Genomic DNA, 54,203 nt, shown 5'->3' on the forward strand with positions numbered 1-54,203 from the left:
CCGGCCTCGAAACTCGTCCTTGAGTCCGCGAGAAGACGCCCAATATCTGGGTGGGCGGCATTCAGGGTGTGACCACGGGATCAATTCCTCGGCCCTACAGGAGGCGCTGGTGGCAAGCACCCAAACGGATCTCTTCGACCTTGCGGAGGTCGGACTGGACATCTGCCTGGTCGGCGCAACCATCAATCTCTTGGTTGCCGTCGTCGGGCTCGTGATGGAGCTCTAGGCTCCCGACCTTTCTGCATTCCAAGGCCAGGAGCCCGGCGTTTCGCCGGGCTTCTTGTCATGTGTGGGCGCAAGGGTGATCCCACGCCGGCGAGGTGCCGGTCCCCGGAGCGGGGCGCGAAGGCCGGCACCCTTCACGCCTTGGTCACGAAGGCGTCAGGCGTGACGGCGGTCACATTGGATCGCCGCGGCGGCACCCATCTCCGCTTCACCGCAGAGGGAAAGCCCGCCGCGCCGGACGCGCGGCATGCGACAGAAAGGACGGACCATGACCACGCCTCGCCATCGCACCGCCCGCACCGCCGTCTTGAGCGGCGCCGCCCTGGCCCTCGGGCTCTTCGCTTCGGCCGGCATCGCCGGCGCCGGCACGGAGACCCAGGCCTCGAGCCCTGCCGCCACCGAGGGCCAGTCCGCAGCCGTCCGGCAGTCTGCCGAGAAGCCGGTCTCCCGGATCCGGCGAAACCGGCAGATGGGCTTCGGGCGCCGCGGCGGCGACAGGTAGACGACGCCGGGCACGCCACCCGCTGCCCCGCCACAGACAAGCGATCCGCCACGCCGAACCAGGGTCCATCGCATAGCCGCGATGGACCCTGTCGTCCGAGAGTTCTTCGAAAGGCCGCGGCGACGGCCGCCGGTCACTCGAGCCCGGCCAGGGCCTCCAGCGCCAGGGTCCGCCGGGCGCTTGAGTCGGACAGGGCGGCGAAGTCGTCGATGAAGGCCAAGGCCTCGGCGTCGCCCCAGGGCGCCGGCCCACCGCCGTCGACGGCGTGGTAGCGCTGCAGGGCCTGCCAGACCGCGCGGCCGGACTCGCGGGTGAAGCCGACGCCCTCGGCCTCGCCTTCGGGACCGAACTCCTCGTCCTGATGCCAGACGAAGCCGCAGACCTCTGGCTCGCGGCGGTGGGTGCGAATGCCCTGCGACATGCAGGCCTCGTGAGAGTAGGAGTCCGCGAGGGCGTGCAGGTAGATGCCCAGCGCCTCGAGGTTGCCGGCCGCGACGGTCTCCGCCGGGGCGTCGTCGACCGCCGCGGTCGGGGGCGCGAGGCCCCGGGCGCGCAGGCGGCCGCCGTCGACGGCCCAGCGCTCCAAGGCCTGGACCTCGGGGAAGTTGCCGCAGGGGTCGTCGCCGGCCCCGAAGAAGCTGCAGGTGTCGCGGCCGCCGGGATGCTCCTCGCCGGCGCCGTCGGCCGGGCCGCGCCGGGGATAGTGGAAGAAGCCCACCTCCACGTCGTCGCGGCGCGCGGTGCCGGTCAGCTCGACGAAGGGGCTGTCGGCGCTGTCGCCCTGGTAGGCCCCGCTGTCCACGGCCTGGTCGAAGACCGCGATCAGCTCGGCCTCGCCGGCCGAGAAGCCGGCGCCCCGGGCCAGGGTCCGGGTCAGCTCGTAGTGGACGGTGCTGTGCGAGGCCGCGCCCTCGCTGGAATCCTCGGCGTAGCCGAAGGCGAGGCCGGCGCCGCCGAGCAGCAACAGCAGCGCGGCCAGGGGCAGGATGGCGAGGACGCAGTCGCAGGTCTGCTTCTCCTCGAGGGCGCGCAGCATCCTGTCTGGACGTTTCATGAGATCGTCTCCCGGTCGTGAGGGTCGTGCCGCCTCACCCTTCCACACGGGAAAGCGGCAAACCCTTCGCCGGAATTTTGCCCGCGGAGGTCTCGCGCGGGCGGGACGGAGGCGCTATGGTCCGCGCCGAACGCAACGAGAGTCCCGGATCCGGCCGCGGCAGGCCGGCGCGGGAGCGAGCCGGACGAGCCATGCATAAATCGTTGATCGTCGTCGACGACTTCTACGTGGACCCGCAGGCGGTGCGGCGCCGGGCCCTGGCCTGCGACTACCCGGAGGTGACGGGCCCGCGCACCTTCCCCGGGCGCAACGGATCCGAGCCCTTCCTGCCGCCGGACCTGGACCGCATGATCTCGATCCTGCTCGGAGAGCAGGTGGTGAGCTGCGCGCGGCCGCGCTCCTTCCACGGCAGCTTCCGCATCACGCTGGCCGGCGAGGAGAGCCGCTACCACGTCCACGTCGACCCCTCCTACCTCTGTTGGGTCGGGGTCCTCTACTTGAACCCGCCCGAGCAGTGCCGTGGCGGCACCGCCTTCTACCGCCACAAGGCGCTCGGGCTGGACCGGACCCCTCCGCAGGAGGAGCTCGAGGCCCGCGGCTATCCCGACCTCGCCACCCTGCTGAAACAGGACGGCCCGGACCCGGAGAAGTGGGAGCACCTGATGACGCTGCCCATGCGCTTCAACCGTCTGATCCTCTACCGGCCCTGGATGTGGCACAGCGCCGCCCCCGGCTTCGGCGACAGCGACGAGACCGGCCGCCTGATCCAGGTCTTCTCCTTCGAGAGCGGCGCGGCGGCTTAAGAGCCCGGCAGCTTCAGCTTGAAGCCGCGGTGGCTGGCGGTGAAGCCGAGGGATTCGTAGAAGCGGTGGGTGTCGGCGCGGGTGGCGTCGGCGGTCAGCTGGAGCAGGCCGCAACCCTCGGCGCGGGCGAGGGCGACGGCGTGTTCCAGAAGTCGCCGGCCGAGGCCGCCACCGCGCAGATCGCCGGCGACCCGCACGCCCTCGACCTGGGCTCGGCGGGTGCCCTTGAGCGAGATCCCCGGCAGCACGACGAATTGCAGGCAGCCAACGATGCGTCCCTCAGCCTCGGCGACGATCAGGCGGTTGCCGACCTGCGCCTGCATCTCGCGAAAGGCCGCGAGGTAGGCCGGGTCAAGGGGCAGCGCGGCGCTCTCCCGTTCGCGGCCGAGCACGTCGTCGGCGAGGAGCGCCACGACCGCCGGCAGATCGGCTTCGCGCGCCTCGCGGAAAGTCAGCTCCATGAGTCTCCCGCCGCCGCTCAGCCCCGGGCCTCGCCGTGCTCGTTCGGCCAGTGGCCGAAGGCGAACCACCAGAGCACCAGCAGCCCGACCAGGGGGACCGGCAGGGTGAGGAACCACCAGCCGCTCCAGCCGGCGCGCCTGAAGCTCCAGTAGGCCGGGACGGAAAACAGCACGGCGGCCAAGACATAGGACAGCGCCAGGAAGACAAAGGCGCCGAATGCGAAGGCGGCGTCGCCGCTCACGGCCGAGCCTCCCGCCAGGTCCAGCGGCGCGCCAGCAGGATGACCCAGGCCAGGAAGAAGCCGAGCCAGGGCAGCAGGCAGAGCAGGCCCCAGGCCCAGGAGAAGCCGGCGCGGTGGAAGATCCGCGCCATCGGGATCGCGGTCAGGATAGAGAGGCCCCAGATCAGCGCCATCTCAAGGCCCGAAGGCTCGCCGGAAGACGTCATGAACTCCATGGCGATCCCTTTCCTTTCCGACTGCGCCGCGAGCGGCGCGGAGCGCTCGGCCGACCGGGCCGGATCGGCCCCGCCCTACTTGTCGACCGGCTTGATCATGCGGCCGAGGTCCTTGCCGCCGAAGAGGTGCAGGTGGAAGTGCGGCACCTCCTGGTGAGCGTCGGCCCCGTGGTTGGCCAGGATCCGGTAGCCGGGCCCGTCGAGGCCGGCCTCGCCAGCGATCTTCCCGGTCGCGCGCACGAAGGCGGCGATCTCTTCGGGACCGGCGTTTTGCGAGAAGTCCGCGAAGGAGACGTAGGCGCCCTTGGGCACGACCAGGATATGGGTCGGTGTCTGCGGGTTGATGTCGCGGAAGGCCAGGACGTGGTCGTCCTCGTAGACCTTGTCGCAGGGGATCTCGCCTCGGATGATCTTGGCGAAGATGTTGCTCTCGTCGTAGCTCATCGCTGCCCCCTCCTGTCCAACGGCGCGGCTCAGCCCCGGGCCTCGGCCCGGGCCCGGGCCTTGGCCGCCTTGAGCTCCAGCCCGGACTTGCCTTCCCGGTCGGCCAAGGCATCCCAGACCTCGTCCGGCGTCACGCCGGCCAGGGCCCAGAGCACGGTCAGGTGATAAAGCAGATCGGCGCTTTCCTGCGCAAGCTTGCCATTGCGGCCGAGAACCGCCTCAATCAGCGCCTCGACCGCCTCCTCGCCGACCTTCTGGGCCACCTTCGGCAGGCCACGCTGCATCAGCTTAGCGGTGTAGGAGCTTTTTGGATCGGCGTTCTTGCGGCTTTCGACCACGGCGAAGAGCCGGTCGAGGATCCGTCCGTCCAGCTCGGGCGCGTCCTTCTTGTTGTTGTTGCCCATGGTCTGATCCTTCTTCTGCTGTCTGGGGCCCTAGGCGTCGGGCTCGACCGGCCGCACGGCGACGCCGGCGGCGGCGAGATGCGCCTTGGCCTCGGCGATGGAATGGCTGCCGAAGTGGAAGATCGAGGCGGCCAGGACCGCGGTCGCGTGGCCGTCGCGCACCCCCTCGACCAGGTGGTCGAGTGTGCCGACCCCGCCCGAGGCGATGACCGGCACCGGCACCGCGTCGGCGACGGCCCGGGTCAGCTCGATGTCGTAGCCGGCCTTGGTGCCGTCCCGGTCCATCGAGGTCAGCAGGATCTCGCCGGCGCCGGCCGCGACCATGCGCCTGGCCCAGGCCACGGCGTCGAGTCCGGTCTCATTGCGCCCGCCGTGGGTGAAGACCTCGAAGCCGGACGCGATGGCGGGGGTGTCGACCCGCTTGGCATCGATGGCGACGACGATGCACTGATTGCCGAACTTGCGGGCCGCGGCCGCGACGAAGTCCGGGTCGGCGACCGCGGCGGTGTTGATCGAGACCTTGTCGGCGCCGGCCAGGAGCAGCGCGCGGATGTCCTCCAGCGTGCGCACCCCGCCGCCGACGGTCAGCGGCATGAAGCAGACCTCGGCGGTGTGGCGGACCACGTCGAGGATGATGTCGCGCTTCTCGTGGCTGGCGGTGATGTCGAGGAAGCAGAGCTCGTCGGCGCCGGCGGCGTCGTAGACCCGGGCCTGCTCGACCGGGTCGCCGGCGTCGCGCAGGTCGACGAAGTTGACGCCCTTGACCACGCGGCCGTCCTTGACGTCCAGGCAGGGGATGATCCGGGCCTTCAGCATGCTGCGACCGCCTCCCCGACCAGGGCCAGGGCCTCGGCGGCGTCGAGCCGACCGTCGTAGAGCGCGCGCCCGCAGACCGCGCCCTCGATGCCGGGCTCGCCCGCGGCCAGGAGCCGGCGCAGGTCCTCGATCCCGGCCAGGCCGCCCGAGGCGATCACCGGGATCGAGACCGCCCGGGCCAGGGCGACCGTCGCCTCGACGTTGAGGCCGGCCAGCATGCCGTCGCGGTCGATGTCGGTGTAAACAATCGCGGACACGCCCGCGTCCTCGAACTTCTTCGCCAGGTCAAGGGCTTCGAGCTCACTGGCCTGGGCCCAGCCCTCGACGGCGACCTTGCCGGCCCGGGCGTCCAGGCCGACCGCGACCTGCCCTGAGAAGGCCCTGCAGGCCTGCCGCACCAGGTCGGGATCCTTGACCGCCGCGGTGCCCAGGATCACCCGCCGGAGGCCGGCGGCCAGCCAGCCCTCGATGGCCGCGAGGTCGCGGATGCCGCCGCCGAGCTGCACCGGCACCTCGACCGCGGCCAGGATCGCTTCGACCACGGCCCGGTTCTCCGCGCGGCCGGCGAAGGCGCCGTCCAGGTCGACCACGTGCAGCCAGGAGAAGCCGGCGACGACGAAGGCCTCGGCCTGGGCCACCGGATCCTCGTTGAAGACCGTGGCGCTCGCCATATCGCCGCGGCGCAGGCGCACCGCCTGGCCTTGCTTCAGGTCGATGGCCGGGAAGAGGATCATCGCTCCTCGAGCAGGTTCTTGTGGAAGTAGTGGCCGGTCACCCAGCGGCCCTCGACCTTGGCGTAGTAGGGGTGGCTGCCCCAGCGCTGGTAGCCGAGCTGCTCGTAGACCTGGATCGCCCGGGTCTGGGTCTCGCGCACGTCGAGGTTCATGATCTCGAAGCCGAGCTCGCGGGCCCGGTCCTCGACCGCCTCGACCAGGCGCCGGGCCAGCCCGTATCCACGCGCCCAGGGCGCCAGGAAGAAGGTGGTCAGGCTGCCCATGTGGGCGCCCGCCTCGTTGTTGCGGCCGGGGCGCAGGAGCTGGCTCGAGCCAGCGATGACGCCGTCGAGCCGGGCCACGAAGAGCTCGCGCTCGGGGATCAGCAGGACGCCCCTCCAGTAGGTCTCCATGATCTCGCGCGGCGGCGGCTTGAGCCAGCCGAAGCCGCCGCCGTCGACGATGGCGGCGTCGGCCGCGTCGCAGAGATCGTGCAGGTCCGGGCCGGCCAGGGATTCGAGCCGCTCGACCGCGGTGGTCGGCTCGTGCCGGCTACCGACTTCAGTCATGGAGACCACCTCAGGAAGTTGGCGAGGAGGCGCAGGCCCACGGCCTGGCTCTTCTCGGGATGAAACTGGGTACCGATCATGTTGTCCCGCGCCACGGCGGCGACAATGGGGCCGCCGTAATCGACCGACGCCACCTCGCAGGCCGGGTCGGCGCCGTGGAAGGCGTAGCTGTGCACGAAGTAGACGTGCGGCGCCGGCCCGAAGCCGTCAAGCACCGGATGCGCCGGGTCCTCCGCTTGGAGCTCGTTCCAGCCCATGTGCGGGATCTTGAGCGCCGAGTCGTCGGGCGCGATGGCGGTCACCTCGCCCGGGATCCAGCCCAGGCCGGGGTGCGTGCCGTGCTCCAGCCCGCGGGTGGCGAGCAGCTGCATGCCGACGCAGATGCCCAGGAAGGGCCGGCCCCGCTCGCGCACCGCCCATTCCAGCGCCTCGACCATGCCCGGCAGGGCGTAGAGGCCGCGGCGGCAGTCGCCGAAGGCGCCGACCCCGGGCAGGACGACCCGGTCGGCATCGCGGACCCGCGCCGGATCGGCGGTCACGGCGACCTCGTGGGCCGCCCCGCTCTCCCGGGCCGCGCGCTCCAGGGCCTTGGCCGCCGAGCGCAGGTTTCCGGAGCCGTAGTCGATGATCGTCAGCTGCTTCAAGGTCGTATCGCCGCCGCGCGTTCCCGGGTGAGATCCTCAGAGGGAGCCCTTGGTCGAGGGCACGGCCTCGGCCTGCCGCGGATCGCTCTCGATCGCCTGGCGCAGGGCCCGGGCCAGGCCCTTGAAGCAGGACTCGACGATGTGGTGGCTGTTCTCGCCGTAGAGGTTCTCGACGTGGAGGGTCAGGCCGCCGTGCTGGGCGAAGGCCTGGAACCACTCCTTGAAGAGCTCGGTGTCCATGGTCCCCAGCTTGTCCCTCGGGATCGCCACCTTCCAGATCAGATAGGGCCGGTTCGAGGCGTCCAGCGCGACCCGGGTCAGGGTCTCGTCCATGGGGATCAGGGCCTCGCCGTAGCGCCGGATGCCCTTGCGCTCGCCCAGGGCCCGGGACAGCGCCTGGCCGAGCACGATGCCGCTGTCCTCGGTGGTGTGGTGATAGTCGATGTGCAGGTCGCCCTCGGCCTTGAGCTCGATGTCGATTAGGCTGTGCCGCGAGAGCTGCTCCAGCATGTGGTCCAGGAAGCCGATCCCGGTCGCCACGTCGTAGCGGCCGCTGCCGTCGAGGTTCAGGCTGGCGGCGATCCGAGTCTCTTTGGTCTTGCGCTCGACGCTCGCCTTGCGCATGGGCCCTTGCCTCCGGAGATCGGGAAAGAACGGCGCCCTTGTAGCAGCATCGGCCCTCCGGGGCCAGCCTTGCGGCGTACATCGGGGTTTACCCTGGCCCCAAAGCTTGACCCGGCGGGCGTCTTCGCCCATGTGACAGTCCATGTCGAAGGACGCACAGCAGTGGCACGGGACCACCATCCTCTCGGTGCGCAAGGGCGACCGTGTAGTCATCGCCGGCGACGGCCAGGTCTCGCTGGGGCAGACCGTAATCAAGGGCTCGGCGCGCAAGGTGCGGCGCCTGGGCAAGGGCGAGGTCATCGCCGGCTTCGCCGGGGCCACGGCCGACGCGCTGACCCTCTTCGAGCGCCTGGAGGCCAAGCTGGAACAGCATCCGGGCCAGCTGACCCGGGCCTGCGTCGAGCTGGCCAAGGACTGGCGGATGGACCGCTACCTGCGCCGGCTGGAGGCCATGATGGCGGTGGTCGACGCCAAGGCCTCGCTGGTCCTGACCGGCACCGGCGACGTGCTGGAGCCCGACGACAACCTGATCGGCATCGGCTCGGGCGGTAACTACGCGCTGGCGGCAGCGCGCGCCCTGATCGACCGCGACGACCTCGACGCCGAGGCCATCGCGCGCAAGGCCATGGACATCGCTGCTGGGATCTGCGTGTACACCAATGACAACGTCATCCTCGAAAGCCTATCTGCCTCGTGACGCCGGCGGGCGCCGCGAGCAGCCCGAGGCCGGCGCCTTCTCGCCGCGCGAGATCGTCTCGGAACTGGACCGCTTCATCGTCGGCCAGGACGCCGCCAAACGTGCGGTCGCCATCGCCCTGCGCAACCGCTGGCGGCGCCAGCAGCTGCCCGAGGGCCTGCGCGAGGAGGTCCTGCCCAAGAACATCCTGATGATCGGGCCGACCGGCGTCGGCAAGACCGAGATCGCCCGCCGCCTGGCGCGCCTGGCCCAGGCGCCCTTCCTCAAGGTCGAGGCGACCAAGTTCACCGAGGTCGGCTACGTCGGACGGGACGTCGAGCAGATCATCCGCGATCTGGTCGAGATCGCCATCACCATGACCCGCGAGCGCCTGCGCAAAGAGGTCCTGGCCAAGGCCGAACTGGCCGCCGAGGAGCGCCTGCTGGACACCCTGGTCGGCGAGAACGCCGCGCCCGAGACCCGAACCAAGTTCCGCCAGATGCTGCGCGGCGGCGAGCTGGACGAGCGCGAGATCGAGATCCAGGTCAACGACAGCGGTGGCATGCAGCTGCCGACCATGGACATCCCCGGCATGCCGGGCGCCCAGATGGGCATGATCAACCTCAACGAGATCTTCGGGAAGGCCTTCGGCGGCCGCACCAAGCCCCGGCGCCTGACCGTCGAGCAGGCCATGCAGGTCGTGATCGAGGAGGAGAGCGACAAGCTGTTGGACCAGGAGGCCGTGGTCGCCGAGGCCATCGCCGCAGTCGAGCAGAACGGCATCGTCTTCCTCGACGAGGTCGACAAGATCACCGCCCGCTCGGACCGCGTGGGCGCCGACGTCAGCCGCGAGGGCGTGCAGCGCGACCTGCTGCCGCTGATCGAGGGCACCATCGTCGCGACCAAGCACGGCACGGTGAAGACCGACCACGTGCTCTTCATCGCCTCGGGCGCCTTCCACCTGGCCAAGCCCTCGGACCTGCTGCCCGAGTTGCAGGGCCGCCTGCCGATCCGGGTCGAGCTCAACGCTCTGACCCGCGACGACTTCAAGCGCATCCTGACCGAGCCGGAAGCCAGCCTGATCAAGCAGTACCGAGCCCTGATGGAGACCGAGGAGGTGACCCTCGACTTCACCGAAGAGGCGATCGACGCCCTCGCCGACCTGGCCGCCGAGATCAACGCCACGGTCGAGAACATCGGCGCCCGGCGTCTGCAGACGGTGATGGAGAAGCTGCTGGAGGAGATCTCCTTCACCGCCACCGACCGCGGCGGCGAAACCATCGTCATCGACGCCAAGATGGTTCAGGAGCGGGTCGCCGAGCTCGCCAAGGACGCCGACCTCTCCAAGTTCATCCTTTAGAGCACGATGACATGAGGTCGATTGGACCTCTTGTCTGAAGCGTGCCGTGAACCGGCGAAAGAGGGCGTGACGATTTGAGGTCCAATCGACTTCAAATCATCCCGCGCCGGAATGCAGGGACATCACGGCGCTCGGTCGTTCCGGTTCAACTGGGCCAGCCAGGCCGCCACCCAGTCCTCGGGCAGAGTCGCGATCTCCGCCGCCAGGCGATTGGCGAACTCGGTTTTCTGCGGGCTGAGGCCGGCGGTGTCGACCACGGCGCGGGGATGCGAGAGATCGGCCAGCCGCTGCAGCGCTTCCGCGTCGTCCCAGATGATCCCGAGGAACTGGCAGACCTGGTGCACGAAGCGGCGGTTCGGCTTGCCCCGGTGGCCGTGCTCAAGGGCCGAGAGGTAGGCCGAGGAGACGCCGAGGCCGGCCGCCATGTCCTGGAGGCTGATGCCGCGTTCGGCCCGCAGGGCCCTGATCCTTTCCCCGAAGGGAGTCACGGAACCGGCCTCAGCGGCCGCCAAGGCCGTGGCGCCGATGCCAGTCGGCCAGGGATTCGTTTGGATACTCCGCGAAGTAGCAGTCCTCCTCCTTCTGCGGCAGATGAACCCAGGCCGGCTTGGAGGCCAGCATGATGTGCACCCGCTCGGGCGGTGACGGCAGGGGCGTGTCGATGGCCGAGGCGAAGGGATGCACCAGGTCCGGCCAGCGCGGATCGAAGACCCAGAGCGCCGAACCGCAGCGCGTGCAGAAATGCCGCCGCGCCTGGCTTGGCTCGCTGTGGGACTGGGTCCTGGCTCGGTAGACGCCGAGGTCCTCTTCGCCCGTGACCTCCAGACTCGCCGCATCGCCGCCCAGGTTGATGGCATAGCCGCCGCCGCCCGCGGTCTTGCGGCAAATCGAGCAGTAGCAGCGCAAGTAGGGGATCGGCGAGCCGGCGTTCAGCGCGAAGCGCACGGCACCGCAGTGACAGGAGCCTTCCAGGCGCATGGTTCGTCCTCCTGCGAAGTGTTTAACTTGATTCGAGTTTAGCAGCTGCGGGGCCCGCTGTCGCGCCCGAGATTGCGCTCAGCGCTCCCGCCGCCGCTTCAGCAGAACGTAGAAGGCTCCGGCACCACCGTGAGCCGGCTGGGCCTGGGCGAAGGCGAGGACCCGCGCGCGGTTCGGCGCCTCGTTGAGCCAGCGCGGCAGGTTGGCGCGGATCACGCCGGGTTCCGCACCGTCCGGACCGCGCCCCAGGCGGCCCTTGCCGGTGATCACCAGGATGCAGCGCCGGCCGGCGGCCTGGGACCGGCTCAGGAAGGCGCCCAGCCGGCGATGGGCGGCGGCCTGGGTGTCGCCGTGGAGGTCGATGGTCGCCTCGATGGGCAGCTTGCCGCGGCGCAGCCGCTCCAGGTTGCGCCGGTCGAGGCCGGAGGCCCGGCCGGCTTCAAGGTCGGGCGCCGCCGACCTGCGCTCGGCCCCGACGGACGCCGGCCGGGTCGGCGCGGCAGCCTTCCGCGGCGCCGGCGCCTCGGAGGCCCGGGGCTCCGGGGATGGTGGCTCGGACCGCGCCGCACCCCGCCCGGCCCGCTTCTCCAGGGGCTTGGCGTCCTCGGTGACCTTGCGCCAGAGCGCACGATCGGCCTCCGAGATCTCCGATCCGTCTCCGCGACCCGGGCCGCGGGCGCCGTTCTTCTTGCCAGCCATGGAAGGAATCTAGGTTTGGGCCTCGTCCTCGACCAGGATCACGTGCAGGCGCCGCGGGCCGTGGGCGCCCATCTGGATGGTCTGCTCGATGTCGCCGGTGCGCGACGGCCCGGTGATGAAGTTGACCGTACGCGGCAGCCGGCCCTCGCCGTTGGCCGCACGCAGGCGGTCCCAGGCGTCCTCGTAGGGCCCGACCACCTGCGAGGCCTTGAGCACCACGATGTGGTTCTCGGGCAGGAAGTTGAGGGTGGTCGGCGCGGTCGGGCCGGAGGCGAGCATGAGGGTCCCGGTTTCGGCCACGCCGGCCAGGGCCGCGGTCACGGAGGTCGCATCCTCGAGCCGCGCCCGGCCGCTCTCGACCTTCAGCAGGGGCTGCTCGCTCCAGGCCAGCCCTTCCAGCGCCGGGTCCGGCGAGATCCGGACCTCGGACGGCAGGTTCTGGCCCTTCAGGTAGTCGGCCACGGCCCTGGGCACCTCGCCCTCGCCGGCGACCCGCGCGACGCTGGTCGCCACCACCTCTGCCTGCTCGACGAAGAGCGCGACGACTTCCCGGCGCGGCAGGTCGCTGCGCGCCGGCACCGGGCCGCGGGCCTTGGCGTCGATGCGGGCGCTCACCGCCTCCCGTCGGCCGGCGTTCTCGGCGGCGGCCTTGAGGGAGCGGCGCAGCCGCCCGAGGATCTCGGCCCGGGTATCGGTCACGCGGTCCCGGCCGGGCCGCCCTGCCCGTCCCTCTGCCTCTGGGCCCAGAGCTGCTGGAAGGTGGGACCCTGAGGCGCCGGCAGATCTCGGTGCGCGGTCCAGCCGCCGGCCAGGGGCAGCGACCGGAAGCGGCCGCGGCGCCGGCCCAGCGCGCCCAGCGCCCGCGTCTTGAGCCCGGCGAAGAAGTGATAGAGCCCCGGCCGCCGGGCGAAGAAGGCCCAGACGCCGAGGCCGGCGCGGACCGGCAGCGGCGAGAGGTGCCGCTCGAACTCCCGCTCGCGCCAGTGGCGCATCATCTTCGGCAGCGGGATCCGCATCGGGCAGACCTGCTCGCAGCGGCCGCAGAAGGAGGAGGCGTTGGGCAGGTGCCCGGCCTCCTCGACCCCGATCAGGCTGGGGGTCAGAACCGCGCCGATCGGCCCGGGATAGACCCAGCCGTAGGCGTGGCCGCCGATCGCGTGATAGACCGGGCAGTGATTCATGCAGGCGCCGCAGCGGATGCAGCGCAGAGCGTCCTGGTACTCGGTCCCGAGCATGGCCGAGCGGCCGTTGTCCAGCAGGACGACGTGGTATTCCTCAGGACCGTCGAGGTCGTCGGCCCGGCGCGGCCCGGTCGAGAAGGTGGTGTAGGAGGAGAACTCCTGCCCGGTCGCCGAGCGCGCCAGGACCCGCAGGATGACCGAGACGTCCTCCAGGGTCGGCACGACCTTTTCAAGGCTGGCGATGACGATGTGTACCTTGGGCAGGATCTGGGTCAGATCGCCGTTGCCCTCGTTGGTCACGATGACGGAGGCGCCGTTCTCGGCGATCAGGAAATTGGCGCCGGTGATGCCGGCGTCGGCCTGGACATAGCGCTCGCGCAGGATGCCGCGCGCCTCGGCAACCAGGGCGGCCGGTTCCTCGAGGTTGCGCTCCGCCGGCAGGTGGTCGTGGTGATCGCGGAAGTCGGCCTCGATCTGGTCCTTGGTCAGGTGCACCGCCGGCGCGATGATGTGGCTGGGAGGCTCTCGGCGCAGCTGGATGATGTATTCGCCGAGGTCGGTCTCGATCGGCTCGATGCCGTTCTTCTCGAGGTGATCGTTGAGGGCAATCTCCTCGGCGATCATCGACTTGCCCTTGGTCACCGTCTTGGCGTCGACCTTGCGGCAGATCTCCAGGATCTTGTCTCGGGCCTCGGCCGCGGTGCCGCACCAGTGCACCTGGCCGCCCTGCTCGGTCACCCGCGCCTCGTAGGCTTCCAGGTAAAGGTCCAGGTGCTCAAGGGTGTGGTTCTTGATGTCGCGCGCCGCGTCCCGCAGTTCTTCGAACTCCGGCAACTTGGCCGCCGCCTTGGCGCGCTTTTCGATGAAGCCGGCCTTGATGTGGCCCAGCGCCTTCTTGAGCTGGACGTTCTGGACCGCGGTGCGGGCGTTCTCGGGAAAGGCGTGCGACGTCGATTGCATTCGGCTCTAGCCCTCCTGTCCTTCGCCGATCGCCGGCGTTCCGGTGTCGCCGGCCAGGACCTCGGCGACGTGGCGCGCCTGCACCCTGCTGCCGCGCCGCTTCAGCTTGCCGGCCATGTTCATCAGGCAGCCCAGATCACCGGCCAGCAGCAGCTCGGCCCCGGTGCTCTCGATGCGGTCCGCCTTCGCGCTGACCATCTCGTTGGAGATCTCGGGATACTTGACGCAGAAGGTGCCGCCGAAGCCGCAGCAGGCCTCCGGCTCCGGGAGCTCGGCCAGCTCCAGCCCCTCGACCGAGGCGAGCAGACGCCGTGGCTGCGCCCGGATCTTGAGCTCGCGCAGGCCAGAGCAGGAATCGTGATAGGTCGCCCGTGCCGGGTAGCTGGCGGCGACCGCGTCGACCTTCAGGACGTCGGTCAGAAAGGACACGAGCTCGTGGGTTCGCGCCGACAACGCCTCCGCGCGCCCGCGCCACGTCGGGTCGTCCTGGAGCAAAGCCGGGTAGTGTTCCTTGATCATGGCTGCGCAGGAGCCTGAGGGCGCGACCACATGATCGAAGCCCTCGAACGAGCCAATGGTCTGGCGGGCGATCGAGGCGGCGTCGCGGCGGTCTCCGGAGTTGTAGGCCGGCTGGCCGCAGCAGGTCTGGGCCCGCGGCACCTCGACCCGGCAGCCGGCGTCCTCAAGGAGCTTGACCGCCGCGAAGCCGACCGAGGGCCGGAAGAGATCGACCAGGCAAGTCACGAAGAGACCGACCCTGGGCCCGCGCGCGGTGCTGTCCTGGCTCATCTCTCCCCGCCTTCTTCTTGTCGTCGGGCCTCATGAGGCCGCCGCAAGGATGCGCGGCGACGGCCGCAAAAGCAAGCGAGGGCCGCGGAACCGCAGGGATTTCAGCGGCCAACGGCCGCTGTTGCGACGTCATCTGCGCATCACGTGATCGGCGAGCGCCCGCGCCTCGCGGTCGGAAAGCGATACGGCGTCGCGCAGAAAAGAGATCAGCCCGTCGAGGGCATCGGCCTCTGCCGCGCCCGGCTGGTCGAGGGCGCGCAATGCCTGCGCGCAGCCATGGCGCGTTTCGAGCAAGTGGTTGTAATGCTGATCGCAGGCCGGGATCGGCGCCGGATAGCTGCGGATCTCCCGGACGGTCTCGGCATAGCGCGCCTCGAGCCGCTGCCGAAGCCCGGCGATCTCCGGCGCGGAGGCTTGCTGCTTCGCCGGGCGGTCTCCGCGCGATGCGGGCTGGAGATCGGTCATCGGCGCCTCCCGCTGCTGCCTCGACGACTCAGCCTACAACAGATCGCGGCGCGATTCAGCTGGCCGCAGCGCGGCGGTCGGCCACCGACTTCGGCAGGAGGAGGAAGTAGCGGCCCTTCTGCTTCATGCGGCCGGCCTCGGCCAGGGCCGGCTCGCCCGAGCCCCAGAAGAAGTCGCCGCGCACGACGCCTTTGATCGCGCTGCCGGTGTCCTGGGCCACCAAGAGGCGCTGCAGGGGCCGGTCGCTGGCCGGCCAGGTGGTGTCGAGAAAGACCGGCGCGCCGAGGGGCAGGTGTGAAGGGTCGACCGCCAGGCTGCGGCCGGCTGTCAGGGGAACGCCCTGGGCCCCGATCGGCCCCTCGCCTTCGATCTCGCGGAAGAAGATGAAGCGCCCGTTGCGGTGCATCAGCGTCTCGGCCTTATCCGGGTTGTCGCGCAGCCAGGTGCGGATCGACTGCATCGAGACGTCGCCGTCGAGCAGCTTCTCCCGGATCATGGCGCGCCCGATGGCATAGAAAGGCAGGCCGTTGGAAGCCGCGAAGCCGACCCGCTTGACCCGGCCGTCGGGCAGCCGGACGCGGCCGGAGCCCTGCACGTGGAGGAAGAAGACGTCGACCAGGTCGTCGGCCCAGAGCAGCTCCAGCTTCTGCCCGGAGAGTGCGCCGTTCTCGATCTCGGCGCGGCTGAAGTAGGGAACCAGACGGCTCTTGTCGACGCGTCCGACGATGCGTTCGCCCTCCAGGTCCGCGCGGAAATCCCCCAGGTTCACCGAGATCAGGTCGGCGGGCCGGGTGTAGACAGGGAAGCGGTAGCGGCCGTTCGGCCTGGTGTCGCCGCGGAGCTCGGCTTCGTAGTAGCCGGTGAAGAGCCCCTCGGTCTCGCCCTGGTCGCTGACCAGGAAGGGTGTGAACCAGGATTCGAAGAAGAGCCGTGCCGAGATGTCGTCGGTCACCGCCAGGCGTTCCAGGTCCTCGCAGATCGGCCGCCAGTCGGCGACCCGGCCGCCCAGGGCCGCGGGGCCGATGGCCTTTTCGTCGGGGCTGGAAAGCACCCGCCGGCAGGAGCGGCGCAGCGCCGGCAGGGCCTCGGCGACGGCGTCCACCTCCCAACCGGGCAGCGCCTCGAAGCCGACCGGCTCCAGAAGGGCCGCGGGCTTCGACGGCTCCGAAGGCGCGGGGGCCTCGGGCGGGGGCGCCTTTTCGCAAGCGGCGATCAGAAGCAGAGGCAGCGCGCCGGCCAGGATGAGGTGTCTCGAAGGGGAAAGCCGCTGCGGCCGTTGCCGTCTGGCCAAGAGCTCTGCTCCCGCGCCGGGGTCGATCAGTCCGGACTGCGCGTCGCGACCAGGGTCCAATTGGGGTCGCGGCTGCGGGTGTTGCGCGCGAAAGTCCAGAGGTCGGTGATCTGGGTGACGTCGCTGGGATCACCCTCGACGATGCGGCCCTCGGAGTCCTTCACGACGTTGATCTGCTCTGAGACGAAGCGCAGGGTGACGAACGCCGTCCGGTCCTGCAGCTCCGCATCCTCGATCTTGGCCTCCTTGATGCCGACCAGGGTCGTCTCCAGCGTCTGTTGAGCGGACTCGCGCTCGCGGATCGCCCCGGTGAAGTCGTCGAAGACGCTGTTGGACAGCAGCGGTCGCAGAGTCTTGCTGTCGCCATCGGCGAAGGCGGCAACGATCATCTCGAAGGCCGCCCGGGCACCTTCCACGAAGCTCGACTCGTCGAAGCCATGATCGGCCAGCTTGATTTGCGTCAAGCCGCCCGCCAGGGGATCCTCGGCGGCGCCATTCGCGGCCGCCGGCGCCTCGCCTTCGCGCCTGCCGCTTCGGCGGTCCGGCAGGTTGACGACCTTGTCGTTCCCCGAATCCTCGGGCGAGCGCTGCTGGAACGGATCGAAATCCCGCGGCTGCTCATGCCCGGTCCGGCGCCCGAGGACTCGTCGCAGCTGGAGGACCAGGAAGGCTGCCAAGGCGGCAAACAGGATGATTTCGAAAAACTGCAAATCGTTATCCATCAAGTATGAGTTTCGGGCCGGGCCGAAACAGCGCCCCTAGTCTCGGGACAGGGGTCCCTCCGATAGTGGCATCTGCGGGGATCTCCACATACATATAATACCGTCGCCGTAAAAAGCGACTCGATCCGGCCCGTATCCGGGCTGATCCTCATGGCGAGTGGTGCTTCCACTACACCATCGAGAAGGTAAATAAGCCGTTGCCGGTGAAAGGGCAAGGATGGGTCTGATCCTCTTTCTTTTGTTTCTTCTGGTCCCGCTGATCGAAATCGGTGTCTTTATCGAGGTCGGCGGCCTGATCGGGCTATTGCCGACGCTCGGCCTGATCCTGCTAACCGCCGTCCTGGGGACCTGGCAGCTCCGGGCGCAGGGCCTGTCCACCCTGGCCCGGGCCCGGCAGCAGATGGAGCAGGGCCAGCTGCCGGCCCAGGAGCTCTACGACGGCTTCTGCCTGATCATCGCCGGCGCGCTCCTGCTGACGCCCGGCTTCGTGACCGACGCCGTCGGCTTCGCGCTCTTCGTCCCGGCCTTCCGCCGGCTGCTGCGCCGGGTCATCGCCGAACGGATCAGGCTACGGACCGAAGTGCGGATGCGTCGGCAGGACGAGCGGGGATCCACCACCATCATCGAGGGCGAATTCCGCGAGGTCCCCGACGATCACGATCCCCTGCCGGGCCGCGGCGGAAAGCTCTAGATGAAAGCGGTATTCGGATTTGAAGCCGCTTCAGCTTCAAATCCTCCGGCCTAAGGGCCCGCCGGCCCGGTTGTTTCGCCCGGGCATCCATGTTAGCCAGACCGGCCCTCAAGGTCCGGGCCTTTCAATCTGGAGAGTTACATGACCGGGGACGATCAGGGCGGAGCGGCGCCAGACGCCCAGACCGCCACGCAACCTGGCGACAGCATCGAAGAGGCCAGCTTCAGCATCCGGGTTCAGTACCTGAAGGACTTTTCCTTCGAGAATCCCAGCGCGCCGGCGATCTACGCCAAACTGAGCCATCAGCCCGACATTTCGGTCAGCGTGGACGTCAATGCGCGGCCTCTCGAAGGCCGCATCTACGAGACCGTGCTCTCGGCCAACGTGGACGCGAAGTTTGACGACACGCAGGGATTCCTGATCGAACTGCAGTACTGCGCCCTGGTTCAGGTCTCGGATCAGGTCGGCCCCGAACATCTGGAGCCTTTGCTTCTGGTCGAGGTGCCGCGATTCCTCTTCCCCTTCGCCCGGAACCTGATCTCTTCGGCGACCCGGGACGGCGGCTTTCCGCCCCTGCTGGTCGCGCCGATCGATTTCAGCAAGCTCTATCTGCGCCACAAGGCCCAGCAAGGCCAGGCGGCCGCCCAGCCGGAAGGCCCGCAGCCGGAAAGCCAGCAATCGGAAGGTCAGCAGCCGCAAGCCCAGACCGCCGAGTGAGAGGCCGGCGCCTCAGCCCAGCCAGACCGGATCCTTCAGTCGCGCCAGCATGGCTTTGTGGGCGCGCAGCTCGTCTTCGCTCGGCGCATGGGGCCGCGGCGGGCGGACGATATCGGCCGCGGGCGCCGGACTCCCGCTCTGCCCGCCGCGGCGCTCGTTGAGCTCCAGACCCGGCTGCCGGCCACCGATCAGCTCGAGATAGACCTCGGCCAGCAACTGTGTGTCCAAGAGGGCGCCATGCAGGGTGCGCTGCGAGTTGTCGATCTCGAAGCGCCGGCAGAGCGCATCCAGGCTGACCTGGCTCCCGGGGAACTTGCGCCGGGCGATCGACACCGTATCGACGGTCCGGCTGCGCTCGATGGCCGGGCGGCCGAGCAGCGCCAGCTCCGCGTTCAGGAACTTCATGTCGAACTCGGCGTTGTGGATCACCAGCGTTGCGTCACCGATGAAGGCCAGGAACTCGTCCGCCATCTCGGCGAAAGGTGGAAACCCGGAGAGAAAATCGCGGCTGAGGCCGTGGATTTGGAAGGCCTCCTCCGGCATGTCGCGCTGCGGGTCGATGTAGCGCTGGAACTGCGCGCCGGTCTCGACGTGGTTGACCAGCTCCAGGCAGGCGATCTCAACGATGCGATGCCCGGCGCCAGGGTCCAGGCCCGTGGTCTCGGTATCCAAAACGATCTCACGCATGCCCCGGCCTCCGGTTTGGATGGCGTATCGGCGGCCAGCAGCGGCCCCTGCGCCCCGCCATCTTCCTAACCGCCCGGCGCAGGGCGCGCAAGGACAGGCCCTTGCCCAGCCCGGTCGGGATCACGAAGTCGGCGCGGCGGCGCTTCTCGGCGTCCGGCAGCTGCCGCGCCCGGATCTCGTCCAGGCGCTGCCGGGACATGCCGGGACGGCGCAGGACCCTTTGGGCCTGGATGAAAGCCGGCGCCGAGACCACCAGGACCGCATCGCAGCGGGCTTCTGCGCCGGTCTCGAAGAGCAGCGGGATGTCCAGCACCACTATGGTTGCGCGGCGGCGCGCCTGGCGGCGCAGGAAGGCCGCCTCCGCCTGCCGGACCTTGGGGTGCAGGATCGCCTCCAGGCGGCGCAGCGCCGACGGATCGCCGAAGACCCGCGCACCCAGGGCCTTGCGGTCGACCCGGCCCGCGGTGACCGTCTTGGGAAAGGCTCGGCGCACCGCTTTGATGGTCTCGGGATCCTTGGAGAGCAGGCGGTGCACTTCGGCGTCGGCATCGTGGACCGGCAAGCCAAGGCGGCGCAGCGCCTTGGCCGCGGTCGACTTGCCCATGGCGATCGATCCGGTCAGGCCCAGGATCACCACGGTCCTCAGGCTCCGAGCAGGAAGGCGCGCAACTCCGCGGTAACCTTCGGCGCCCGGCCGAACCAGGCCTCGAAGCCGGGCCGGGCCTGATGCAGCAACATGCCGAGGCCGTCGGCCACCGGGTTACCGCGGGCCCGAGCGGCCGCCAGCAACGGAGTCTCCAGCGGCGTGTAGACGATGTCGGTGACCAGGGACGCTCCGGGCAGCGACTCCAGCGCCAGGTCCAGGGGCGGCTGCCCTGCCATGCCGAGCGCCGTGGTGTTGACCAGCAGGCCCGCTCCTTCCAGGGCCTTCTTCCGCTCGGCCCAGGGCCAGACCCTGACCGGCGCCAGGCCCGGCGCCGCGAGCGCTTCGGCGAGCTCGTCGGCGCGGGCTTCGGTCCGGTTGCCAAGCCGAATTTCGGGCACCCCGAGGTCCTGCAGGGCGGCGATCACAGCGCGCGCCGCGCCGCCGGCGCCGAGGACCACCGCCGGGCCCGCCCCGGGCCGCCACTGCGGCGCCGTCTCGCGCAGGTTCTCGGCGAAACCGAAGGCATCGCTGTTGTCGCCCCGCAGGCGGCCGGCGTCGATCAGCACCGTGTTGACCGCGCCGATCCGCCGCGCCTGCGGCGTCACCTCCTCGCAGAGCGCAAGCAGGGACTCCTTGTGCGGCAAGGTCGCGTTGAAGCCCCGGAAGCCGAGATCGGCTAGGGCCCGCACCACCCGCTCCAGGGCCGCCGGCGGCGCGCCCAAGGGCAGGTAGGCGCCGTCGATGCCGTGGTGCTGCAGCCAGTAGCCGTGGAGCCTCGGTGAAAGGGAATGGCTGACCGGCCAGCCGAGCACGCCGGCAAGACGCGCCTTGCCGCTGAGGATCATTCCGGGATCACCCCGTGGTTGCGCAGCATGTCGAGCAATGGCAGCAGCGGCAGGCCGAGGATGCCGAAGAAGTCGCCGGAGATGGACTGAAAGAGCTGGATGCCCCGGCCTTCGAGCTGGTAGGCGCCGACCGAGCGCAGGGCCGCTTCGCCGACTTCGGAAAGGTAGCCTTGGATCGCCGCCTCACCGAGCGGCCGCATGGTCAGCTCAGCGCGGTCCCGGTGGTGCCAGATCCGGGCACCGTCGCGCAGCAGGCAGAGCACGGTCAGCAGATGGTGCGTCCGGCCGGACAGGCGGCGCAGGTGCTCGGCCGCACCCGCCAGGTCGGCAGGCTTGTCGAACCAGGCGCCGTCGCAGACCAGCATCTGATCGGCGCCGAGCACCAGCGCGCCCGGAAAGCGGGGTGCGACCCGCTGCGCCTTGAGCGCCGCGAGGGCCTCGGCGACCTCGAAGGCATCGGCGCCCTCGGCCTTCATCGCCAGCTTGACCTCGTCCTCGTCGACCGCCGCCGGCGCCGCCTCGAAGGGCACGCCCGCCGCCTCCAGCAGGCGCTGGCGCGAAGCGCTGCCCGAGGCCAGGACCAGCTTGGTCGACGTCATCGCCAGGGCTTCCGAGCGGTATTCATGTCTGCTCCTGATGTTCGCCGAGGTGGGTCAGAATCGAGGCGGCGGTCTCCTCGATCGAGCGCTTGGTGACGTCGATCACCGGCCAGCCGTGCTTGGCGCAGAGTCGCCGGGCGAAGGCGACCTCCGCGCGCACGATATCCGGGTCGACGTAGTCGGTGGCCTGGTGCCCATGACCCGAGATGAGCCGCAGGCGGTTGCGGCGGACCTGGACCAACCGCGCCGGGTCCTTGGTCAGGCCGATGATCAGCGGCTGCTCCGCGGCCAGGAGCTCCTCGGGCATGGGGCAGTTCGGGACCACGGGAATGTTGGCCGCCTTGATTCCCCGATTGGCGAGATAGAGACAGGTCGGGGTCTTCGAGGTCCGCGAGACGCCGACCAGAACCACGTCGGCCTCGTTGAGCCCCATGACCCCTTGGCCGTCATCATGGCTGAGGGCGAAGTTCATGGCGTCGATGCGGCTGAAGTACTCTGCGTCGAGCATGTGCTGCAGGCCGGGACGGCCCGTCATCTCGACCCCGAAAGTCGCAGCCAGGACATGGATCACCGGATCGAGCACCGGAATGCAGGGCACGCCGATCCGCCGACAGGCCTCGAGCAGGCTGGAGCGCAGCGTGTCGTTGACCAGCGTGAAGAGGACCGGGCCGGGATTGGCCTCGATCGCAGCCGCGACCTTCTGCATCTGGCCCGGTGTGCGGATCAGGCTCCAGACGTGCTCCAGCGGCTCTACGCCCTCGAACTGCACCAGGCAGGCCCGGGCGACGGAATGGATGGTCTCGCCGGTCGCATCTGAGACCAGATGAAGGTGATGGGTGGTCATCCCTCTGCCTCGGTTATTCATCTCGAAGGATCAAAGGTGGGGATATCAGCGCCATCCCGGGGTGGCCACTCGATTCCATGCAGGCTCGCCGACCTTTCGTCCAGCGCCTGCGTCTCGACCCACCAATCCGTCCTGCCTTGGGGAAAACCGCAGATTGGGTAAGGCATGCCGACACGGCCGTCCCGAAGTTCCCCGCAATTCCCCTGGGCCGGAACCTATGGGACTCCGGGCAAGGAGAGGCTGTTTTCCACAAGCTGATCCGATATGCCAACGCGAAGAAGCGTGACCCGGCGGCTGGCTTGGGGTACCTGCGTGGATAACACACAATCCCCGCTGTCCACAGACCCAACAACCACTTCCCTGATTCCTTAAGATTCTTATTTTGAAGTGTAACCACCAGCCGGAGAGCGCGAACCGTGGACGAAGTCCCTGCCCGAGCCGACGACAAGCCTTTGCTCGAAACCCTTGCGGGCCGGACCTCGGAGCGCCTGCCGATCTGGCTGATGCGCCAGGCCGGGCGCTACCTGCCGGAGTATCGGGAAGTGCGGGCCAAGGCCAAGAACTTCATCGACTTCTGCTTCCGCCCCGACCTGGCGGCGGAGGCCACCCTGCAACCCCTGCGGCGCTTCGACCTGGACGCGGCCATCGTGTTCTCCGACATCCTGGTCGTGCCTTTGGCGCTGGGACAGAAGGTCTGGTTCGAAGAGGGAAAGGGTCCGCGCCTCGAGGCGATCCGGGAGCCGGTGGACCTCTCGGTGCTCTCTGCGGACGATCTCGAAGCCCGGCTTGCCGCCGTCTACGAGACCCTTGAGGTCGTCGCGGCCGAGCTGCCAGCCGGCAGGGCGCTGATCGGCTTCGCCGGCGCGCCCTGGACTCTCGCCAGCTACATGATCGAGGGCCAGACCAGCCGCGATTTCGCCCAACTGAAGCGCTTCGCCTACGGCCGGCCGGAGGCCTTCGGGCATCTGCTGGACCTGCTGGTCGAGGCGGTCGCGCGGCATCTTGTCGCTCAGGTCCGTGCCGGGGCGGAGGTGGTGCAGATCTTCGATTCCTGGGCCGGCGTGCTGCCGGAGCCGGAGCTCAAGGCCTGGAGCCTGGCGCCCATGGCTGAAATAGCCCGCCGGTTCAGGGCGGACTGCCCTGACGTGCCGGTCATCGCCTTTCCCCGCGGCGCCGGTCTCTCCTATGCCGCCTTCGCCGAGAGCGGCGGCTTCGATGCGCTCGGCCTGGACACAACCGTGCCGCTGGGCTGGGCGGCGGAGCGGCTGCAACCCAAGGCCGTGGTCCAGGGCAACCTGGATCCCGTAAAGCTCTTGGTTGGCGGGGGCGCGCTGGCCCGGGGAGTCGATTCGGTCCTGGAGACCCTGGGGCCGCAGCGGCTGGTCTTCAATCTGGGGCACGGTGTGCTTCCGGAGACGCCGCCCGAGCACGTTGCGGAGCTGGTCGCCCGGGTTCGCGGCGGGCCAGCCTGAGGCCGCGGCGCGCGCCTTCGGAGAGATCGGAAGATGGCCAAGACCGCGGTGGTGCTGTTCAACCTGGGCGGACCCGATGGGCCCGAGGCGGTTCGACCCTTTCTGTTCAACCTCTTCAACGATCCGGCGATCATCGGCCTGCCCCAGCCCCTGCGTTGGCTGCTGGCGCAGCTGATCTCGCGCCGCCGGGCACCGATCGCCCGGGAGATCTACCAGCATCTCGGCGGCGGCTCGCCGCTGCTGCCGAACACCGAGGCCCAGGCGACCGCTCTCGAAGAGGCGCTTGGCGCGGACGCCGGCGGAGACGAGGCGAAGGTCTTCATCGCGATGCGTTACTGGCATCCGATGAGCGATGCGACGGCACAGGCGGTGCGCGACTTCGGCCCGGATCGGATCGTCCTGCTGCCGCTTTATCCGCAGTTCTCGACCACCACGACCGGATCCTCGACCAAGGACTGGTTTCGCGCTGCCCGTGCCGCCGGGTTGCGGGCGCCGACCCGCGTCCTCTGCTGCTATCCGCAGGATCCCGGCTTCGTCGCCGAGGCGGCAGCGCTTTTGACCAAGGCGCTGGATCAGGCTGCCGAATCGGGCGGCCGTTTCCGGGTCCTGTTCTCGGCCCATGGCCTGCCGAAGAAGATCGTCGCCGGGGGCGATCCCTACCAATGGCAGGTCGAACAGTCGAGCGCCGCTGTGGTGGCAGCGCTCGGCGCGCGCGCCCAGGGCATGGACTGGCTGGTCTGCTATCAGAGCCGGGTCGGTCCGCTGGAGTGGATCGGGCCGGCGACCGAGGACGAGATCCGCCGTGCCGGTGCCGAGGGCCTCGGCGTTGTCCTGGTGCCGATTGCCTTCGTCTCGGAGCATTCCGAGACCCTGGTCGAGCTCGATATCGAGTACCGGGAACTGGCCGAGGAGGCGGCGGTGCCGCTTTATCTCAGGGTCCCCACGGTCGGCGCCGGCGCGCCCTTCGTTGCCGGTCTGGCCGGCCTTGTCCGGCGGTCGCTGGACGGCAAGGATGGGGCCACGGCGCCGGCCGAGGGGCGGCCGCTCTGCCCGGCCGAGTTCGGGCGCTGCGCCTGCCGCGAGGCGGCGGAGGCTTGATCCGGGATGCTTCTGGTGAGGGGCGAGGAGCGAGGCAGGGATGGAAGGATTTCTCGGCGGGGCCTATTCCTGGGTCAAGGCGCTGCACGTCATCAGCGTGATCGCCTGGATGGCGGGCATGCTCTACCTGCCGCGGCTCTACGTCTATCATTGCGCGGCCGAGCCGGGCTCGGTCCAGTCGGAGACCTTCAAGGTGATGGAGCGCCGCCTGCTGCGCGCGATCCTAAACCCGGCCATGGTCGCGTCCTGGCTCTTCGGACTGATGCTGGTGGCGCACCTCGGGGCCTGGGACCAGGGCTGGATGCTCGCCAAGTTCGCCTGCCTGTTCGCCATGCAGGTGGTCCATGCGGGCTACGCCCGCTGGCGCCGGCAGTTCGAGACGGACGACAACCGTCATTCGGACAAATTCTATCGAATGATGAACGAAATACCGACTGTTCTTCTGGTCGTTATCGTTATTCTCGTCATTGTTCAGCCGTTCTGACGGATCACGCTATGGTCACTTGACTTCCGAGGGACCCATCGTTATCTGAAAGACATAACGGTCCATCTGGCCGAAAAAACGGCCAATCCCAGAGACAAAGCTCCGCGTTTCCTGTTCGGCTGCCACGGCTGTGGGTTCCCGTCCCGGAATGGCGGATCGGCCCCGAAGCGGATCTTGCCGTGACGGGTGACGGACTATCAGGCGCCCCCTTGCGACAGCGGTCATCATTATGAACCTGCAAGAGCTGAAATCGAAGAGCCCCGCCGACCTCCTGGACTACGCCGAGGAGCTCAACATCGAGAACGCGAGCAACCTGCGCAAGCAGGACATGATGTTCGCGATCCTCAAGCAGCTGGCCGAGAACGAGGTCGCGATCTACGGATCCGGGGTGCTGGAGGTCTTGCAGGACGGCTTCGGATTCCTGCGTTCGCCGGAGGCCAACTACCTGCCCGGGCCGGACGACATCTACGTCAGCCCCAGCCAGGTCCGGCGCTTCGGCCTGCGCACCGGCGACACCGTCGAGGGACAGATCCGCTCGCCCAAGGACGGCGAGCGCTATTTCGCTCTGCTGAAGATCAACTCGATCAATTTCGACCCGGTCGAAAAGGCGCGCCACCGGATCAACTTCGACAACCTGACCCCGCTCTATCCGGACGACAAGCTCAGCCTCGAGGTCGAGAATACCGACAGCAAGGACCTGACCTCGCGGGTCATCGATCTGACGGCGCCCCTGGGCAAGGGGCAGCGCGCCCTGATCGTAGCCCCGCCGCGCACCGGCAAGACGATGATCCTGCAGAACATCGCCCATTCCATCGCCGCCAACCATCCGGAGGTCTACCTGCTGGTCCTGCTGATCGACGAGCGGCCGGAGGAAGTGACCGACATGGCCCGCTCGGTCAAGGGCGAGGTCGTCAGCTCGACCTTCGACGAGCCGGCATCGCGCCACGTCGCGGTGGCCGAGATGGTGATCGAGAAGGCCAAGCGCCTGGTCGAGCACAAGCGCGACGTGGTGATCCTGCTGGACTCCATCACCCGCCTGGCGCGGGCCTACAACACCGTTGTCCCGAGCTCGGGCAAGGTCCTGACCGGCGGCGTGGACGCCAACGCCCTGCAGCGGCCGAAGCGCTTTTTCGGCGCGGCCCGCAACATCGAAGAAGGCGGATCTCTGACCATCATCGCCACCGCGCTGATCGACACCGGCAGCCGTATGGACGAGGTCATCTTCGAGGAGTTCAAGGGCACCGGCAACTCGGAGATCGTGCTCGACCGGAAGCTGGCCGATAAGCGCACCTTCCCGGCCATCGACATCGGCAAGTCCGGCACCCGCAAGGAGGAGCTGCTGGTCGACCGCGGCACGCTGTCGAAGATGTGGGTCCTGCGCCGCATCCTGATGCCGATGGGCGTCACCGATTCCATCGAGTTCCTGGTCGATAAGCTCAAGAGCACGAAGAACAACGGCGAATTCTTCGACTCGATGAACCAGTAGCGCGCGGGGCGGGAGTCCCTAAAGCCGGTCGGCGAGCGCGTAGAGCTCGCGGTTCTCCCGGTTGATCCGGTCGCTCAGGGCGTCCAGGATTTCCTCGCTGGCCCTGATGAAGCTTTCGGGTTCATCCTCTATGGCTTCGATCGAACGCCAGGTCTCCATGTAGCTCTCGAAGGCGGCGGAGAGCCCGCCCATCTCGTTCTGGAAAGCGGCGGCCATCTCGGCCAGCTTTGGATCGCCCGAGCCGAGCAGCTCCGGATAGAGCTCATTGTCTTCCTTGGCGAGGTGAGCCTTGAGCTTGCCGGAGAGCGCGATCATCACGCCCATGATGTCGGGGATGTTGTCGAGCACCTTGTCGGGATCGAGAAGGCCGCGAAACTCCGTCACGACTCCAACGATGGTCGCATGCTGCTGCCGAAAGCTGTCGGTCTTGCGCATTGCTCTGCGAGAGCCTCGGGGGGTTACTTGCCGCCGTGTTCCGATATCGGCGAGCATATGCGCCGACCGGTTGAATACCCCTTAATTGCCGCTCGCCGGCGCCCGCCCGAGAGCGGACTTTTATCCTATAACGGTCAGGGCAGGAGGATCGTCGATCCCGTGGTCTTGCGGCTTTCCAGGTCGCGGTGCGCCTGGGCCGCTTCGGCCAAGGGATAGGTCTGGTGGACCTCTATCTTGACCGCGCCCGAGAGCACGACCTCGAAGAGCGCCTTGGCACTGGCCTCCAGGTCCTCGCGCTTCGCCGTATAGGTCATCAGGGTCGGCCGGGTCACGAAGAGCGAGCCCTTCTGGCCGAGGATGCCAAGGTTGACCGGCGGCACCGGGCCCGAGGCGTTGCCGAAGGTCACCATCAGGCCCAACGGCCGCAGGCAGTCCAGGGAGTCGTCCCAGGTGTCCTTGCCGATCGAATCGTAGACCACGGGCACGCCTTCGCCGCCGGTGATCTCCTTGACCCGCTCGACGAAGCGCTCCTCGCGGTAGTTGATCGGATGGTCGCAGCCGTGGGCCCGGGCCAGCTCCGCCTTCTCCGGCGAGCCCACGGTGCCGATCACCTTGGCGCCCAGGTGTTTTAGCCACTGGCAGGCGATCAGACCGATGCCGCCGGCGGCGGCGTGCAGCAGCACGGTCTCGCCCGCTTTCACCGGATAGGTCCGGCGGATCAGGTACTCCACCGTCATGCCCTGGAGCATCATGGCCGCACCGGTCTCGTCGCCGATCGCGTCGGGCAAGACCACGACTCGGTCGGCCGGCATCAGGCGGACCTCGGCATAGGCGCCGACCGGCGGCGCGGCGTAGGCGACGCGGTCGCCCTCGCTGAGGCCGCTCACCCCGTCGCCCAGCGCGTCGACCACGCCGGCGGCCTCCATGCCGATGGCGTGGGGCAGGTCGCCCAGGGGATAGAGGCCGGTCCGATGGTAGACGTCGATGTAGTTGAGCCCGATCGCGGTCTGGCGGATGCGGATCTCGCCGGGGCCGGGATCGCCGACCTCGACGTCGTCGTAGCGCAGGTTCTCGGGCCCGCCGGGGGCGTGGATGCGGACGGCTTTGCTCATCGGCTCAGGTGCTCCTTGAAGAAATCCGCTGTCCGGGCGTTGGCCAGCTGGGCGGCCGCGGCGTCGTAATGGGCGCCGCCCTCGCGGGCGAAGGCGTGGTCCTGCCCCTCGTAGACGTGTAGGGTGACCTGCGGATGGCCGGACAGGCCGGACTGGATCTTCTGCTGCGCCTCCGGCGGCACGAACTGGTCCTTGGCGGCGACGTGGAGCAGGATCGGCCGAGTGATCTGCGAAGCCTCGCCCAGCAGCTCGTCCAGGCCGACGCCGTAGTAGCTGACGCTGCAGTCGGCATCGGAGCGGGCGGCCATGAGGTAGGCGAGCTTGCCGCCGAGGCAGTAACCGACCGCGCCGACCTTGCCGCTGCAGGCCTCGTGGCCGCGGAGCTGGCCCAGGGTGGCAGTCAGGTCCTCGACCCCCTTGGCGACGTCGAAGGCGTTGAACAGCCCGAAGGCCTGCTCCCATTCCGCCTCGCTCTGATCGGTGATCTGGATACCCGGCTCGATCCGCCAGAAGAGATCCGGGCAGCAGGCGGCATAGCCCTGGGCGGCGAGTCCGTCGCAGATGTCGCGCATGACCTTGTTGACGCCGAAAATCTCCTGAATGACCAGAAGACCGGGCGCCGGGGTGCTCGCGGGCAGCGCCAGATAGGCCCCGAAGTCACCGTCCGGGCCCGTGATCGTGATGTCGGGCATGGCTGCAGTTCTCCTCCCTCGTGCCACCGGCTTCGCTCTGCCGCCGGCCGGCCGCAAGCTTATCGCGCAAGCCGCCGGCTTGTCACCCGCGACACTTGGAATGGTCGTTCCGAACTATCGGCCCGGGCCACCGCTTTAAGGGCTGCTTGGTGTTGTGGCTGTTAGGCTGCGCCGCGGGATGACGGCGGCTCGGAGGCCGGATTACATGTTCGGAGTCTGGAAGGCGCCGCTGGTCGCAGTGCGGAGTCCCTACGGGTCGTCGCGGAATCCCCACGACCGGGATCCCTTGGACGACCTGCCGGGCCTGATGGCGACCGGGCCCTTCAGCGAGAAATTGCTTTCCCGGCTGAAGAAGTCCCAGCCGGCGGCGCTTTATCTGAACGCAGCCAAGGGCTGGCGCTGCGACGACTATGCCTTCCTCGCCGAGCTGCCGGCGCTGAAGCTGCTGTCGATCGTCGCTGCGCCGCCGAGGGGATCGATCCCGATCGAAGCGGTGACCGGGCTGCAGTCGCTGCATCTGGACCGCGTTCTTCCGGAGCCGGTGGACTTGCCGCCGCTGCCCGCGCTTCGCTCCTGCAAGCTGGCCTGGAGCGGCGCCGTCGGGAGCCTCTTCGACTGCCGCGATCTGGAGCGGCTGAGGCTGGCCGGCCTGAAGAGCAAGCGCTTCGACCGGCTATCGCGGCTCGCCGGGCTGAAGGCGCTCTGCCTCCGCAGCTCGAATATCGTCTCCTTGCGGGACCTGGCCGGCCTCGGCCGCCTGGCGCACCTAGAGCTCAAGGTCTGCCGCAGCCTGGCGAGCCTTGACGGCATCGAAGCGCTGGCCGGGCTGCGGTCGCTAACCCTCAACGAAGGCCACAAGGTCCACGACCTGGCTCCGCTGGCCGCGCTCGAGAAGCTGGAGGTCCTGAACCTGACCGACTGCGGCGAGCTCGACTCCCTGGCGCCCTTGGCCGGCCTGCGCAACCTCAAGGCCCTGGCCTTCGCCGGCGAGAAGACGGCGGTGCGGGACGGCGATCTGCGCCCCCTGCTCGAGCTGCCCAAGCTGTCGATGGTCATGTTCGGCGCCCGACGGCACTACTCGCACGAGATCGTCAAGCCTTGGAACTGGGAAAACTTCGATAGGCCGGACCGCCTGCTGGCGCCCAAGTGAAGCCGGCCCGACTGGGGCTCAGAACGGCAACTCCGGCGCCAGCGCGCCTTCCAGGACCAGCAGCCGGCGCTTGGTGGCGAGCCCGCCCCCGCCCGAGTAGCCGCCCAGCCCCTCGCCGGCGACCACCCGATGGCAGGGGATGATCAGCGGGATCGGGTTGGCGCCGCAGGCGCCGCCGACCGCCCGCGCACTGCCGCCGGTCCGCGCCGCCATCTCGCCGTAGGTCAGGACCTCGCCGTAGGGGATCCGGATCATCTCCCGCCACACGCTCGACTGGAACGCCGAGCCGGCCGGGGCCAGGGGCAGGTCGAAGGCCTCGAGACCGCCGTCGAGGTAGGCGGCGAGCTGCCGCCCGGCCTCGGCAAGCAGCGGGCTTGGTGGTGCCTCTTTCGAATCTGCCCCGTCGCGCCACTTCAGCCGGGTGATCCGACCCTCGGCCTCGACCAGCCGCAGCCGGCCGAGCGGGGTCTCGAAGCTGGCGCTCGGCATCAGTCGATCCCGCTGCCCCCGAGGGCGCGGCGCAGCTCGTCGGGATCGGTGATCGGCAGCGAGCAGGTCATGCCCTGGCAGACGAAGGCGGTCGCCCGGTCGTTCAGCGGCGTCTTGCCGGCGGCGGGGTGGCCCTCGGGCAGGGCCTCGCCGGGCGCCCGGACCTGGAGGATCAGATTCGGCAGGCAGCGGGCCTGGACGATCCGGCGCAGGCGCTGCAGGTCCTCCGCCTCGGGGGCGCCGAGGAGGACGACCTGGAGCGGCGAGAGCAGGAGCTCGTTGCCGTTGAGGAAGCTCGCCAGGGGAAAGAAGTTGCGGCCCAGCTCGCCGGCGAAGGCGGCGACCAGATCCGCGGCCCGGCGGCGATAGGAGTCATTTCCTGTCAAATGGTAGAGCCGCGCCAGGGTTCCCACCAGCACGCCGTTGCCGGCCGGGACCGCATTGTCGTAGACGCTCTTGGTCCTGGAGGGCAGGTCGCGGGTGTCGGCGGCGCTGAAGAAGTACCCGCCCTGATCGTCGTCCCAATAGTGCGCGTCGAGGATCGTCTGCCAGGCCTCGGCCTGGGCCAGGAAGCGCGCATCGCCTTCGGCTTCGTAGAGCGCCAGCGCCGCCTCGATCATGTTGGCATAGTCGTCGACGCTGGCCGGATGCTTCAGGACGCCATGGCGCCAACTGTGGCGCAGTCGCTCGCCGTCGGTCATGCAGGTGACGACGAAGTCGAAGGCGTCGCGGGCGACCTCGAGCCACTCCGGCTCGGCGAAGGCCAGGCCGGCCCGGGTCAGCGCTGCGATCATCAGGCCGTTCCAGTCGGCCAGCACCTTGTCATCCCAGCCGGGGCGCACCCGGCGCTCGCGCACCTCGAGCAGCTTGTCCCGGGTGCGGGCGAGCTGGGCCTCGGTCTCGGGCGAGCCAAAGTGCGGCGCGTGGGAGCGGTTGAGGATCGTCTTGCCCTCCCAGTTGCCCTCGGCGGTCACGTCGTAGGCGGCCTTGAAGGCCTCGGCGGCCTGGCCCAAGACCGCGTCGATCTCGGCTTCAGTCCAGACGTAGTAGCGCCCTTCCTCGCCTTCGCTGTCGGCGTCCAGGGTGCTGGCGAAGCCGTCGACTCGGCGCGCGCCCGGTGCGCCGGACTCGCGGGCGATCATCTCGCTCAGCACCCAGCCGATGGTCTCACGCACGCGCTGCTCGAACAGCAAGGCGCCGCTGTCTTGCCAGGCCCAGGTCAGAAGATCGATCATCTGGGCATTGTCGTAGAGCATCTTCTCGAAGTGCGGGACCAACCATTGCCGGTCGACCGAATAGCGGGCAAAGCCGCCGCCGAGATGATCGTAGATGCCGCCCTGGCACATCTTGGTCAGGGTCAGCAGCACCGCATCCCGGTACGCTTCGGCGCCGCTGCGCTTCCAGGCCCGCCACAGCAGCTTGAGGATCGTCGGCTGGGGGAACTTGGGCGCCTGACCGATGCCGCCTTCGACCGGGTCGATCTCGCGCAGCAGGCGCTGGGCGATCTGGTCGGTGAGCTCCAGGGTCACGCCTTCGCCGCGCAGGTTCTGCGACAGCTTGGCCAGGCCATCGCGCAGCGCGTCGACGTTGGCGGTCACTTTGTCCTGCTCCCGCACGTAAAGCTCGGCGATTCGTTCGAGCACCTGCGGGAAGCCGGGCCGGCCGAAGCGCGGCTCGGGCGGGAAGTAGGTGCCGCCCCAGAAGGGCTCGCCCTCGGGGGTCAGAAACATGGTCAGCGGCCAGCCGCCCTGTTCGCCCAGCAACGCCAGGGCGGACTGGTAGTAGCCGTCGAGGTCCGGGCGCTCTTCCCGGTCGACCTTGATGTTGACGAAGAGCCGGTTCATGAGGGCCGCGATCTCAGGATCCTCGAAGCTCTCGTGGGCCATGACGTGGCACCAATGGCAGGCTGCGTAGCCGACCGAGAGAAGGATCGGCTTGTTCTCCCGTCTGGCTCTCGCCAAGGCTTCGTCGCCCCAGGCGTACCAGGCGACTGGGTTGTCGCCGTGCTGCAGGAGATAGGGACTGGTCTCGACGGACAGTCGGTTCCGCGGGGCTGGGGGGGTGTCGGCCATGGGGGCGGGGCCTTCCTCGCTATCGTCGGCTCGCTGCCGAGCCGGGCTTTGGGGCGTTGCTTTGCAGCCGGGCGCCCGGCTAGTGTCTCTGGTCCCTATATGAGGATGGGAACGCGGCCGCCTCAACCGCAAAGTCCGTGAGGGTTTGATCCGATGAAGATCCGTATCGACATCGACTGCACGCCGGAGGAGGCGCGGCGCTTCTTCGGGCTGCCGGACGTCACGCAGTTGCAGGAGTCGGTGATGGCGGAGCTGGAAAAACAGAGCCTGGCGCGCCTCAAGTCGATGGACGTCGATGCCCTGATGAAGCAGTGGTTCCCGAGCTCGATCGAAGGCTGGGAGCGCCTCCAGAAGACGATGTGGCAGCAGATGACCAGCGCCGCCGGCGCCGCCGCGGCGGGCGCCAAGAAGGCGGACAAGGAGAAGTCATGACCGATGGCTCGGCCGCCGGCGCCGGGGATCCGGCGCCCTACTATCGCGCCCACGTCTTCTGTTGCACCAACGAGCGCCCGGAGGGCCATCCCCGCGGCTGCTGCAAGGACAAGAACGCCGAGGCGCTGCGCAACTACATGAAGGCGCGGGCCAAGGCCATGGGGCTCGAGGGCGTCCGGGTCAACATCGCCGGCTGCCTGGACCGCTGCGAGCTGGGGCCGACCATGGTGATCTACCCCGAGGGCGTCTGGTACCACTACCGCAGCAACGAGGACATCGACGAGATCCTCCAGACCCACGTGATCGAGGGCGGCCGGGTGACCCGGCTCCAGCTCCAGCCGGACGACGAGACGCCACCGGTCCCTTAGCCGAAAGACCGCCGAGCCGGGGTCGCCCCCGCCCCCGCTTGCCCATTGCGGGCGTCCGTAGCGAGGCGAGATGACCGAGCATCGAGACACCATCTTCGCCCTTTCCACGCCGCCGGGGCGGGGCGGTATCGCCGTCTTCCGGATCTCCGGCCCGGCCGCCGGCGATGCGCTGACGGCGCTCTCGGGGTCCGGGCGCCTGCCGCCGCGCCGGGCCCGTCTCGTCGCGCTGCGCCGGCCCGACGACGGCACGCCGATCGACCGCGGCCTTGTGCTGTGGTTTCCCGGTCCGGCGAGCTTCACCGGCGAAGACCTGGCCGAGCTTCAGCTTCACGGCGGCCGGGCGGTGGTCGCGGCCACGGCCGGCGCCCTGGCCGCCCTGCCCGGTCTTCGGGTCGCCGAGCCGGGAGAGTTCACCCGCCGGGCCTTCGACAACGGGAAGCTCGACCTCGCCGAGGTCGAGGGCTTGGCCGACCTGATCAACGCCGAGACCGAGGCGCAGCGGCGTGTCGCCCTGAACCAGCTCGGCGGCGGCCTGTCCCGCGTGGTGGAAGGGTGGCGCCGCCGCCTGATTGAGGTTGCCGCCCGGCTGGAGGCCTGGATCGACTTCCCGGAGGACGACCTGCCGGTCGGGCTCGCCGCCGCCGTGGCGGGCGACCTGGCCGGGCTGCGGGACGAGATGGCGCCCTACCTGGAATCGGACCGGCGGGGCGAGCGGCTGCGCGACGGCCTGACCGTCTCCATCCTGGGCGCGCCCAACGTCGGCAAGTCGAGCCTGCTCAACGCCATCGCGCGGCGCGACGTGGCCATCGTCTCGGACCGGGCCGGCACGACGCGGGACGTGATCGAGGTTCACCTGGACCTTGGCGGTTACCCCCTCACACTGGCCGACACGGCCGGGCTGCGTGCCGTAGAAGCGGAGGGCGGGGACGAGATCGAGGTCGAGGGCGTCGCCCGCGCCCGCCGGCGGGCGGAGACGTCGGACCTGCGCCTGGTGGTCTTCGACGCCACCCAGGACCCGGCGGCGCAGAAAGAGACCCGCGATCTGATGGCGGCCGACAGTCTGGTGGTCTTCAACAAGATCGACCTGGCGCCGCCGCCGGAACCGATCGCCTTTGAGACAAATGCCGTCTTCGCCGTCTCGGCCAAGACCGGCGCCGGCCTGGCGGCGCTGCTCGACGCCCTGACGGCGCGGGCCGAGATGCTGCTGGGCTCGGCCGGCGGCGCGCCGCTGCTGACCCGGCTGCGCCATCGCGAGGCGCTGGCCGATTGTGTCGCGGCCCTGGGCCGGGCGGAAGGGGCGGCTCTGCCCGAGCTGCGCGCCGAGGACCTGCGCCTGGCGTTGCGGGCCCTGGGGCGGATCACCGGACGGGTCGACGTCGAGGAGCTTCTGGACGTGATCTTCCGCGAGTTTTGCATCGGCAAATAGGCCGGTGTTTCACGTGAAACATCCCGGCCGGCGGTGACCGGGGCAGGCTGCCCCGGCGGTCTTTGACAGCCGCAGCGTTCTGTCCTAAGAGGGCGCGCCATGTCCGACAGCTCGACCTCATCCTATGACGTCATCGTCGTTGGCGGCGGCCATGCCGGCTGCGAAGCCGCGGCCGCCGCCGCGCGCCTCGGCGCCCGCAGCCTGCTGGTGACCCACGATCCCGAGACCATCGGAACGATGTCCTGCAACCCGGCGATCGGGGGCCTCGGAAAGGGCCACCTGGTCCGCGAGATCGACGCCCTCGACGGGCTCATGGGCCAGGCCATCGACCGTGCTGGGATTCAGTTCCGGATGCTCAACTGGAGCAAGGGGCCGGCGGTGCGCGGGCCCCGCGCCCAGGCCGACCGCCGGCTCTACCGGCAAGCCATGCAGGCACTGCTGCGCGCGCAGCCCGGGCTGGAGATCCTGGGCGCTGCGGTCGAGGACCTTGACCTGGATTCCCGGGGGCGCTGCCGCGGCGTGGTCACCGGCGACGGCCGGACCCTGAAGGCGGCGGCGGTCGTGCTGACCACCGGGACCTTCTTGCGCGGCCTGATCCATCTCGGGGAAAAGAGCTGGCCGGCGGGCCGCATCGGCGAGGCGCCGAGCCACGGCCTCTCGGCGACCCTGGATCGCCTCGGCTTCCGGCTCGGCCGCCTCAAGACCGGGACCCCGCCGCGGCTCGACGGCCGGACCATCGAGTGGACGGGGCTCGAGGTCCAGCCCGGCGACGATCCGCCCGAGCCCTTCTCGACCCTGACCACGGCGATCGAAACGCCGCAGGTGCCCTGCCACATCACCTACACCTCGGCGGCGGGCCACGACTTGATCCGGTCCAACCTGGAACGCTCGCCGATGTACTCGGGGCAGATCGAGTCGACGGGGCCGCGTTACTGTCCCTCGATCGAGGACAAGGTCGTGCGCTTCGCCGAGCGGGAACGGCACCAGATCTTCCTGGAGCCGGAGGGCCTGGACGACCCCACCGTCTATCCCAATGGCATCTCGACCTGCCTGCCCGAAGCGGTCCAGCGGGAGCTGCTGAAGACCATCCCGGGCCTGGCCGGCGCGGTCATGCTGCAGCCCGGCTACGCGATCGAGTACGACCACGTCGACCCGCGCGAGCTGAAGCCGAGCCTGGAGGCTTTGCGCCTGCCGGGCCTCTTCCTCGCCGGCCAGGTCAACGGCACCACGGGCTACGAGGAGGCGGCGGCCCAGGGCTTGATCGCCGGACTCAACGCGGCCCTCGCGGCAAGTGGAGAGGCGGCCGACGGCGGCGTCTTCTCGCTCGACCGCAGCCAGGCCTACATCGGAGTCATGATCGACGACCTGGTGACCCGCGGGGTGGCCGAGCCCTACCGCATGTTCACCAGCCGGGCCGAGTACCGCCTTCACCTGCGCGCCGACAACGCGGATCAGCGGCTGACACCGCTGGGGCGGAAGCTCGGCTGCGTCGGTCCCGAGCGCGCCCGGCGCTTCGCGGAAAAGCGCGACGCCCTGGCCGCCGGGCGCGCGCTGGTCGAGGGCTGCGCCGCGACCCCGGACGCGCTGGCCCGGCAGGGCATTCCGGTCAAGCGCGACGGCCGCCGCCGCTCCGCCTTCGACCTGCTGGCCCATCCGGAGATCGGCTTGGCGGAGCTGGCCCGGATTTGGCCGGCGCTCGCGGCGCTGCCGGCGGCGATCGCAGAGCAGATCGAAATCGAGGCGCGCTACGCCAGCTATCTGGAAAGACAGGAGGCCGACATCCGCGCCTTCCGGCGCGACGAGGCCTTGGCCCTGCCGGAGCGGCTGGACTACGATCGGGTCGGGGGCCTGTCCAAGGAGGCGCAGCAGGTTCTGGCGGCGGCGCGGCCCGCGACCCTGGGCGCCGCCGCCCGGCTCCCCGGCATCACGCCCGCCGCGGTGGTGGCGCTCCTGCGCTACGTCAGGAAGTCCGGCCCGGGGTCAGCAGAGGATGCCGCCTGACCCCGTGAAGGTGCCGGGCGGCCCGGGGTGGATCTGGAGCGCCATGGACCCCGAGGACGCCCTGACGCCGCAGGCCTTTCAAGAGCAAAGCGGTGTTTCACGTGAAACACAGGCCCGGCTAGAGGCCTACGTCGCGCTGCTCCGGAAATGGAACCGCCGGATCAATCTGGTCAGCCGGGCCAGCCTTGAGGACGTCTGGCGCCGCCACGTTCTGGACTCCAGCCAGCTTATGGCCTTCCTGCCGTCGGCGCCGAGCGGTCGGCGCCGGGTGCTCCTGGACCTCGGCAGCGGCGCCGGCCTGCCCGGCCTGGTCCTCGCGATCCTCGGCGCCGGCGAGGTGCATCTGGTCGAGTCGGACGGACGCAAGGCGGCCTTCCTTCGCGAGGCGGTGCGGGTCACCGCGGCTGAGGTCCGGATCCACGCCTGCCGGATCGAAGCCGTGACTCCCTTTCCCGTCGACGTCGTAACCGCACGGGCGCTGGCGCCCTTGCCCCGTCTGCTGAACTTGGCGGGACCCTTCCTGGGGCCGGACAGCCAATGCCTCTTCCTCAAGGGCGCCGGGGTCGCGGCCGAGCTAGAGGCGGCGCGAGCGGCCTGGGATTTTTCGATGGAGTCTCACCCCAGTTGCACGTATTGTAGCGGCGCTGTCCTAGTTATTGGGGTCAATGGCCGTGCAACCACAGCATCTTGACGATTCGTCCGGTGTAAGCCCCGCGCGCGCGGCCCGGGTCATCGCGGTCGCGAACCAGAAAGGCGGGGTCGGAAAGACGACAACCGCGATCAACCTCGCGACCGCCCTTGCGGCCTGCAAGCAAAAGGTGCTCCTGGTCGACCTCGACCCCCAGGGCAACGCCAGCACCGGCGTTGGCCTGGAACGCGCCCAGCGGGACAAGAACATCTACCACGTGGTGATCGAAGGCCGGCCCCTGGCCGAGGCCATCGTCGAGACCAAGGTGCCGGGCATGGCGATCGTGCCGGCTTCGGTCGACCTTTCCGGCGCCGAGGTCGAGATGATCAATTTCGATGATCGCGAGAGTCGGCTGCGCCGCGCCCTGGTTTCCGAGCTGCGGAACTACGACTTCATCCTCATCGACTGTCCGCCCGCGCTGGGTTTCCTGACGATCAACGCCCTGGTCGCCGCCGAGGCCGTCCTCGTGCCTTTGCAGGCGGAGTTCTACGCCCTCGAAGGCCTCAGCCATTTGCTGCGGACCATCGACCGGATCCGGCGGCGCTTCAATCCCGAGCTCGAGATTCAGGGCATTGTGCTGACCATGTACGATGGCCGCAACAACCTCTGCAATCTGGTCGCCGCCGACGCGCGCGCCAACCTGGGCGAGGTAGTCTACAAGACCGTGATCCCGCGCAACGTCCGGGTCTCGGAGGCGCCCTCGCACGGCAAGCCGGTGCTGCTCTACGATGTCGGCTGCGCTGGCTCCAGAGCCTACATCAACCTGGCGCGGGAGATCCTGGTGCGCGAGGACCGCCTTTCGGCCCTGGCATCCTGATCCCGACGCCGAGGCTTCGGCGAAGTCCGGGGGTGAACATGGCAAAGCAAGACAGGCCCAGCAACCTGGGGCGCGGTTTGGCCGCGCTGCTGGGCGACGAGACCGAAGACTACACGACGCTCGACCGGGTTCGGACCAGCAAGCAGGTGCCGGTCGAGTTCCTCCATCCCGGCCGCCTGCAGCCGCGGCGCTACTTCAACGAAGAGTCCCTGGCTGCGCTGGCGGAGTCGATCCGCGAGAACGGTCTGCTGCAGCCCATCCTGGTGCGCCGGGATCCTGAGCAGCCGGACACCTTCGAGATCGTCGCCGGCGAGCGGCGCTGGCGGGCCGCCCAGATCGCCCAGCTTCACGAGGTGCCGATCGTCATCCGCGAGCTGAGCGATGCCGAGACCTTGCAGCTCGCGCTCATCGAGAACGTCCAGCGCGAGGACCTTTCCCCGCTCGAGGAGGCGGACGGCTACCGCCAGCTGATGGCAGAGTTCAGCTACACTCAGGATGCGCTCGCCAACGTCATCGGCAAGAGCCGCAGCCACATCGCCAACACGCTGCGCCTGCTGAATCTGTCGGAGCCGGTCCGCGAGCTGCTGACAGAGGGCAAGCTGAGCGCCGGCCACGCCCGGGCCCTGCTGAACGCAGAGGCGCCGGAAAAGCTCGCCAGGAAGGTGGTGGACAAGGGTCTGTCCGTTCGCGAGACCGAGCGCCTCGCGAATCAGACCAAGGCGAAGGACTCGGCGCCGAAGAAGGCCGCGAGGGTGGCGGCCGAAAAGGATCCCAACACGGTGGCGCTGGAGCGCGACCTTTCCGCCCTGCTCGGGCTCAAGGTCTCGGTGACCTTCCACGGCTCTGGCGGCGCGCTGACCATCCACTACAACACCCTGGACCAGCTCGACGACGTGCTGCACCGGCTGCACCAGTCGCCGGCCTGAGCTCCCAGCCCGACCCTTTCCCGTCCACACTCGGTGACGGCTGTCTAACAGCCTAAAGCGGTTGTCTCAGGCACCTCGTCTTTATGTTTGGCGCGCCGCGCGCCGGGCCAGGGTCAGGGCCGCCCGCTCGGCCACGACGCTGGCCGGCAGACCGCTCGACTTGCAGAGAATCTCGGCTTCCAGCAGGTCCTGCTCGGCGCGGATCAGCTGCGGCGCGGGCCAGGTCCGCAGCTGCGCGGCGATCCGGCCGCGGTGTTTCCAGAAGACCGGCGGGCGCAGGCCTTCCACCGCGCGCTCTGCGGTGCTGCCCTTGGCCAGGGCGTCAGCGGCGGTCATGAGGCGGTGGAAATGCCGCATCAGGGCTCGAAGCAGGCTGACGGCGTTGACGCCTTCGGCGGTGAGCCGCCGCAGGCCGCGGTCGACCGCCGCCAGATCGCCGTCGCCTACAGCCAGAGTCAGCTCGTCGAGCGTTTGCTGGGATCCGTCGGCGAGACAGGCCGTCACCTCGGCCCAGCCGATCCGGTGCGGCGCGCCCTGCTCGCCGCCGCCGCCCCCGACGTAGAGCGCCAGCTTTTCCAGCTCGCGCCGGGTCATCTGCCGGTCGGCACCCAGGTGAGCGACCAGATGGTCCAGGGCGTCGGGGGCGATGTCCAGGCCCGCCTCGGCCAGGCTCTTGCGGATCAAGGCCGGAAGGCTCTGGGCGTCGTCCTGATAGCAGGGCAGCGCTGCGGCCCGGTCGGACTGCTCGAAGAGCCGGCGCAGCCGCGAGCGCGGCGGCAGGTCCCCGGCCTGAAGCAGCAGCAGCGCGGCGCCTGGCGGGTCGGCGAGCAGAGCCTCGACCGCCGGCGTCAGGGCTTCGGCGGCCGCCTTGACCAAGACCAGGCGGCGACCGCCGCCGAAGGACAAGGCCGCGCATTCGTCGCGAAGGCGCGCCGGGTCGGAGGCGACCTCGCTGCCGGCCAGCTCACTCTGCGTGAAGGGATCGTCGGGATCGATGCCCAGTGCCGCGGTCAAGGCTGCGGCGCGCTCCGACACCAGGCCGCCGTCGGGCCCGTAGATCAGGACCGCCTCGATCTCGGGGCCGGGCGCCTTGAGGAAGCGTTCTACGCTGCGGCTCGAGATTTTCACGCCAAGGTTGATTCCTGAAACAGAAAAGCGTTGTTTAGTGGCAAACCCATGCGCCGTCCAGGGCGCAGCTAGCGGGCGAAGTAGGTGGCGAGACGCAGCCTGATGTCTTCCGAGAGCTCGCGCAGGGCGCGCTCGCGGGCGTCATTTCCCGAGACGTAGGTCGCGTACTGGGAATCGACGATGTTGTAGCTGTTGATCGAGTTCGACAGGCCTCGGAACACCACCGCGTTATCCTTAAGCTTGGTTAAGGTGAAGCGCGCGCTGAGGCGCAGGTTGGCTCGGGTCGCAATCTCGTCCTGCTGGATGGCGAGGACTTCGGTCTGTTCGGAGAGGCTGATCTTGAGCACGTACTCGGGCTGGTTCGGCTGCCCCCGCGGGTTTATCCGGTCGCGCAGAAGGTTGTGCAGCTGCTGACCAGTCCGGCCCCCCACGGCGGCGATTTGAACGGTCTCGAGATCTTCGAAAGTCGTCGACCCCTCGTCGTCCTCGCCGTAGAGCGGGCGGAAGCCGCAGCCGTTCAGAGCCAGTCCGAAGACCAGGGCCAGACTTCCGAGTATTGCGGCCCGGCGCAGCCGGCGCTGGCATTCATACGACGACATTGACCACCCGATTCGGCACCACGATGACCTTGCGCGGGCTCCGCGCCTCCAAGACGCGCTGGACCGCCGGCTCCGCCAGGGCGGCGTCCTCGGCCTGCTGCTTCTCGGCGTCGCGCGGCAGCGAGATGGTGGCCCGCAGCTTGCCGTTGACCTGGACCGCGACCGTGACCTCCTCGTCGATGGTCAGAGCCGGATCTGCCTCCGGCCAGGCGCTCTCGGCGAGCAGGCCGTCGTGGCCCAGGGTCTGCCAGAGATCCTCGGCCAGATGCGGGGTCATCGGCCCGACCAGCCGGGTGAAGACTTCGGCCGCCTCGCGCGCCGCCCAGCGGTCGCCGTCGTCCTTCGCCTTGAAGCCGGCCAGAGCGTTGATCATCTCGTACATCCGCGCCACCGCGCCGTTGAAGTGGAAGCGCTCGATGTCCGCGGTCACCGCCTCGATCGCCTTGTGGGTCCGCCGGCGCAGCGCCATGGCCTCGGCGCCGAAGGCGCTTGGCAGCGGTGCGCCGGCCGCGACGCCCAGGTCCGCGACCTCGGAGACGATCCGCCAGGCCCGCTGGCAGAAGCGGCTGGCCCCGTCGATGCCGGCGTCGGTCCATTCCATGTCCCGCTCCGGCGGGCTGTCGGAGAGCATGAACCAGCGCGCGGCATCGGCGCCATGGGCGTCGATGATCGCCTCCGGATCGACCGTGTTCTTCTTCGACTTGCTCATCTTCTCGACCCGGCCGCGGGTCACCGGCGCGCCCTCCAGGGTCACGAACTCGCCGTCGTCGCCCGGCTTGACCTGCTCCGGCGACAGCCAGTTTCCGGCCTCGTCCTCATAGGTCTCGTGACAGATCATGCCTTGCGTGAAGAGCCCGGCGAAGGGCTCCTCGACCGAGAGGTGGCCGCAGGCCTGCAGGGCCCGGGTGAAGAAGCGGGCGTAGAGCAGGTGCAGCACCGCGTGCTCGATGCCGCCGATGTACTGGTCGACCGGCATCCAGTAGTCGACCGCCGACCGGTCCATGGCGGTCTCCGCCCGCGGGCTGCAGAAGCGTGCGAAGTACCAGGAGGAGTCGACGAAGGTGTCCATGGTGTCGGTATCGCGTTCCGCCGGCTTGCCGCAGCTCGGACAGTCCACCGTCTTCCAGCTCGGGTGATGGGCCAGGGGATTCCCCGGCTGGTCGAAACCGACATCCTCTGGCAGGCGCACCGGCAGCTCGGCCTCGGACACCTTGACCACGCCGCAGTCCCGGCAATGCACCACGGGGATCGGGCAGCCCCAGTAGCGCTGCCGGGACACGCCCCAATCGCGTAGCCGGTACTGCACCTCGCCGCGGCCGTCGCCCGCCTTTTCCAGCTTCGCTATCGCCGCGGGAATGGCGGCGTCGACCTTCAGGCCGTCCAGGAAGTCGGAGTTGATCATGCTCCCGTCCCAGTCGGTGTAGGCCTCGTCGGCGATCTCGAAGCCGGCTGCCTCGGTCTGGGGCGGCAGGACCACGGGCACCACCGGCAGGCCGTACTTGCGGGCGAAGTCCAGGTCGCGCTGGTCGTGCCCCGGGCAGCCGAAGATGGCCCCGGTGCCGTAGTCCATCAGCACGAAGTTGGCCACGTAGACCGGCAGGGTCTCACCCGGCCGAAAGGGGTGCTCGGCCAGGACCGCTGTCTGGTAGCCGCGTTTCTCGGCGGTCTCGATCGCCTCTTCGCTGGTCCCGATCCGGTCGCAGTCGGCGACGAACTCGGCCAGCTTCGGATCGTCCTTCGCCAGGGCCGCGGTCAGCGGGTGGTGCGGCGAGAGTGCGCAGAAGGAGGCCCCGAACAGGGTGTCCGGCCGGGTCGTGAAGACCTGCAGGCGCTCCTCGGCCTCGCCGCTCCAGCCAGCCGGGGCGCCCCGCAGGCGAAAGAAGAGACGGGCGCCTTGGGAGCGGCCGATCCATTTGCGCTGCATGGTGCGGACCTTGTCGGGCCAGCGCTCCAGCTCGTCCAGCGCGGCCAGCAGCTCGTCGGAGAAGTGGGTGATCTTGAAGAACCACTGTGCCAACTTGCGCCGCTCGACCGGCGCGCCGGAGCGCCAGCCGCAGCCGTCGATGACCTGCTCGTTGGCCAGCACGGTGTGGTCGACCGGGTCCCAGTTGACCCAGGATTCCTTGCGGTAGACCAGGCCCGCGTCCAGGAAGTCCAGGAACATCTTCTGCTGGTGGCGGTAGTACTCGGGATGGCAGGTCGCCACCTCCCGCTCCCAGTCGATCGACAGGCCCATGGACTTCAGCTGGGCGCGCATCACCGCGATGTTGTCGTAGGTCCAGGCGGCCGGATGCACGCCCTTCTCCATCGCCGCGTTCTCCGCCGGCAGGCCGAAGGCGTCCCAGCCCATGGGGTGCAGCACGTTGAAGCCACGCGCCCGCTTGTAGCGGGCGATGACGTCGCCAATCGTGTAGTTGCGGACATGGCCCATGTGGATGCGTCCCGAGGGATAGGGATACATCTCCAGCACATAGTATTTCGGCCGGTCAGGGTCTTCGCTCACGCGGGCGCAGGCGGCCCGCTCCCAGGCGTCCTGCCACCTCGCTTCGCTGTCCTTGAAGTTGTAGCGGCTCATCTCTCGTCGCGGTCTGCATTGGTGTCGCCGCCGGCGACCTCAAGAGGGCCGCCGTGCGGGCTCAGGTCAAATGGCCCGGCGGAGCGCTCCCGTCGAGAATGGAAATTCCGCCCGATGCGGCCCTATTGCAGGCTGGCGATTCTAAGCTGCCGTGCCCGGGCCAGGATCGCGTTCTCTAGATCGGTCACCGTCTGCTGGTCGACCTGGGCGTCGATCCAGGATCCATCGAGCTGCTGATTCTGCCGGAACACAGCGGCGCGCACGCCGTCGGCCCTAAGCTCCCGCCCGAAGATGTAGACGTTGACCTTGAAGCGCTCGTTCTGGCTCTCCGGCGGCGAGTACCAGTCGGTGATGATCACGCCGCCGAAGGGATCGGCCGAGGCCAGCGGCATGAAGGAGATGGTGTCGAGCGAGGCCCGCCAGAGGTAGCTGTTGACGTCGATCCCCGTACCGCTTCCGCCGGTTCCGCTATCGTCGCCGAGCAGGTTGGCCCCACCGTCGCCGAAGACGCTGCCGTACTTCTCCTGGGCGGACACGTAGCTGTTGCCCGTCGCCCTGCGGTTGTCGCGGCCGCTTTCCGGATAGACGGTATCCGGATCACCCCAGCTGCAGGCGCCGACCGTCGTCAGCAGAAAGGTCCCCGCGAGGATCGAGGCCCACCACCGGGCCGACTTGCTTCTCACCGTCCTGCTGCCGGTTCCGCCGCCGGCGGAACGAATAAAAGACGTACCTGCTGCTGGCCCAGTCATGGCAAAACCCGCCTAGATTGCACGGCGCCCCGCTCGGGGCGCCCGATTCAATGTTGCAAGCCAACTTGATACCCCGATCCTCCGGCCAAGGCAATGGCGGGATTCCGTGGCAATCCGGTGGCTGCGGAGGGTCTAGCGCGCCCGTTCAGGCCGTCCAGCCGTGCCGCTCCGCCATGTCGTCTGGGATCAGGGCCCAGGCGCGCTCTTTCTGCGCCGGCGTGAAGACGCCGCGCCATTCGTCGATGAGCCCCTTGCGCAGGTGCACCACCTCGGCCTCGCTGTCACGCCGGAAGGCGGCCTTGTCGATATCGTAGAAGTCCAGGACGCTGTCGACATAGCCGTCGGGGTCCTGGCGGAACCGCTCGAAGCTGGCGAAACAGACGCGGAGGCCGCTCTCCGGATCGTCGTCGACCGCGGTCCAATCCTTCACGAAATCGATCAGATAGGGCAGATAGTGCGCGATCCCCCAGTCGAGCTGTGCCTCCAGAGAAAGCGAGAGAACCTCGGCCTGCGGCACGATCTTGCGCCACAGCGGCGCCAAGAGGCGCTGGCTGACGTCGTCGCGGACGAAGTGGATCCAAGACAGCAAGGCCTGGCGCGGATCGCGCAGGTGGACGACGATCCGGTCCTGCCCGTACTCGACCAGGGTCTGGCAGTTGTGGGGGGTGGCCGCGATATGCTCCTTGACGATCAGGCCGCCACGCGCCGCGAAGCGGACCCGACTGGGCAGCAGGCAGCAATCCGGAAACAGCCCGAGCGAGAGGAAGCACTGTCCCAGCTTCAGGCCCTCGGCCAACCTGTTCCAGATGCTCTCGCTTGCCGACTTGGGGACCGTGGTGATCAGCATCATCCGCCGTCCCGCGGCGATCGCCGTCTGGCGCCTGTCCTCGAAGGCTTCCTGTGTCGCGCGCACGGGCAGGACCGGGAAGTCCAGGGCCTGGGCCCGGGCTTCCGCTTCGGACCTCCGGCCCCGGGCGAGCAGGAGGTTGACCAGGGGCGCCACGATCTGCGGATCGTTGCCCTGCTGCCTGATAGTGTTGATGTAGAGCTCGACCGCCCGGTCGACGAACTCGGCCGCGTCCTGATCGGCGCCCTGCCGATAGAGCGCCGAGGCCATCAGGGTCATCGCCTCCGTGTGGTTCGGCTGGGACTCCAGGATCAGCCGGTAGAGCTGCTTGGCCTCGCCGAGCACGCCCGCCTGATGCCGGCGTCGGGCCAGATCCATGGCCTCGGGGATGCTGAGCGTTGTCCGGGTCTGCTTTGCTGACGACATGACGGCTTGCGACCGGCTCTTTGCGGAAAGGCGTTCGGTGCTGATGGCGCCGATTCAAGGCCGGCCTGACGGCGACTCGACGCGCGCCGGCGGGAGTATGGCCAAAGCGCCTCGGCCCGGCAAGCCGTCGTCGGGCCGGAATTCGGGACCTGCCCGGCGGGTTCCCGGCTGTTGTAAAAGTGCAACAGCGGTCGAGTTTCGCCGGGACGGCAAGTCCGGATTCCTTGACCCAAAACAGGATGATCGGCTTCATGACCCCGTCTTCCCGGGGCTATTTGCCCGCCTGGGGGGCGCGTGGCGCAAGGTTATCAAGTCTGGTAAGCGCCGCGTGAGTGCTCAGGGCCAGGTCTCTAAAGCCCGGGCATCTTTGGCAACTCAACTAAGAGGCGGGAAGTTTAACGATGAACAAAAAACTTCTGCTCGGTACCACGGCCCTGGTTGCTGGTGGTGTCGTCGCGGCCGACATGGCCGAAGCGGCGGATCCGCTTCGCCTGGAAGTTCGCGGCTACCGCAACGAGGCCTTCGGTGTCGTTAGCGTCGAGAGCGACGTCGAAAACGAGAACTTCGGCAACACCAACCACCGGTCGGACGGTGAAATTCACTTCCGCGGTTCGACGACCCTAGACAACGGCATCGAAGTCGGTGTCCGGGTCGAGCTGGAAGCCTTCACCAACGGCGACCAGATCGACGAGAACTACGTCTTCCTCGAGGGCGGGTTCGGGCGTCTCCTGCTCGGTTCCGACGACCCGGCGCCGTACATTCAGGCGGTCGTCGCCCCCGCCGTCGGTGCGCCGATCAACTCGGGCTGGCTGTCCGACTTCATTCCGGAGCCCGCCGGCTTCCAGACCGGCTCCTTCTCGACCACGCCCGAGATCTCGGTCGACGACAACATGATCACCTACTTCTCGCCGCGCTTCGCCGGCTTCCAGCTCGGCGTCAGCTACATCCCGCAGGTGGACGGCGACAATCCTGACACGGCCGACAACGGCGCGCCCTTCAACGCTGGTGAGGGTAGCAACACCACGAACCGTGACTTCCAGCGCGATCACGGCTTCGCGACCGGCATCAACTACACCAACAGCTTCAACGGCATCGACGTTTCCGCTGCCGGTGGCTTCCAGTACATCGACGGGCCGGACGACAATAATAACTTCGACGCCGATGGCGGCGGCTTTGACGGCACGAAAGTCAACGACATCCAGGAAGTCTATGCCTACAACGGTGGCCTGAACATCGGCTTCGGCGGTTTCACCTTCGGCGGATCGATCGGCGGCTTCGACATCGACAGCCAGGGTGCCAACCACGGCTTCCACTGGGACGTCGGCCTGTCCTACGAGACCGGCCCTTGGGGCGTCTCCGGCACCTTCATCGCCGGCGAGCGTGAAGGCGGCGACACCACAAGTGACGAAGACGAGTCGTTGGGCGCAGCGATCGCGGTCAGCTACGTGCTCGGCCCGGGCGTGAAGACGTCTTTCACCGGCATGTACGCCGACTACGACGCCGGCGAAGACAACACCGACGACGGCGAGGGCTTCGGCGGTGTCCTGACCCTGCGGGTGGACTTCTAAGTCACACTTCGCTCGAAACAGACTCCGAAGGGGGATGGCTCCGCCATCCCCCTTTCCTCTTGGCCGCGGTCTCGCTAGAAAGCCCGGGTTCGGTGGTTCTTAAAGCGCCGGATCTTCCCGAGGTTCAGAGAGGCGGACGCGGCCGTGGCAGGCATCATCTGGCTGGCATCCTACCAGAAATCCGGAAACACCTGGGTCCGCGCCTTCCTGGCCAACCTGCTGCGCAACCCTGACCGGCCCCTGCCGATCAACGACTTGCCGAACTTCACGCTCGGCGACGGTTTCCTGATCCACTTCGAGAGGCTGAGCGGCAAACCCGCTGCCGAGCTGACGGCAGCCGAGTTCCACGCCCTGAGGCCGCGGCTCCACCAGTGGTTCGCGCAGTCGAGCCAGGACGATCGCTTCGTCAAGACCCACAATGCCTGCGTCTCCATCGAAGGCCAGCCGCTGATCACGCCGGCCGCGACGGCCGGAGCGATCTACATCCTGCGCAACCCGCTGGACGTGACGGTCTCCTTCGCCCACCACCATCAGATCGGCCTGGATGAGGCGGTCGACCGGATCTGCGACGACCGCAACATCATCCCGGCAAGCTCGAACCAGCGCGAGCAGTACCTGCTGTCCTGGTCGACCCATGTGAACAGCTGGCTGAAGGCGCCTGGCCTCAAACGCCACGTGCTGCGCTACGAGGACATGGTGGCGAGCCCGCGGAAGACCTTCGGCGGCCTGGTCGCGTTTCTCGGCCTGCCGGACGACCCGGCCCGGCTCAAGAAGGCGATCCGCTTCAGTTCCTTTAAGGAGCTCTCGGGCCAGGAGCGAAAGGAACGCTTCGTCGAGTCCCGGCCCGACGGCAAGTCAGCCTTCTTCCGCAAGGGCAAGGTCGGCGCCTGGCGCGACGCCCTGAGCGACGCCCAGGTCGCCAAGATCGTCGAGACCCAGGGCGAGACCATGAAGGCCTTCGGCTATCTCGACCGGAAGGGCCGGCCGACAGGCTAGCCCGGCTTGATTCGGGCCCCACCAGGACCGATGATCGCCGCCATGGACAGCCGAGAGCAAGACAGCATCGAGAGCCGCCTGGCCGTGGTGCGGGCCCGCATCGGCAAGGCTGCGCGCCAGGCCGGGCGCCGGCCCGAGGCGGTCACCCTGGTCGCGGTCTCCAAGACCCATGGTCCGGAGGCGGTGGCCGCTGCACTGGCGGCCGGGCAGACGGTCTTCGGCGAGAACCGCGTGCAGGAGGCGCAGGCCAAGTACCCGGACATCCAGGCCCGGCATCCCGAGCTCCGCCTGCACCTGATTGGCCCGCTGCAGAGCAACAAGGCCGGCGACGCGGTCCGCCTCTTCGACTGCATCGAGACCCTGGACCGGCCCAAGCTGGCAAGAGCCTTGGCCAAGGAGATGGCCAAGGCGGGGCGCCGGCCGGACTGCCTGATCCAGGTCAACACCGGCGAGGAGCCGCAGAAGGCCGGGGTCAGACCCGAGGGCGCTGCCGAGCTGATCCGGCTGGTTCGCGACGAGCTGGCGCTGCCCCTGAAGGGCTTGATGTGCATCCCGCCGATCGACGAGACGCCCGCACCGCATTTCGCTTTGCTTCGAGAGCTGGCCAAGGCCGCGGGCCTGCCCTGGCTGTCCATGGGCATGAGCGGCGATTTCGAGACCGCGATCCGTTTCGGCGCCACCCACGTCCGGGTCGGCACCGCCGTTTTCGGGGCCCGCGCGCCGCAGGCGTGAGCGCCCTTGCCCGCGCCGCCCCGGAGCGCCGGCCGCGGGCCAGGGCTTATGGCTTACGAGGCGGTCACGTCTGATTCAAACCGACGGCTCAGGTCGCTCTGGCCTGAGCCGTTCTCGATCCCGAGACAACACCCGCCGGCGGGCTGGAAGCCGCGCGCGCCCTCCGATAAAGTGGCGTCGAAGCTCGGGAGAGCCAGGATGTCGGTGACCATCTACCACAATCCCCGCTGCAGCAAGTCACGCCAGACCTTGGCCCTGCTGGAGGAGCGGGGCGTGGCGCCGCAGGTGGTGCGCTACCTGGAGACCCCGCCCGACGCCGGCACCCTGAAGCGCATCCTCGGCCTGCTGGGGCTCGCCCCGCGCGACCTGATGCGCCGCAAGGAGGCGGCCTACACGGAGCTGGGCCTCGCCGATCCGGGGCTCGGCGAGGAGGCCTTGATCCGCGCCCTGGTCGAGAACCCGATCCTGATCGAGCGGCCCATCGTGGTCGCCGGAGACCGGGCGGCGCTGGGCCGCCCGCCGGAGGCCGTGCTCGACATCCTGCCCTGAGGCCCCGGCCCGAGCCCTCCAGGTTCAGAACTGATGGCCGAAGCGCCGGGCCTTGGTGTCCAGGTAGTCCGCGTTGTGCGGGTTGGAGGGGATGACCAGCGGCACCCGCTCGGTCACCTCGATGCCCAGGCGGGCCATGGCCTGCTCCTTCTGCGGATTGTTGGTCAGCAGCCGGATCCGATCGATGCCGAGCATCCCGAGCATGCTGGCCGCCGGCACGAAGATCCGCTCGTCCGGGTCGAAGCCGAGCTGCTCGTTGGCCTCGAGCGTGTCCGCGCCCCGGTCCTGCAGGCCGTACGCGCGCAGCTTGTTGGCCAGGCCGATGCCCCGGCCCTCCTGCGCGAGGTAGAGCAACACCCCGCTGCCGGCCTTGGCGATGGTCTGGATCGCGCCGCGCAGCTGGTCGCCGCAGTCGCAACGCAGGCTGCCGAGAAGATCGCCGGTCAGGCATTCGGAATGCAGGCGGACCAGCGCCGGCGCCTCGGGCGTGCCGATCACGATGGCCAGGTGCTCGAAGCCGCCATTGCGCGGCCGGAAGGTGATGATCCGGGCGTTCTCCGCATCGAACAGCGGAACCCGCGCCTCGGACACCCGGTCCAGGGCCTCGGCCGTGGCGATCCGGTAGGCGCTGATCGCGTCCGCCGGGACCCGGAGGATCTCGGCCGGCAGGGCGGTCGCCGCCCTGGCATCGAGCTCGCAGAGCGCCGCCGCGGGCAGCAGGTGGGCGAGCTTGGTCAGCTCGATCGCGGCCTCGGCGAGGCCGCTCGCGGTTTCCGCGACCACCGTTTCACGGCTATGGGAATCCGCTGCGAAGGGCTCGGGCAGCAAAGGGTCGGCGAGGGCCCGCAAGGCCTTCGCCGAGGCCTCTCCCAGGGACAGGCAGAGCACGCCGCCGTCGCCATCCGAGGCCAGGCCCAGGGCCAGGGCGCGGCGCCGGGTCAGCGCGAGGCGGGGCTCGGATCCGCCGAGCCGGCGCAGCGCCTCCAGCCCGGCCGGACTCGCCAGCTCGGCCGAAGCGACCAGGGCGTGGCGGTCCTGCGCCCCCAGGATCAGCAGGGACCGGCCGCGGCGCAGCTCGCCGATCGCACGATCGACCGCGCGCAGCGGGAATTCCGGCGTAACCGCCTCAGATTTCAGCGTTTTCAGCATCTCCGGTCCTGCGACTTTACGAAATGTGGCGCCTCGTGTCACCTTCAACGCCGGTCGGGGCCGCTTGGGCCCGGACTCCCTTCGTGGATGTTCGGCTGTCGAGGCAGGGCGCCGCTTTCGAGGCTCGCATGTCAGATACGGTCTACCTTCACTACGATCAAGCTCAGCTCGACGCCCAGATCAATCTCCGGGCCCGCTGGCCGGAGCACCCGGCCTACTTCGCCAAATGGGCCGAGGACAGCGCGGCCTTCCGAGCCGGGCGGGCCGCGCGGCTGGACTTGCGCTATGGACTCACCGCCGGCCAGACCCTCGACCTCTTCCCCGCCGAAGGCGGCCCGGCCCCCCTGATCGCCTTCATCCACGGCGGCTACTGGCAGGCCTTGGACAAGTCGGACTTCAGCCATCTGGGCGCCGCCTTCCTGGACTGGGGCATCGCCTACGCCTCGCTGAACTACGACCTGGCGCCGGATGCCAGGATCGGCGAGATGGTCGTCCAGATCCGCAGCGCCTTCGCCTGGCTCCAGGCCGAGGCGCCAGCCCTCGGCCTCGACCCGCGGCGCATCGTCGCCCTGGGCCATTCGGCGGGCGGCCACCTGGCGGCCATGGCCCTGGCCACGGACTGGCAGGCCGGCTTCGGCCTCGCGCAGCCGGCGCTGGCGGCCGCCGGCTCGATCAGCGGGATCTACGACCTCGAGCCGATGCGGCTCTGCTACCAGCAGCCGGTGCTGCAGATCGACCCGGAGACGGTCCGGGACATGAGCCCGTTGCGAGTCCCGCCGCCGCCGGGCGCGCGTCTGGTCTGCGCCGTTGGCGGCGAGGAGACGGATGAGTTCCTGCGCCAGCAGACGGCCTTCGCGGCCGCGTGGCGGCGGCAGGGCGCGGACCTCGACGAATTCGTGATCGAAGCGCAAACCCACTTCTCGATCCTCGACCTGCTGCTCACGCCGGAGCATCCGCTGACCGCCCGGCTCATCGCCCTGACCGGTGCCTAGAGCATGATCGTGTCACACCGACATGGTGTGACACGTGAATCATGCTCTAACCTGTTAAAATAGATCAAGATTCACGGCTCAGATTGATTCAATCTGAGCCGATCTTGATCTAGAGCCGGGTGACAAGGCGCTTGCAGCGGGACGATACGGCGCCGAATCGGCTTCATTCGGCTGGACGGGATCGGGGTCAGGTTCCGCCGCCTTGGGCCCGGCGCCTTGAACCGTTCAGCGGCGGATGATATCTGACACGGTAAAGACTTCGCCGTGCGCGCGCGCCGGCCCGGCCCGGAGAGACTCGGCCTCCGTCGTCGCGGCTCGACCGACGACATCCCAAGCGCCTGTCGGCACGGCAAGAAGCGGGGAAAGGGGCCTTCGGACCGGCAAGCCATGAATGCGACTCCAGGCAAGAAGATTCTGCTCGTCGACGACGACGAGGCGCTGCGGCAGTCCCTCGGCGAGCAGCTCCGACTGCACGAGGAGTTCTCGACCGTCGAGGCCGGCAACGGCGGCGATGCCCTGGAGCTGGCCAAGCAGGAGTACTTCGACGCCATCCTGCTGGACGTCGGCCTGCCCGACATGGACGGCCGGGAGGTCTGCCGCCTGATGCGGCGCAACGGCGTCAAGTCGCCGATCATCATGCTGACCGCCGCCGAATCCGATGCCGACACCATCCTCGGCCTCGATGCCGGCGCCAACGATTACGTCACCAAGCCCTTCAAGCTCGGCGTCCTGCTCGCCCGGTTGCGGGCCCAGCTGCGCCAGCACGAGCAGAGCGAAGACGCCGTCTTCACCATCGGCCCCTATACCTTTCGTCCCAGCGCAAAGCTCCTGGTTCACGGCGAAACCAAGAAGAAGATCCGCCTGACCGAAAAAGAGACGGCGATCCTGAAGTACCTCTACCGCACCGGGAACAAAGTGGTCGGCCGCGACACCCTGCTGGGCGAGGTCTGGGGCTACAATGCCTCGGTCACCACCCACACCCTCGAGACCCATGTCTACCGCCTGCGCCAGAAGATCGAGCGGGATCCCTCAAATGCCGCGATCCTGGTCACCGAGCCGGGCGGCTATCGCCTTGCGCCCTAGGGGCCTTTGCCGCAAGCCCGAGTCCGCCAGAGTCCGTCATAAGAGCATAGGAGGGTCTTGCGCCATGCTCGGGGCGTGTCATGCTGCCGAGGGGTCACCTTTAGGGCGGGTGCCGCCGACCGGTAGAATGGAGTGAAGAAAGGCAGCCCCTTGGACGATGACTTCCTGCTCCGCTTCTGGGGCGTACGCGGCTCGATTGCCTGCCCGGGGCCGCATTACGCCCGCTACGGCGGAAACACCTCCTGCATCGAGGTGCGTTGCGGACCGCACCTCCTGATCCTGGATGCGGGCACCGGGCTCAGGGAACTGGGCAACAGCCTGAACGGCGACGCCCCGCTGGAAGCCGACATCCTGCTGACCCACACCCATGTCGACCACATCACGGGGATCCCCTTCTTCGCGCCCTTCTTCGACCAGAGGAATCGCCTGCGTCTCTGGGCCGGCCACCTCCTGCCCCAGCGCATGCTGCACGAGGTGCTGAACAAGTACATGGCCGATCCCCTCTTCCCTGTGCCGACCTCGATCTTCGGCGCGAACGTCACCTTCCACGACTTCGAGGCCGGCGAGGTGATCGCGCCCCGGCCGGACCTCAGCCTGAAGACCGCGGCGCTCAATCATCCCAACGGCGCGACCGGCTATCGATTGGACTACAACGGCCGCTCGGTCTGCTACGTGACCGACACCGAGCACGAGCCGGGCAAGCCGGACCAGAACATCCTCGGGCTGATCCAAGGCGCGCAGCTGCTGATCTACGACTGCAGCTACACCGACGAGGAATTCCCGCGCTACAAGACCTGGGGGCATTCGACCTGGCAGGAGGGCGTCCGCCTTTGCGACGCCGCCGGGGTCGAACGCCTGGTCGTGTTCCACCACGATCCTTCCCACGACGACGCGACCATGGACGGGATCGCCGCGGCGGCCGAGGCGGCCCGGCCGGGCACCATCGTGGCGAAGGAAGGACTGGTCCTGCATCCGTGACCCGGCCGACGCTGCGTGCGGGATTCCGGCGCCTTCGCTTCGGGCTTCAGACCGTGCTGGGCCTGGCGCCGCGCGGCTTCTTCATTCCCTACCGCTACGCCGGCGATGTCACCCCGCCCGGCCAGCGCCAGCCCTATCCGGCGGCCGAGGCCCGACTGGCCGCGGCGGCGCCCGGCTTCCGGGAGGTGCTGGGCTGGATCCAGGAGCTCGCCGATGACCTCAAGGCAATCGGGACCGGGCCGCAGGACGGCCCGGGACGGCCGGCCCGCTGGACCCAGGACTGGTTTCCGAGGCTCGACGCTGCGGCCGCCTACGCCCTGACCCGGCGCCTCCGCCCGGCCCGCATCATCGAGGTCGGCGCCGGCCATTCGACCCGCTTCTTCGCGCGGGCCGTCGCCGACGGTGGCCTCGAGAGCCGGCTTTGCGCCATCGACCCGGCGCCGCGGGCCCGCCTGGAGGGGCTGGCCGTAGAGCACCGCCAGAGCACGTTGCAGGCGGCCGATCCCGGGGTCTTCGCGGGGCTCGGCCCCGGGGATTTCCTGTCGATCGATTCCAGCCACGTCGCCATGCCGGGCAGCGACGTCGACTTCCTGTTCGGCCGCGTGCTGCCGGACCTGCCCGCCGGCGCGCTGCTGCATATCCACGACGTCTTCCTGCCCGACGACTACCCGGCCGACTGGGCCTGGCGCGGCTACAACGAGCAACTCTTGGCGGTGCAGCTGCTGGACGGCGACCGCTGGGAGCTCGTCTTCGCCAGCCACTACGTCGCCACCCGCCTGACGAGCCACCTCGCCGGTCATGTCGTCGGCGAGCTGCCG

Annotated in this window: 62 protein-coding genes (1 of these 62 running past the window's edge); 26 read left to right on the plus strand and 36 right to left on the minus strand. The window is 69.0% G+C overall.

The window, feature by feature from the left end:
• The first annotated feature begins 493 nt into the window (after positions 1-493).
• Complete coding sequence (locus tag QNJ30_07785; protein ID MDJ0943349.1) at positions 494-727, plus strand: hypothetical protein; 234 nt, start codon at positions 494-496, stop codon at positions 725-727.
• A 133-nt stretch (positions 728-860) separates the two neighbouring features.
• Here QNJ30_07785 and QNJ30_07790 read toward each other — a convergent pair whose 3' ends face one another.
• Complete coding sequence (locus tag QNJ30_07790; protein MDJ0943350.1) at positions 861-1,781, minus strand: hypothetical protein; 921 nt, start codon at positions 1,779-1,781, stop codon at positions 861-863.
• Positions 1,782-1,972: 191 nt separating this feature from the next.
• Here QNJ30_07790 and QNJ30_07795 point away from each other — a divergent pair, with 191 nt between their 5' ends.
• Positions 1,973-2,584: a DUF6445 family protein gene (locus tag QNJ30_07795; GenBank protein MDJ0943351.1), complete on the plus strand. Its 612-nt coding sequence runs from the start codon at positions 1,973-1,975 to the stop codon at positions 2,582-2,584.
• On the opposite strand, the gene QNJ30_07800 is transcribed toward QNJ30_07795, so the two are convergent.
• The 10 genes from QNJ30_07800 to hisB form a co-directional block, all read right to left on the minus strand.
• Entirely contained in the window at positions 2,581-3,045 is a 465-nt protein-coding gene (locus QNJ30_07800; protein ID MDJ0943352.1) for a GNAT family N-acetyltransferase, read from the minus strand. The two genes, QNJ30_07795 and QNJ30_07800, sit on opposite strands and share 4 nt — an antisense overlap.
• A gap of 17 nt (positions 3,046-3,062) precedes the next feature.
• Complete coding sequence (locus QNJ30_07805) at positions 3,063-3,287, minus strand: hypothetical protein (GenBank protein ID MDJ0943353.1); 225 nt, start codon at positions 3,285-3,287, stop codon at positions 3,063-3,065.
• On the minus strand, positions 3,284-3,502 hold the full coding sequence (locus QNJ30_07810; GenBank protein ID MDJ0943354.1) for a hypothetical protein: 219 nt from the start codon (positions 3,500-3,502) through the stop codon (positions 3,284-3,286). The genes QNJ30_07805 and QNJ30_07810 overlap by 4 nt, the downstream gene beginning before the upstream one ends.
• Before the next feature lie 75 nt (positions 3,503-3,577).
• Complete coding sequence (locus QNJ30_07815) at positions 3,578-3,946, minus strand: histidine triad nucleotide-binding protein (protein ID MDJ0943355.1); 369 nt, start codon at positions 3,944-3,946, stop codon at positions 3,578-3,580.
• 29 nt (positions 3,947-3,975) lie between these two features.
• Complete coding sequence (locus QNJ30_07820) at positions 3,976-4,350, minus strand: phosphoribosyl-ATP diphosphatase (protein ID MDJ0943356.1); 375 nt, start codon at positions 4,348-4,350, stop codon at positions 3,976-3,978.
• Positions 4,351-4,380: 30 nt separating this feature from the next.
• The gene (gene hisF / locus QNJ30_07825) at positions 4,381-5,166 is read right to left on the minus strand and encodes an imidazole glycerol phosphate synthase subunit HisF (GenBank protein MDJ0943357.1); all 786 of its coding nucleotides are present in this window, start codon (positions 5,164-5,166) and stop codon (positions 4,381-4,383) included.
• Complete coding sequence (hisA, locus tag QNJ30_07830) at positions 5,160-5,900, minus strand: 1-(5-phosphoribosyl)-5-[(5-phosphoribosylamino)methylideneamino]imidazole-4-carboxamide isomerase (GenBank protein MDJ0943358.1); 741 nt, start codon at positions 5,898-5,900, stop codon at positions 5,160-5,162. Before hisA ends, hisF begins: the two co-directional genes overlap by 7 nt.
• Complete coding sequence (locus tag QNJ30_07835) at positions 5,897-6,448, minus strand: GNAT family N-acetyltransferase (GenBank protein ID MDJ0943359.1); 552 nt, start codon at positions 6,446-6,448, stop codon at positions 5,897-5,899. The genes hisA and QNJ30_07835 overlap by 4 nt, the downstream gene beginning before the upstream one ends.
• Positions 6,445-7,092, minus strand: a complete 648-nt coding sequence (hisH, locus tag QNJ30_07840; GenBank protein MDJ0943360.1) for an imidazole glycerol phosphate synthase subunit HisH — start codon at positions 7,090-7,092, stop codon at positions 6,445-6,447. Before hisH ends, QNJ30_07835 begins: the two co-directional genes overlap by 4 nt.
• 36 nt (positions 7,093-7,128) lie before the next feature.
• Positions 7,129-7,716: an imidazoleglycerol-phosphate dehydratase HisB gene (gene hisB / locus QNJ30_07845; GenBank protein MDJ0943361.1), complete on the minus strand. Its 588-nt coding sequence runs from the start codon at positions 7,714-7,716 to the stop codon at positions 7,129-7,131.
• Between the two features lie 142 nt (positions 7,717-7,858).
• Here hisB and hslV point away from each other — a divergent pair, with 142 nt between their 5' ends.
• Positions 7,859-8,413, plus strand: coding sequence for an ATP-dependent protease subunit HslV (hslV, locus tag QNJ30_07850; GenBank protein ID MDJ0943362.1), 555 nt, complete (start codon positions 7,859-7,861; stop codon positions 8,411-8,413).
• Positions 8,376-9,752: an ATP-dependent protease ATPase subunit HslU gene (hslU, locus tag QNJ30_07855; protein MDJ0943363.1), complete on the plus strand. Its 1,377-nt coding sequence runs from the start codon at positions 8,376-8,378 to the stop codon at positions 9,750-9,752. Before hslV ends, hslU begins: the two co-directional genes overlap by 38 nt.
• Positions 9,753-9,874: 122 nt before the next feature.
• Here the strand turns inward: hslU and QNJ30_07860 are convergent, their stop codons facing one another.
• From QNJ30_07860 to QNJ30_07900, 9 genes are all read right to left on the minus strand, one after another.
• Entirely contained in the window at positions 9,875-10,240 is a 366-nt protein-coding gene (locus tag QNJ30_07860; GenBank protein MDJ0943364.1) for a helix-turn-helix transcriptional regulator, read from the minus strand.
• A gap of 10 nt (positions 10,241-10,250) precedes the next feature.
• Positions 10,251-10,730: a GFA family protein gene (locus QNJ30_07865; protein ID MDJ0943365.1), complete on the minus strand. Its 480-nt coding sequence runs from the start codon at positions 10,728-10,730 to the stop codon at positions 10,251-10,253.
• 78 nt (positions 10,731-10,808) lie between these two features.
• The gene (locus QNJ30_07870; GenBank protein MDJ0943366.1) at positions 10,809-11,429 is read right to left on the minus strand and encodes a Smr/MutS family protein; all 621 of its coding nucleotides are present in this window, start codon (positions 11,427-11,429) and stop codon (positions 10,809-10,811) included.
• Between the two features lie 9 nt (positions 11,430-11,438).
• Positions 11,439-12,128, minus strand: a complete 690-nt coding sequence (locus tag QNJ30_07875) for a lactate utilization protein (protein ID MDJ0943367.1) — start codon at positions 12,126-12,128, stop codon at positions 11,439-11,441.
• Positions 12,125-13,570: a LutB/LldF family L-lactate oxidation iron-sulfur protein gene (locus QNJ30_07880; protein MDJ0943368.1), complete on the minus strand. Its 1,446-nt coding sequence runs from the start codon at positions 13,568-13,570 to the stop codon at positions 12,125-12,127. Before QNJ30_07880 ends, QNJ30_07875 begins: the two co-directional genes overlap by 4 nt.
• A 6-nt stretch (positions 13,571-13,576) precedes the next feature.
• Positions 13,577-14,359: a (Fe-S)-binding protein gene (locus QNJ30_07885; protein MDJ0943369.1), complete on the minus strand. Its 783-nt coding sequence runs from the start codon at positions 14,357-14,359 to the stop codon at positions 13,577-13,579.
• Between the two features lie 129 nt (positions 14,360-14,488).
• Positions 14,489-14,824 (minus strand): hypothetical protein, encoded by a 336-nt coding sequence (locus QNJ30_07890; protein MDJ0943370.1) that lies wholly within the window; start codon positions 14,822-14,824, stop codon positions 14,489-14,491.
• Positions 14,825-14,879: 55 nt separating this feature from the next.
• A complete protein-coding gene (locus tag QNJ30_07895) occupies positions 14,880-16,115 on the minus strand; it encodes an MltA domain-containing protein (protein MDJ0943371.1) in 1,236 nt (411 codons plus the stop codon).
• Between the two features lie 26 nt (positions 16,116-16,141).
• Positions 16,142-16,825, minus strand: coding sequence for a Tim44/TimA family putative adaptor protein (locus tag QNJ30_07900; GenBank protein MDJ0943372.1), 684 nt, complete (start codon positions 16,823-16,825; stop codon positions 16,142-16,144).
• Positions 16,826-17,054: 229 nt separating this feature from the next.
• Here QNJ30_07900 and QNJ30_07905 point away from each other — a divergent pair, with 229 nt between their 5' ends.
• Both QNJ30_07905 and secB read left to right on the plus strand, forming a co-directional pair.
• Positions 17,055-17,528, plus strand: a complete 474-nt coding sequence (locus tag QNJ30_07905) for an FxsA family protein (GenBank protein MDJ0943373.1) — start codon at positions 17,055-17,057, stop codon at positions 17,526-17,528.
• A 141-nt stretch (positions 17,529-17,669) separates the two neighbouring features.
• Positions 17,670-18,245: a protein-export chaperone SecB gene (gene secB, locus QNJ30_07910; GenBank protein MDJ0943374.1), complete on the plus strand. Its 576-nt coding sequence runs from the start codon at positions 17,670-17,672 to the stop codon at positions 18,243-18,245.
• Between the two features lie 12 nt (positions 18,246-18,257).
• Here secB and dnaQ read toward each other — a convergent pair whose 3' ends face one another.
• The 5 genes from dnaQ to QNJ30_07935 are packed head-to-tail and all read right to left on the minus strand — an operon-like array spanning position 18,258 to position 21,866.
• Complete coding sequence (gene dnaQ / locus QNJ30_07915; GenBank protein MDJ0943375.1) at positions 18,258-18,932, minus strand: DNA polymerase III subunit epsilon; 675 nt, start codon at positions 18,930-18,932, stop codon at positions 18,258-18,260.
• Positions 18,925-19,569, minus strand: a complete 645-nt coding sequence (coaE, locus tag QNJ30_07920) for a dephospho-CoA kinase (protein ID MDJ0943376.1) — start codon at positions 19,567-19,569, stop codon at positions 18,925-18,927. Before coaE ends, dnaQ begins: the two co-directional genes overlap by 8 nt.
• Before the next feature lie 5 nt (positions 19,570-19,574).
• The gene (locus QNJ30_07925) at positions 19,575-20,420 is read right to left on the minus strand and encodes a shikimate dehydrogenase (protein ID MDJ0943377.1); all 846 of its coding nucleotides are present in this window, start codon (positions 20,418-20,420) and stop codon (positions 19,575-19,577) included.
• Complete coding sequence (locus QNJ30_07930; protein MDJ0943378.1) at positions 20,420-21,022, minus strand: nucleoside triphosphate pyrophosphatase; 603 nt, start codon at positions 21,020-21,022, stop codon at positions 20,420-20,422. The genes QNJ30_07925 and QNJ30_07930 overlap by 1 nt, the downstream gene beginning before the upstream one ends.
• A 22-nt stretch (positions 21,023-21,044) precedes the next feature.
• Positions 21,045-21,866 (minus strand): pyruvate, water dikinase regulatory protein, encoded by an 822-nt coding sequence (locus QNJ30_07935; protein MDJ0943379.1) that lies wholly within the window; start codon positions 21,864-21,866, stop codon positions 21,045-21,047.
• Between the two features lie 416 nt (positions 21,867-22,282).
• Between QNJ30_07935 and hemE the strand changes: the two genes are divergently transcribed.
• From hemE to rho, 4 genes are all read left to right on the plus strand, one after another.
• On the plus strand, positions 22,283-23,338 hold the full coding sequence (gene hemE / locus QNJ30_07940; protein MDJ0943380.1) for a uroporphyrinogen decarboxylase: 1,056 nt from the start codon (positions 22,283-22,285) through the stop codon (positions 23,336-23,338).
• Positions 23,339-23,371: 33 nt separating this feature from the next.
• Positions 23,372-24,436: a ferrochelatase gene (gene hemH / locus QNJ30_07945; protein MDJ0943381.1), complete on the plus strand. Its 1,065-nt coding sequence runs from the start codon at positions 23,372-23,374 to the stop codon at positions 24,434-24,436.
• A gap of 40 nt (positions 24,437-24,476) precedes the next feature.
• Positions 24,477-24,920 carry a protoporphyrinogen oxidase HemJ gene (gene hemJ / locus QNJ30_07950; GenBank protein MDJ0943382.1) on the plus strand — a complete coding sequence of 148 codons (444 nt, stop codon included), beginning with the start codon at positions 24,477-24,479 and terminating at the stop codon, positions 24,918-24,920.
• 229 nt (positions 24,921-25,149) lie between these two features.
• Positions 25,150-26,406: a transcription termination factor Rho gene (gene rho / locus QNJ30_07955; protein ID MDJ0943383.1), complete on the plus strand. Its 1,257-nt coding sequence runs from the start codon at positions 25,150-25,152 to the stop codon at positions 26,404-26,406.
• 18 nt (positions 26,407-26,424) lie between these two features.
• Here the strand turns inward: rho and QNJ30_07960 are convergent, their stop codons facing one another.
• The 3 genes from QNJ30_07960 to QNJ30_07970 all read right to left on the minus strand — a co-directional run bounded on the left by QNJ30_07960 (position 26,425) and on the right by QNJ30_07970 (position 28,645).
• Positions 26,425-26,841 carry a hemerythrin domain-containing protein gene (locus tag QNJ30_07960; protein MDJ0943384.1) on the minus strand — a complete coding sequence of 139 codons (417 nt, stop codon included), beginning with the start codon at positions 26,839-26,841 and terminating at the stop codon, positions 26,425-26,427.
• 134 nt (positions 26,842-26,975) lie between these two features.
• Positions 26,976-27,953 (minus strand): quinone oxidoreductase, encoded by a 978-nt coding sequence (locus QNJ30_07965; GenBank protein MDJ0943385.1) that lies wholly within the window; start codon positions 27,951-27,953, stop codon positions 26,976-26,978.
• Positions 27,950-28,645 carry a dienelactone hydrolase family protein gene (locus tag QNJ30_07970; GenBank protein ID MDJ0943386.1) on the minus strand — a complete coding sequence of 232 codons (696 nt, stop codon included), beginning with the start codon at positions 28,643-28,645 and terminating at the stop codon, positions 27,950-27,952. The genes QNJ30_07965 and QNJ30_07970 overlap by 4 nt, the downstream gene beginning before the upstream one ends.
• Before the next feature lie 205 nt (positions 28,646-28,850).
• Here QNJ30_07970 and QNJ30_07975 point away from each other — a divergent pair, with 205 nt between their 5' ends.
• Positions 28,851-29,795, plus strand: coding sequence for a hypothetical protein (locus QNJ30_07975; GenBank protein MDJ0943387.1), 945 nt, complete (start codon positions 28,851-28,853; stop codon positions 29,793-29,795).
• Positions 29,796-29,813: 18 nt separating this feature from the next.
• Here the strand turns inward: QNJ30_07975 and QNJ30_07980 are convergent, their stop codons facing one another.
• The gene (locus QNJ30_07980; protein ID MDJ0943388.1) at positions 29,814-30,284 is read right to left on the minus strand and encodes a methylated-DNA--[protein]-cysteine S-methyltransferase; all 471 of its coding nucleotides are present in this window, start codon (positions 30,282-30,284) and stop codon (positions 29,814-29,816) included.
• Positions 30,284-32,356, minus strand: coding sequence for a thioredoxin domain-containing protein (locus QNJ30_07985; protein MDJ0943389.1), 2,073 nt, complete (start codon positions 32,354-32,356; stop codon positions 30,284-30,286). The genes QNJ30_07980 and QNJ30_07985 overlap by 1 nt, the downstream gene beginning before the upstream one ends.
• A 153-nt stretch (positions 32,357-32,509) precedes the next feature.
• Here QNJ30_07985 and QNJ30_07990 point away from each other — a divergent pair, with 153 nt between their 5' ends.
• From QNJ30_07990 to QNJ30_08020, 7 genes are all read left to right on the plus strand, one after another.
• The gene (locus QNJ30_07990; protein ID MDJ0943390.1) at positions 32,510-32,788 is read left to right on the plus strand and encodes a DUF6489 family protein; all 279 of its coding nucleotides are present in this window, start codon (positions 32,510-32,512) and stop codon (positions 32,786-32,788) included.
• Positions 32,785-33,156, plus strand: a complete 372-nt coding sequence (locus QNJ30_07995) for a (2Fe-2S) ferredoxin domain-containing protein (protein MDJ0943391.1) — start codon at positions 32,785-32,787, stop codon at positions 33,154-33,156. Before QNJ30_07990 ends, QNJ30_07995 begins: the two co-directional genes overlap by 4 nt.
• 70 nt (positions 33,157-33,226) lie before the next feature.
• Positions 33,227-34,582 carry a tRNA uridine-5-carboxymethylaminomethyl(34) synthesis GTPase MnmE gene (mnmE, locus tag QNJ30_08000; protein MDJ0943392.1) on the plus strand — a complete coding sequence of 452 codons (1,356 nt, stop codon included), beginning with the start codon at positions 33,227-33,229 and terminating at the stop codon, positions 34,580-34,582.
• Positions 34,583-34,681: 99 nt separating this feature from the next.
• Positions 34,682-36,583 carry a tRNA uridine-5-carboxymethylaminomethyl(34) synthesis enzyme MnmG gene (mnmG, locus tag QNJ30_08005; protein ID MDJ0943393.1) on the plus strand — a complete coding sequence of 634 codons (1,902 nt, stop codon included), beginning with the start codon at positions 34,682-34,684 and terminating at the stop codon, positions 36,581-36,583.
• Between the two features lie 61 nt (positions 36,584-36,644).
• Positions 36,645-37,274, plus strand: coding sequence for a 16S rRNA (guanine(527)-N(7))-methyltransferase RsmG (gene rsmG / locus QNJ30_08010; protein ID MDJ0943394.1), 630 nt, complete (start codon positions 36,645-36,647; stop codon positions 37,272-37,274).
• Positions 37,255-38,088, plus strand: coding sequence for an AAA family ATPase (locus QNJ30_08015; GenBank protein MDJ0943395.1), 834 nt, complete (start codon positions 37,255-37,257; stop codon positions 38,086-38,088). The genes rsmG and QNJ30_08015 overlap by 20 nt, the downstream gene beginning before the upstream one ends.
• A gap of 38 nt (positions 38,089-38,126) precedes the next feature.
• Positions 38,127-39,014 carry a ParB/RepB/Spo0J family partition protein gene (locus tag QNJ30_08020; GenBank protein ID MDJ0943396.1) on the plus strand — a complete coding sequence of 296 codons (888 nt, stop codon included), beginning with the start codon at positions 38,127-38,129 and terminating at the stop codon, positions 39,012-39,014.
• Between the two features lie 81 nt (positions 39,015-39,095).
• On the opposite strand, the gene holA is transcribed toward QNJ30_08020, so the two are convergent.
• From holA to QNJ30_08045, 5 genes are all read right to left on the minus strand, one after another.
• The gene (gene holA, locus QNJ30_08025; protein ID MDJ0943397.1) at positions 39,096-40,142 is read right to left on the minus strand and encodes a DNA polymerase III subunit delta; all 1,047 of its coding nucleotides are present in this window, start codon (positions 40,140-40,142) and stop codon (positions 39,096-39,098) included.
• Positions 40,143-40,210: 68 nt separating this feature from the next.
• Positions 40,211-40,741, minus strand: a complete 531-nt coding sequence (gene lptE, locus QNJ30_08030; GenBank protein ID MDJ0943398.1) for an LPS assembly lipoprotein LptE — start codon at positions 40,739-40,741, stop codon at positions 40,211-40,213.
• The gene (gene leuS, locus QNJ30_08035) at positions 40,728-43,316 is read right to left on the minus strand and encodes a leucine--tRNA ligase (protein ID MDJ0943399.1); all 2,589 of its coding nucleotides are present in this window, start codon (positions 43,314-43,316) and stop codon (positions 40,728-40,730) included. The genes lptE and leuS overlap by 14 nt, the downstream gene beginning before the upstream one ends.
• 122 nt (positions 43,317-43,438) lie before the next feature.
• Positions 43,439-43,999: a DUF3576 domain-containing protein gene (locus QNJ30_08040; GenBank protein MDJ0943400.1), complete on the minus strand. Its 561-nt coding sequence runs from the start codon at positions 43,997-43,999 to the stop codon at positions 43,439-43,441.
• A gap of 211 nt (positions 44,000-44,210) precedes the next feature.
• Entirely contained in the window at positions 44,211-45,338 is a 1,128-nt protein-coding gene (locus QNJ30_08045; GenBank protein MDJ0943401.1) for a sulfotransferase domain-containing protein, read from the minus strand.
• A gap of 401 nt (positions 45,339-45,739) precedes the next feature.
• On the opposite strand from QNJ30_08045, the gene QNJ30_08050 reads away from it, so the two are divergent.
• The 4 genes from QNJ30_08050 to arsC all read left to right on the plus strand — a co-directional run bounded on the left by QNJ30_08050 (position 45,740) and on the right by arsC (position 49,183).
• Positions 45,740-46,906 (plus strand): porin, encoded by a 1,167-nt coding sequence (locus tag QNJ30_08050; protein MDJ0943402.1) that lies wholly within the window; start codon positions 45,740-45,742, stop codon positions 46,904-46,906.
• Between the two features lie 144 nt (positions 46,907-47,050).
• The gene (locus QNJ30_08055; protein ID MDJ0943403.1) at positions 47,051-47,902 is read left to right on the plus strand and encodes a sulfotransferase domain-containing protein; all 852 of its coding nucleotides are present in this window, start codon (positions 47,051-47,053) and stop codon (positions 47,900-47,902) included.
• Positions 47,903-47,944: 42 nt separating this feature from the next.
• Positions 47,945-48,634 (plus strand): YggS family pyridoxal phosphate-dependent enzyme, encoded by a 690-nt coding sequence (locus tag QNJ30_08060; protein ID MDJ0943404.1) that lies wholly within the window; start codon positions 47,945-47,947, stop codon positions 48,632-48,634.
• A gap of 198 nt (positions 48,635-48,832) precedes the next feature.
• A complete protein-coding gene (gene arsC / locus QNJ30_08065) occupies positions 48,833-49,183 on the plus strand; it encodes an arsenate reductase (glutaredoxin) (GenBank protein MDJ0943405.1) in 351 nt (116 codons plus the stop codon).
• A gap of 24 nt (positions 49,184-49,207) precedes the next feature.
• Here arsC and ribA read toward each other — a convergent pair whose 3' ends face one another.
• Positions 49,208-50,332, minus strand: coding sequence for a GTP cyclohydrolase II (gene ribA, locus QNJ30_08070; GenBank protein MDJ0943406.1), 1,125 nt, complete (start codon positions 50,330-50,332; stop codon positions 49,208-49,210).
• 128 nt (positions 50,333-50,460) lie between these two features.
• On the opposite strand from ribA, the gene QNJ30_08075 reads away from it, so the two are divergent.
• From QNJ30_08075 to QNJ30_08090, 4 genes are all read left to right on the plus strand, one after another.
• Positions 50,461-51,324: an alpha/beta hydrolase gene (locus tag QNJ30_08075; protein MDJ0943407.1), complete on the plus strand. Its 864-nt coding sequence runs from the start codon at positions 50,461-50,463 to the stop codon at positions 51,322-51,324.
• Between the two features lie 387 nt (positions 51,325-51,711).
• On the plus strand, positions 51,712-52,407 hold the full coding sequence (locus QNJ30_08080) for a response regulator transcription factor (protein ID MDJ0943408.1): 696 nt from the start codon (positions 51,712-51,714) through the stop codon (positions 52,405-52,407).
• Positions 52,408-52,539: 132 nt separating this feature from the next.
• Positions 52,540-53,385: an MBL fold metallo-hydrolase gene (locus tag QNJ30_08085; protein ID MDJ0943409.1), complete on the plus strand. Its 846-nt coding sequence runs from the start codon at positions 52,540-52,542 to the stop codon at positions 53,383-53,385.
• Positions 53,382-54,203: the 5' portion of a class I SAM-dependent methyltransferase gene (locus tag QNJ30_08090; protein MDJ0943410.1), read on the plus strand. It continues 48 nt past the right edge of the window; only the first 822 of its 870 coding nucleotides appear in the window; the start codon lies at positions 53,382-53,384; its stop codon lies off the right edge, out of view. Before QNJ30_08085 ends, QNJ30_08090 begins: the two co-directional genes overlap by 4 nt.

Source organism: Kiloniellales bacterium, assembly GCA_030066685.1.
Taxonomy (GTDB): Bacteria; Pseudomonadota; Alphaproteobacteria; order Kiloniellales; family JAKSBE01; genus JAKSBE01.

Coding starts and splice junctions, on each gene's coding strand:
- QNJ30_07785 (MDJ0943349.1), top strand. CDS start 494: ATGACCACGCCTCGCCATCGCACCGCCCGCACCGCCGTCTTGAGCGGC.
- QNJ30_07790 (MDJ0943350.1), bottom strand. CDS start 1,781: ATGAAACGTCCAGACAGGATGCTGCGCGCCCTCGAGGAGAAGCAGACC.
- QNJ30_07795 (MDJ0943351.1), top strand. CDS start 1,973: ATGCATAAATCGTTGATCGTCGTCGACGACTTCTACGTGGACCCGCAG.
- QNJ30_07800 (MDJ0943352.1), bottom strand. CDS start 3,045: ATGGAGCTGACTTTCCGCGAGGCGCGCGAAGCCGATCTGCCGGCGGTC.
- QNJ30_07810 (MDJ0943354.1), bottom strand. CDS start 3,502: ATGGAGTTCATGACGTCTTCCGGCGAGCCTTCGGGCCTTGAGATGGCG.
- QNJ30_07815 (MDJ0943355.1), bottom strand. CDS start 3,946: ATGAGCTACGACGAGAGCAACATCTTCGCCAAGATCATCCGAGGCGAG.
- QNJ30_07820 (MDJ0943356.1), bottom strand. CDS start 4,350: ATGGGCAACAACAACAAGAAGGACGCGCCCGAGCTGGACGGACGGATC.
- hisF (MDJ0943357.1), bottom strand. CDS start 5,166: ATGCTGAAGGCCCGGATCATCCCCTGCCTGGACGTCAAGGACGGCCGC.
- hisA (MDJ0943358.1), bottom strand. CDS start 5,900: ATGATCCTCTTCCCGGCCATCGACCTGAAGCAAGGCCAGGCGGTGCGC.
- QNJ30_07835 (MDJ0943359.1), bottom strand. CDS start 6,448: ATGACTGAAGTCGGTAGCCGGCACGAGCCGACCACCGCGGTCGAGCGG.
- hisB (MDJ0943361.1), bottom strand. CDS start 7,716: ATGCGCAAGGCGAGCGTCGAGCGCAAGACCAAAGAGACTCGGATCGCC.
- hslV (MDJ0943362.1), top strand. CDS start 7,859: ATGTCGAAGGACGCACAGCAGTGGCACGGGACCACCATCCTCTCGGTG.
- hslU (MDJ0943363.1), top strand. CDS start 8,376: ATGACAACGTCATCCTCGAAAGCCTATCTGCCTCGTGACGCCGGCGGG.
- QNJ30_07865 (MDJ0943365.1), bottom strand. CDS start 10,730: ATGCGCCTGGAAGGCTCCTGTCACTGCGGTGCCGTGCGCTTCGCGCTG.
- QNJ30_07870 (MDJ0943366.1), bottom strand. CDS start 11,429: ATGGCTGGCAAGAAGAACGGCGCCCGCGGCCCGGGTCGCGGAGACGGA.
- QNJ30_07880 (MDJ0943368.1), bottom strand. CDS start 13,570: ATGCAATCGACGTCGCACGCCTTTCCCGAGAACGCCCGCACCGCGGTC.
- QNJ30_07885 (MDJ0943369.1), bottom strand. CDS start 14,359: ATGAGCCAGGACAGCACCGCGCGCGGGCCCAGGGTCGGTCTCTTCGTG.
- QNJ30_07890 (MDJ0943370.1), bottom strand. CDS start 14,824: ATGACCGATCTCCAGCCCGCATCGCGCGGAGACCGCCCGGCGAAGCAG.
- QNJ30_07905 (MDJ0943373.1), top strand. CDS start 17,055: ATGGGTCTGATCCTCTTTCTTTTGTTTCTTCTGGTCCCGCTGATCGAA.
- secB (MDJ0943374.1), top strand. CDS start 17,670: ATGACCGGGGACGATCAGGGCGGAGCGGCGCCAGACGCCCAGACCGCC.
- dnaQ (MDJ0943375.1), bottom strand. CDS start 18,932: ATGCGTGAGATCGTTTTGGATACCGAGACCACGGGCCTGGACCCTGGC.
- QNJ30_07930 (MDJ0943378.1), bottom strand. CDS start 21,022: ATGACGTCGACCAAGCTGGTCCTGGCCTCGGGCAGCGCTTCGCGCCAG.
- QNJ30_07935 (MDJ0943379.1), bottom strand. CDS start 21,866: ATGACCACCCATCACCTTCATCTGGTCTCAGATGCGACCGGCGAGACC.
- hemH (MDJ0943381.1), top strand. CDS start 23,372: ATGGCCAAGACCGCGGTGGTGCTGTTCAACCTGGGCGGACCCGATGGG.
- hemJ (MDJ0943382.1), top strand. CDS start 24,477: ATGGAAGGATTTCTCGGCGGGGCCTATTCCTGGGTCAAGGCGCTGCAC.
- rho (MDJ0943383.1), top strand. CDS start 25,150: ATGAACCTGCAAGAGCTGAAATCGAAGAGCCCCGCCGACCTCCTGGAC.
- QNJ30_07960 (MDJ0943384.1), bottom strand. CDS start 26,841: ATGCGCAAGACCGACAGCTTTCGGCAGCAGCATGCGACCATCGTTGGA.
- QNJ30_07965 (MDJ0943385.1), bottom strand. CDS start 27,953: ATGAGCAAAGCCGTCCGCATCCACGCCCCCGGCGGGCCCGAGAACCTG.
- QNJ30_07970 (MDJ0943386.1), bottom strand. CDS start 28,645: ATGCCCGACATCACGATCACGGGCCCGGACGGTGACTTCGGGGCCTAT.
- QNJ30_07975 (MDJ0943387.1), top strand. CDS start 28,851: ATGTTCGGAGTCTGGAAGGCGCCGCTGGTCGCAGTGCGGAGTCCCTAC.
- QNJ30_07980 (MDJ0943388.1), bottom strand. CDS start 30,284: ATGCCGAGCGCCAGCTTCGAGACCCCGCTCGGCCGGCTGCGGCTGGTC.
- QNJ30_07985 (MDJ0943389.1), bottom strand. CDS start 32,356: ATGGCCGACACCCCCCCAGCCCCGCGGAACCGACTGTCCGTCGAGACC.
- QNJ30_07990 (MDJ0943390.1), top strand. CDS start 32,510: ATGAAGATCCGTATCGACATCGACTGCACGCCGGAGGAGGCGCGGCGC.
- QNJ30_07995 (MDJ0943391.1), top strand. CDS start 32,785: ATGACCGATGGCTCGGCCGCCGGCGCCGGGGATCCGGCGCCCTACTAT.
- mnmE (MDJ0943392.1), top strand. CDS start 33,227: ATGACCGAGCATCGAGACACCATCTTCGCCCTTTCCACGCCGCCGGGG.
- mnmG (MDJ0943393.1), top strand. CDS start 34,682: ATGTCCGACAGCTCGACCTCATCCTATGACGTCATCGTCGTTGGCGGC.
- QNJ30_08020 (MDJ0943396.1), top strand. CDS start 38,127: ATGGCAAAGCAAGACAGGCCCAGCAACCTGGGGCGCGGTTTGGCCGCG.
- lptE (MDJ0943398.1), bottom strand. CDS start 40,741: ATGTCGTCGTATGAATGCCAGCGCCGGCTGCGCCGGGCCGCAATACTC.
- leuS (MDJ0943399.1), bottom strand. CDS start 43,316: ATGAGCCGCTACAACTTCAAGGACAGCGAAGCGAGGTGGCAGGACGCC.
- QNJ30_08045 (MDJ0943401.1), bottom strand. CDS start 45,338: ATGTCGTCAGCAAAGCAGACCCGGACAACGCTCAGCATCCCCGAGGCC.
- QNJ30_08050 (MDJ0943402.1), top strand. CDS start 45,740: ATGAACAAAAAACTTCTGCTCGGTACCACGGCCCTGGTTGCTGGTGGT.
- QNJ30_08060 (MDJ0943404.1), top strand. CDS start 47,945: ATGGACAGCCGAGAGCAAGACAGCATCGAGAGCCGCCTGGCCGTGGTG.
- arsC (MDJ0943405.1), top strand. CDS start 48,833: ATGTCGGTGACCATCTACCACAATCCCCGCTGCAGCAAGTCACGCCAG.
- ribA (MDJ0943406.1), bottom strand. CDS start 50,332: ATGCTGAAAACGCTGAAATCTGAGGCGGTTACGCCGGAATTCCCGCTG.
- QNJ30_08075 (MDJ0943407.1), top strand. CDS start 50,461: ATGTCAGATACGGTCTACCTTCACTACGATCAAGCTCAGCTCGACGCC.
- QNJ30_08080 (MDJ0943408.1), top strand. CDS start 51,712: ATGAATGCGACTCCAGGCAAGAAGATTCTGCTCGTCGACGACGACGAG.